Source organism: Nocardioides ochotonae (assembly GCF_011420305.2).
In the GTDB taxonomy this organism is placed as follows: Bacteria; Actinomycetota; Actinomycetes; order Propionibacteriales; family Nocardioidaceae; genus Nocardioides; species Nocardioides ochotonae.
The window spans coordinates 855,001-909,790 of the sequence record NZ_CP061769.1 but is presented as its reverse complement, the minus strand read 5'-3'; the positions used below and the strand labels follow the sequence as shown (position 1 = coordinate 909,790).

The window sequence follows — 54,790 nt, the reverse complement described above, 5'->3', positions numbered from 1 at the left end:
CTGCTTCTCCCCCTCCGGGACCAGACCGGTCAGGCACACGTCGTTGATGCTGACGCCGCCGGCCTCGAGGCGGGCGGCGACGCCCTGGGCGACCTCGCGGCTGCCGAAGACGGCACCGGAGAGCCCGTAGCGGGTGTCGTTGGCCAGCGCGACCGCCTGGTCGAGGTCGTCGACGGCCATCACCGGGATCACCGGGCCGAAGGTCTCCTCGGTCATCACCGTCATCGTGTGGTCGACGCCGGACAGGACGGTGGGGCGCAGGTAGGGCCGCCCGCCGTGCTCCTCGACCTCGCCGCCGTGGCGAACGACGGCGCCGCGCTCCACCGCGTCCCGGATGTGCTCGGCGACGACCGCGGCCTGGCGGGAGTCGATGAACGGGCCCATCTCGCCGTCGGCGGGCGTGGGTACGGCGAGGCGCACGGCGGCGGCCTTGCGCACGATCAGCTCGACGAGCTCCTCGGCGACCGCGCGCTCGGCGTACACCCGCTCCAGGGACATGCACGACTGGCCGGTGTTGGCGGTGGAGCCCCACAGGATCGCCGAGCTCGCGATGTCGAGGTCGGCATCGGCCGCGACGATCACGGCGTCCTTGCCGCCCAGCTCGAGGAACGACGGCACGAACGCCTCGGCGGCCGCGACGGCCACGGCCTGGCCGGTGCGGACGCTGCCGGTGAAGCAGACGGCGTCCACGCACGACACCAGCTCCCGGCCGGCGTCCGGGCCACCCTCCACGACGACCAGCACCTCCGCCAGCGCCGGGACCGCGGCGATGCTCGCCTGGAGCGCCGGCACGAAGCCCGGCGTGACCTCGCTCGGCTTCACGACCACGGGGCACCCGGCCAGCAGCGCGGGGACCGCGTCGATGAGGGCGAGCTGGAGCGGGAAGTTCCACGGCGAGATCACGCCGACCACGCCGAGCGGCACCGGTGCGTCGGTGATCAGCACGCTGCCGTCGCTGCTGGGCCGACCCGCCGGGGCGCCGAGCAGGTCCCGGGCCCAGCCCGACTGGCGCTCGATGGAGGCCAGCACCGAGTCGATCTCCATGTCCGAGAGCGCGATCCGGCCGGTGTCGGCGACCAGGCCGGCCCGCAGCTCGGACCGGCGGGCCCGCAGCTCCTCGGCCCACTGCGCGAGCACCTCGATGCGGCCCTCCACGCCGCGCGCCACCCAGTCGGCGACCCGGGCGCGTACGTCGCTCACCGCGGTGACGATCTCGTGCTCCACTCTCGTGCTCCTCTGTCGTACGGGGGGACGGACGCCCGGGCGGGCCCCGTCGGTGGTGGTGGTCAGGGCAGGGTCGGCGGCTCGGGCAGCTGGGTGAGGTCGACCCGGCTGAGGACGGCGGCGCCGGGCATCGTCAGGACGCTCGCGACCGCCTGCGCCACGACGAGCGCCGGCAGCCGGCGTACCGACCCGCCGGTCGACAGGTCGCTCTCGACCGCCGCCGCGACCACCACGTCGGTGACCTTGACCAGGTCGGGGGCGACCTCCAGGCGCAGCGCGTCGGAGAGGCCCAGCAGGCCGAACTTCGAGGCGGTGTAGGCGGCCCCGGGCTCGTAGCCGCGCAGCCCGGCACCGGAGTTGACGTTGAGCACCTGCCCGCGGCAGCCGTCGACCGGCGCCTGGCGCCGCATCTGGGCGACCGCGGCCTGGAGGGCGTGCAGCGCCCCGGTGAGGTTCACCTCGAGGGTGGTCGCCCAGTCCTCGGCGCTGACCCCGGACGCGGTGCCGCGCCGGAACACCCCGGCGTTGTTGACCAGCGCGTCGAGCCGCCCGGAGGTGGCGACCACGTCGGCGACCACCGCGACGCAGGCCTCGGCGTCGCGCACGTCGAGGACGTGCGCCTCGGCACGGCCGCCGCCCCCGCGGATCTCGGCGACGACGGCGTCCAGCGGTTCGGCCCGTCGGCCGGCGACGTGCACCATCCACCCGAGCGCGCCGAGAAGCCGGGCGGTGGCGGCACCGAGACCGGTGCCGCCACCGGTGATGAGGATCGTCCCTGGCACCGCGCTCAGACCGGGTTCTGCTCGGCGTCCCAGCGGACCGCCTCGGCGCCCGGCACCCGGCGCTCCTCGATGATCGTGAGTTTGCTCAGCTCCCCGTTCTCGAAGTGCTGCCAGACCCGGGTCCGGTAGTCGCCGTCGGGCCGGGTGACCTCGATGATCCGCTCGTCGGGCCGGTCCTTCCACCCGAAGGAGAAGATCACCGCCTCCGCGCCGATCCGGCTGGTCTCGCCCCACATGTCGGAGTTGTGGAAGTGGACCGAGTCGCCCTCGACGGTTGCGTGGTAGTAGTGCTCGTAGGGCTCCTGGCCGGCGCGCAGGTAGGTGACCCGCTCGGTCCAGGTGGTGCCCGCCATCCGGCCCTCCTGGCGGCTGTCGAACTTCTCGACCAGGGTGCCGTCGGGTCGCAGCACCGTGTAGGTGCCCGCCCACACCCCGGCGACCTTCTCGCGCAGGATGTCGTTGATCGTGGTGCTCACGTGCCGTCTCCTCGCCTGGGGTCAGATGATGCCGCGGGCCTCGAGGCCGCGGATGACGCTCTCCTGGGTGCTGCGGAAGTGCGCGCGGTCCGGGACGCCCTCGACGGTGTTCGCCGGGTGCACGCTCACCTGCGAGTACGTCGGGGCGTAGAGCTCGAAGCGCTGGCGCGCCAGGACGTTCTCCATGGCCACCCGGCGTCGGAAGGCGCGCAGCGAGGCCAGGTCGATCTCCGCGTTGGCGGCCATCGACGGGCCCTGGACCGCCTCGGCCAGCACCAGCCCGCGGTGGTCGACGATCTTGCTGCTGCCGTCGCCGGACTGCGGGGGCAGCGCGGTGCCGTAGAGCCCGGCGGTGTTGGCCGACACGACGTACGCGCTGTTCTCGAGGGCGCGGGCCAGCTTCGCGACGTTCTTCGGCGACTGCAGGTTGCTGGCCACCTCCGAGGAGCTGTGCACGAAGATCTCCGCACCGCGCACCGCGAAGCAGCGCGCGATCTCGGGGTAGAGGATCTCCTCCGAGGCGATCGGCGCCAGCCGGCCGATCTCGGTGTCGGCGACCGGGAACAGCGCGTCCTCGCCGTAGATCTCCAGGTAGCGGTCCAGCACGTCGTGCGGGGTGACCGCCCACATCGAGTTGAGCCGGCGGTAGCGCAGCAGCAGCTCGCCGGTCGGGCCGAAGATCACACAGGCCTGGAAGTACACGTCCGGGAAGTGCTCGTCGGTCTCGTAGTTGTTGACCGCCAGGAACACCCCGGCGTCCTCGGCGATCGCCGCGAGCCGCTGGTACTCCGGCCCGTCCGGGTCCAGCGCGGCGCGCTCGGCCCACACCGGGAGGGCCTCCCCCATCGGCGGCCCGGACAGCACGTACTCCGGCAGGACCACCAGGCGCAGGTCCTGTCCGACGCTGGCCCGGGAGGCCAGCACCTCGCCGTGGATGCGGTCGACGGCGGCCAGCATCGCCGACCGCGCCGACGCGGTGTCGGGGCACGCGTTGATCGCGTGGCAGGCGGTCTGAAGGGCAAGGGCGCGGAATCGAGGAGAGCTCACGGCAGCGCCTTCGCCTCGGCGAGGAGTTCCGCGACCCGGCTCGGTCCGTTCTGGTGCATGGATTCTCCTGCGCATCGATCGGGGCACGATTCCGTAGGGCGAAACGCCTTTCCGAATCAGTGAGGGAATCCTCCCCCGGTCGTCGCGGGCTTGGGAAGAGCCAGCGGATATGTCAGGTAATTGGCCCGCCCGAGTCGGGGGCGAGCGGAGGCGCCGGTCAGCCCCAGGCGCGGACGTGCAGCGGCGCGTGGCCGGCCGGCGGCTGGGCGCCGGCCGGGAGCCAGCCCCACAGCCGCGCCTCGAGGTCGAGCACGTCGGCGTCGTGGTGCAGCGGGCCGCTCAGCCCGTCGGCCAGCACGGCGTACTCCCCCGGCACCTCGGGGGCGTCAGCGCGCAGGACGCCGCGCGCGTCCAGTGCGACCGGTTCCTGCGGCGCGGCCACCGTCGGCTCGCCGTCGACCCACTCGGGCACGCCGGAGAACCAGGCGATCACCAGGGCGCCCTCGTCGGAGCGCGTGTCGGTGCGGACGGTGCGGGGCGGCAGGTAGACGTAGTCGTCCGCCCGGTGGGTCCCGATCACCTCGATCGAGCCCTCGAGCACGACGAACTCCTCCGCGGGCAGGTAGTGCCCGGTGCCGGGGCGGCGCCACCCCGGCGGGAACCGGACCAGCGAGACGCTGGCCTTGGAGACGGGGTCGGCGTGCAGCCGGCACAGCCGGACCTGCGGCGCCGATCCCGGGATGGTGAGCTCGAGCCAGCGGTCGTCCGGGACGTCCAGGGACTGCAGCACGGGCGCGGACTCGGCTCCGGTCATGGGCCGCTCAGCCGGCCGCGAGGCGGGTGCCGAGCAGCCGCCCGAAGGTGAGCGCCGGCGTCACGAGCATCCCGCCGCAGAAGCTGTTGCCGCAGGTGGCGCCGGCGCCGATGACCTCGCCGATGGCGTACAGCCCGGGGATCGTCTCCCCGGCCTCGTCGCGGACCGCGAAGTCCGTGTCGATGTCGAGGCCCTGGAAGGTCACCAGCGTGATCGCGTGGTTGCGGATCGCGTAGAACGGGCCCTCGGCGATCGGCGCGGGCAGGTAGGTGCGGCCGAACTCCGGGTCCACCCCGTTCGCCACGGCCTCGTTGTACGCCGCGACGGTCGCCTCCAGACCGTCCGGGTCGATCCCGGCCAGCCGGGCGACCTCCGCGATCGTGGGGGCCGAGTGCAGGCCCGGACGCTTGTTGACCATGGCGCGGACCGCGTCGGGGTCCTTGCCGACGACCATCTCGTTGAGCGTGCCGGTGGACAGGCTCAGGGCCTGGTCGTCGAACACCGTCCAGAAGGTCTGGTCGGTGATGGTGGCCAGCGCCCGCTCCTTCTGGTCGATGGACTCCTCGTCCTCGGCGACCCAGCGCTTGCCGTGCACGTCGACGTAGATCTCGCGCGGCGGACGCTCGCTGGTCAGCCGCTGCCGGTCGTTCCAGTTGGCGCGGTTGGGGGCCTGCGGGTCGGGCAGGCCGCCGAAGGTCGGGAGGTAGGTGCCCTCGCCCTGAAGGCGGGCACCGACGGACATCCCGAGGTGGATGCCGTCGCCGGTGGAGGTCTTCGCGGCGGCGGAGACGAGGGGCGCACCCTCGAGCTCGAGGAAGAGCTCGGGGTCGGCGCCGTACCCGCCGGTCGCCAGGACCACGGCCGGGGCGTCGACCTCGACCTCGTCGCTGCCGCGCAGCACCGAGACTCCGATCACCCGGCCCTCGTCGTCCTGGCGCAGCTCGATGACCGGCGCCTGGGTCCACACGGTGAGGTCGTGCTCGGCGACGGTCCGGTCGAGCTCGGCGCGCAGCACCTCCAGGATCGAGAGGCCCTCGTCCTTGCCGTAGGCCGTGCGGGCGACGCTGTAGGGCTCGTGGCCGTAGACGATGCGCGGGGTCTCGGGCGCCCACGGGAAGTCGCGCTCGTGGAGCCAGTCGAGGGTCTGCGGGGAGTGCTCGGCGACGATCGTGATCAGGTCGTCGCGCGCAGTGCCGGCGCTGATCTCGCGGACGTCGGCGAGGTGCGCCTCGGGCGAGTCGACGATGCCCTTCTCGGCCTGCCGCTTGGTGCCGCCGGCCGCCATGTGGCCGCCGGTGATGAAGAGCGTGCCGCCGACCTTGGACTCCTTGTCGACGAGCAGCACCCGGGCTCCGCCCTGGGCGGCGTGGATGGCGCACGGGATCCCGGCGGTGCCGGCTCCCACGACGACGACGTCGTAGCTGGTCTCGGTGCTGATCGCTCTTCACTCCTCAGGGGCGCCTCGGTCGGAGGCGGTCTCGAACGGGTCCGCGGGGGCCAGGGCCCCGGGGTGGTGCGCCCCACGCCGTACGACGTGGGGCGCACCGGGTGATCACATGCCGTCGCCGTCCCAGCGGCCGCGCGAGCGGCTGCGAACGGGCAGCGAGGAGAGGATCGGCGCGGGGACGGGGTCGCCGTCCTTCCAGTTGACGCGGCGACCCCAGTTGTGGGCGTCCGCGGCGGTGCGCTCCTCCGGGTCCTCGGTCGCGCGACCCGACCAGCCCCAGTCGAGGTTGATGGTCTCGCGGGCCGGGGTCTCGTCGTGGCTGTGCTCGTGACCGTGCTCGTGGCTGTGCTCGCCGTCGTGGCTGTGGTCGTGGTCGTGGTCGTGACCGTGGCCGCCCTGGAGGTTGGCCGCGTCCATCGCCTTCATGATCGCGAGGATCGACGGGTCGGCGCCCATGCCCTGGTGCTTGACCGGGGTGTTGTTCTGGCCCTGGTCGATCTGGAACTGCCACGAGGCGTTCATCTGGCGCATGTCCTCGTCGGTGCGCCACGGCTCGGCCATGTCGTGCGTCGAGTGCGAGTGACGCACCGGCGTGTGCGGCTCCTCGATGACGCCGTCGGGGCTGTAGTTGACGCCGTCGCCGCCCCAGCGCACCCACTCGTTCTGGGTGTACCAGTTCTTCAGCTCGCCGTCCGAGCGCAGCAGCCAGGTGGCGCCACCCTCCATGGTGGTGAAGTGGCCGTGCTTCACCCGCGCGGGGCGGAAGAAGTAGGTGCCGAGGTCCAGGGTGCCGAAGTTGTACTCCATGTGGCCCTGGGTCGTGTAGGCCTCCTCGTAGCACGGGTGGTGTGCGAGGCGGTGGTCCGACCAGCCCTCCTGGGCGTGGACCAGGCGGGTGTAGAAGCCGGTGACCGGGTCCACGTGCAGGTACTTGATGAACAGGCCGGGCATCGGGCCGGGGTTGGGGACGGCGTCCCACTTCATCGCCTCGGAGTCGATGACGATGACGTCCTCGCGGGCGTCGTCCCAGGCCTTGGCGCTCGCCAGGGAGTCGACCGCGTCGAAGCCGGCGTCGCCGTACTCGCGGTAGTGCAGGAGCTTGGTGCCCTCGGCGATCTTGAGGTAGTCGACCGGCACGCCCTTGGGGGCGTAGACGTAGCCGCCCTTGCCGATCTTGCGACCGCCGTAGTCGATCTCGCCCTCGAGGACGTAGTACTCGGTGTTCGCGTGGTGGATGCCGGCGCTGCGACCCCACTCGGTGTGGAAGTCGACGCGCAGCGAGGACGAGCCGTCCTCCTCGTCCACCGAGAGGCGGCGCTCGCTCGCGCGGCCCTCGGCGCCCGGCAGCTCGGCCGCGTGCCAGACGTAGTCGTCTTCCTGGATCAGTTCCACGTGCGGTCGCAAGACGCGCCTCTTCTCTCTCGATGGATGTGGGTCAAACGTGTGCTGCGCTGCTCGACGGCTCTCGGACGCGCGCCCCGGACACGCGCGTCAGCCGGAGATCTCGACGAAGGTCACCGGGAGTCCGTTGGGGGTGTCCACGAACGCCACCGGCCTTCCGCCGAAGAGGACCGACGGTCCAGCTTGGTTTCTAGTACAGACTGTACCGCCTAACTGCTCCACACGGAACAGTGTTTCTTCGAGGTTTTTCACCTTGAACAGCCAGCCGGTGTGACCCAGGTGCCGCCCGGTCCGCTGCTGCGCGCGGAGGTCGGTGCCGAGGGTCCGGTTCTCGAGGCGGGTGACCTCCAGACGCGCCGTGGTCGGCCCGGCGAGGAAGCTCAGCCGCATGACCGAGCCCGCGGGGAGCAGCGCCATCTCGTCGAGGCCGGGGTGGGTGAAGGACACGTCGTACCAGCTCTGCAGGCCGAGGCCGTCGGGTCCCCAGAAGGCGGTCTCCGCCTCGAAGTCGGGCACGTGGCACACCACCGAGGTGAGCTCGGTGTAGTGCCGGTCGGGCTCGGCGTCCCAGGCCGCGGTGCCGCGGGCCTGGGCCGGCTCGACGAAGACGATGTCGGTGCCCTCGGGGGCCAGCAGGAACCCCTGCGTCACCGAGACCAGCTTGTCCCCCAGCGGCACGGCCCAGGTCGCCGGCGGCGTCCGCCACTGCTGGCCGGCGGCGGCCAGCGTCGCGTGGCTGACCTCGATGTCGCGGGTGTACATGTTGATCGCGACCAGGCCGGTGTCGGCCTGGAGCGGGTGCGCGGGGGCCTCCTGCTCCGGGACCTGGACGAGGACCAGTCGGCCGTGCTGGGCGCCGGCGGCGTTGAGCACGGTGAGCGGCAGGTCGCCGATGCCCTCGCCCCAGAGCGCGGCGGCCTCGGCGGCGGGGAGCACGCCCTCCTCCACGACCTCCCAGCCGAGCTGGCCGACGTAGAGGTCGAGCTGGGCGGCGAGGTCGTTGACCCCGAGGAATGCGGCGTCGACGCCGCCGATGATGAGGGACTCGCCCATGTCAGCTCTCCTTCTCGGTGCCGGCGCCGGCCAGCTGGCGACCCAGCAGTCGGCCCAATGTCATGGCGGGGGTGATGCTCATGCCACCCACGTAGTTGTCCCCGGCGAACTTGTTGTTGCCGAGCACCTCGCCCACCGCGTGCAGGCCCTCGATGACCTGCCCCGCGGTGTCGAGCACCCGCAGCGAGGTGTCGACCGCCAGCCCGTCGCGCGACAGGATCGAGGATGCGACGGTGGTGATGGCGTAGTACGGCGCCTGCTCCAGGCGCCGCGGCAGGGTGGTCCGGCCGAGGGCGTCGCTGCCGGTGTCGACCGCCTCGTTGTACGACGCGACGCTCGCGGCCAACGCGTCCGCGTCGATCTCGAGCAGCGCGGCCAGCTCGGCGAGCGAGTCGGCGCGGGTCACCCACGGGCTGGTGCGGCACGCCTCGGCGAAGCGCTCGGGCGTCCACTCGTCAGCGGGGTTGCGGATCAGGCTGACCGGCGCGTGCGCGACGACGCCGGCGTCGAAGACGACGTGCATGGTGTTGCCGGGCTGGCGGATGAGCGCGCGCTCGCGGTGCTCGGGACTCGTGGTGTCCTCGGCGACGAAGCGGTGGCCGTCGCGGTTGACCCAGATCTCGTGGGGCGCGCGGTAGGCCGGGGCCATCTCGACGAACGCCTCGCGGTAGTCGACCGCGTGCTGCGGGCGAGCGGGGTCGGGGATCAGCCCCATCACCGGCAGGAAGATGCCGTCGGCCGAGACCGCGGCGCCGAGGGCCTCGGCGGCGAGCAGTCCGTCACCGGTGGCGTGGTCGAGGCAGCCGACGAGCACGTCGCGGCACCCCTGCGGCAGGAAGCGGTTGCGCAGCTCGATGTTGGCGTCGTAGCCACCGGTGGCCAGCACGACGGCGTCGCCGGCCAGGGACTCCGCCCGGCCGTCGTGCTCCACCTCGACCCCGACCACCCGGTCGCCCTCGCGCAGCAGTCCGGTCATCGTGGTGGCCAGGTGCAGCCGGATCCGCCCGGCGGCGATCTGCTCCTCGAGCAGCCGCTGCAGGACGATGATGACCGAGCGCCCGTGCTCGACACCCCAGTAGGTGCGCGGGACGTCGTACACCTCGTGGCCGTGGATCAGCCCGGGGCAGTCGGGGTGGAACTCGAAGCCGAGGTCGTCGAGCCAGTCGACGGTCTCGCCCTGGTGGCGCACCGAGAGCGCGGCGAGGTCGCGGTCGATGCGGCCGTGGGAGATCCGCTCGACCTCCTCGAGGTGGCGCTGCGGGCTGTCCTCGATGCCGTGCTCGCGCTGGCGCCGGCTGCCCGCGCCGGAGAACTCGCCGTTCGCGATGTGCAGCATGCCGCCGATGCCGGCCTGCTTCTCGACCAGGTGGACCTGCGCGCCGTGCTCGGCGGCGGTGATGGCGGTCGTGAGGCCGGCGCCGCCGGTCCCGACCACGACCACGACCGGGGGGTTCGGCACGGGGCTCATCGAACTCATCGCGCTCATCGCGCGCCTTCGGCGACGAGCTCGATCTCGACGCCGACGGGTCCGCGCAGGACGCCGTCGCCGACGTCCTCGGCGCCGACCGCGAGCAGCGCGTCGCGGGTGGCCGCGGGGTCGTCCGCGACCAGGACGAGGCGACGGATGCCGACCGGGTCGGTGCTGCGGTCACGGGTCGGGACGCCGGTGAAGGACATGATCTCCAGGCGGGCCGGCTGGTGCTCGGGGCCGACCATGAAGGCGAGGCGCAGCGCGGCGTCGGCCGGCATGCCGACGAGCTCGTCGAAGGGGGCTCCCGACATCTCACCGTCGAAGAGGGTGCTGAAGCCGGCGACCTCGAAGAAGGCCACGGCGGCCTCGTGGTCGGCGACGACCAGCACGGCCGTGTGCAGCTCGGAGTGGCGCCGGACGGAGTCCGCGTCGTACGCCGCGCTGGGGCGGTGCGCACCGGTCACGGCCAGCGGGATCGTCCACCAGACGCCGTCCGGGCCCCGTCCGACCAGCTCGGAGAGGCTCGCCTCGCCGTACGGGTAGGTCACCGGGCGGCGCGGGGCTCCCCCGGCGCGGGCCATCGCGGCGGCCGTGGCGTCGAGGTCGCGCGAGTAGATCCCGAGCAGCCGGGCGCCGAGGTCCCAGACCTCCGGGCTCGTGGCGTCCGCGGGCGCACCCTGCGCCGGCACCAGCCGCAGCCGGCCGGCCGGGGCACCGGGGACGCCGAGCAGCACCGAGCCGTCGACCTCCTCGAGCACCTCGAGGTCGAAGGCCTCGCGGTGGAAGCGGGTGGCGGCAGCGACGTCGGCGCTGGCGACCACCACCTCCTGCAGGTACTGAAGGCTCATCGTCTTCCCCTCTCGACGGCCGATCGTCCGTAGCGGACCAGACCGTTCATGTGTTCCACTAGCGGAAACATTGTTTCACTGAGCGTAATCAGCGAGGCCTGCCGCGTCAACGGCCAACCCCCCTCCTTCGTCGCTCGCCAGCCACGCCCCGCTCGAGGAACCGGAGATCTCGTGAGCACTGCCGTCCCCCGCCCGACCGGCATCCCGGCGACGACGGGCCGGCACCGCCCACCGCTCGTGGTGGCGCTGATGTGCGCGATCGGCATGGGCTGCGTGATGTTCGACCAGACCTCGCTGGTGGTCGCCGCGCCGACGATCGGCGCCGACCTCGGCGCCGGGATCAGCGGCCTGCAGTGGCTGACCGCGATCTTCCCGCTGGTCGCCGCGAGCGCGATGCCGATCAGCGGGCTGCTCGGCGAGCGCTTCGGCGCTCGGACCACGCTGCGCGCCGGGCTGCTGGTGTTCGCCACCGGCGCCACGATCGCCGCGCTCGCCCCGAACCTCGCGGCGCTGCTCGCGGCGCGCGTCGTCCAGGGCGTGGGCGCGGCGCTGGTGCTGCCCAACGGCCCCACCCTGCTCGGCGGCAACGTCGACCTGGCCCACCGCGCGCGCAGCGTCAGCCACTGGATGATGGCCAGCTCCACCGGGCTGCTCCTCGGCCCGCTCCTCGGCGGCACCCTGGCCGAGGCCTACGGGTGGCGCGCCACGTTCGCCGCGGTCGTCCCGGCGGCGCTCCTCGCCGTCGTGGTGACCGGGCGCCTGGACAACACCGCGCGGCGCGAGGCCGGGCGCCTCGACCTGGCCGGCCTGGCGACGGCCTGCGCGACGCTCGCGCTGCTGTCCTGGGCCCTGATCGCGACCGGCCGCGGGACCGCCGGCGCGGGACCGCTGCTCGCGGCGTACGCCGGCACCGCCGTGCTGGTCTGGGTCTTCGTGCGGGTGGAGCGCCGTGCCGAGCGTCCGGTGCTCGACCTCGCGCTCTTCGCCTCCCCGCGCATCCGCGCTGTCCTGCTCGCCTGCCTGGGCTACAACGCCGTCATCAACGGGGCGGCGTTCTTGTTGTCGGTGCATCTCCAGGACACCCGCGGACTCAGCGTGACCGCCGCCGGCCTGCTGCTGCTGGTCGCGAACGCCGGCATGCCGATCGCCGGCCTGCTGGTCAACGTGCTGCGCCCGTTCCTCTCCTCCCCGACCCTGATGGGCGGGAGCCTGCTGGTCCTGGCCGCGGCGTACCTGGCGATGGCGCTGGGCGGCGACCTTCCGGTCGGGGCCCTGGTGGTGCCGCTGGTGCTCATCGGGATCGGCTGCGGCGTGCTGTACTCCCTCGACACCAGCGCACTGCTGGACGCGGCGCAGGGCCATCAGAGCGCCCCCGCGATGGCCTCGGTGGCGCTGATGCGCCAGATCGGCACGGTGCTGGGCATCGCCGCCCTCGCCTCGGCCGGCCAGGTCGCCGTCTCGGCCGGCGTCACCGAGGACGGCGAGCTGGTCGCATTCCTGCTCTCGGCTCTCGTCCTGACGGCCCTGGGCGTCTGGCTGCGCCGCCGACTGCTCGCCGCCTGAGCCCTCCGTCATGCGGGGGCCACGGCCCACATGAGGAACGGCGCCGGCCGGGGGCACTCCCCCGACCGGCGCCGACCCGACGCCTGCTGCCTTACGTGACGTCACGCAGCGTGTTGAGCCACAGCAGCGCCGACGGCTCGTAGCCGACCAGCTGCTTGGACCAGGCCTGGCTGCTCTGGGAGACCACGAGCTGGATGTTGCCCTGGGTCTCCACGTCGCGCTGCTGCACGGCACGCCATGCCTCGGCCTGCGCCTCCTCGCCCTGCGCGGTCAGCGCCACGTCGAGGAGGTCGTCCATCTCTGCGTCGGCGAACTTCGCGAAGTTGTTCGCGGCCTGGGAGTTCAGCCCGCCGTTGACGTAGTCGGGCGCGAAGCCCGTCGAGGTCGAGGCCGGCGCGTCGAACAGGATCAGGTCGTAGTCGCCCGAGACCAGGTTGGCGTAGAAGCCCGCGACGTCCTGGGACTCCACGGTCGACTCGATCCCCAGGTCCTTGAGGTTGGACTGCAGGATGGTCGCCGCACTGGTCACCTGCGGGTCGTTGACCGCGATGATGTTGAACTTGCGGTCCAGCTCCACCCCGGAGGCGGCGAGGTGCTCCTTGGCCTTCGCCAGGTCCGGCTCGGCGCCGAACGCCAGCCCGAGGTCCTCGTCGTGGTGGAGCGTCCCGTAGGTCAGGTAGGTGCTGTTGGGGCGACCGGCGCCGCTGTAGACCTGGTCGACGATGCGCTGGCGGTCCACGGCGTACGCGATCGCGAGGCGGAAGTCGGTGTTGGACGTCGGCCGGTCGGCCTTCATCGAGGGGTAGGCGAAGAGCCGGGAGACGTTCGACTCCACCGTCACCGCGTTCGCGTTGCGCTTGGTGACGAGCTCGACCTGGTCGGTGGGCAGGTCGGGCACGATGTGGGAGTCGCCGTTGGTCAGCCGCGCGATCCGCGAGGCGTCCTCGGGGACCACCTTGAAGGTGATCGTCTCGAACTTCATCGGCTCGCCGTAGTAGTCCTCGTTGCGCTCCAGCGTCAGCGCGTCGCCGCGCTTGAGCGAGGCCAGCGCGTAGGGCCCACTGCCGTTGCCGGTGGTCGCGTACGTCGCGTTCGGCTTGTAGTCGTCCTCGTCGGAGATGATCGGGAGCATCGCGAGCTTGCCGTCCAGGTAGGCGTAGGGCTCGCTGAGCTTCAGCACCACCGTGTCGTCACCCTGGGCGGTGGCCGACTCGACGTAGCTCATGGCGGCCAGCCAGACCGCGCCGTTCTCCGGGTCCTTGGCCTGCTCGATGGTGTGGACCACGTCCGCGGCGGTCAGCGCGGAGCCGTCGTGGAAGGTGACCCCCTCGCGCAGCTTGACCGTCCAGGTGAGCCGATCCTTGCTCACCTCGGGCAGCTCGGCGGCGAGGTCGGGAGCGAGGGTGCCGTCCTCGTTCCACTGCAGCAGGCTGCTGTACACCAGGCGGTAGTAGCGCTGCGCCTCCGCGGTGTTGCGGTAGAACGGGTCCAGCGAGTCCGGCTCGGCGAGGACGTCGACGACCAGATCCTTGATCGTCGTGCTGTCCGGGGCCTCGCTGGAGCAACCGGATCCGCCACCGCAGGCCGTCAGCACGCCGAGACCGAGTACGGCGACGGCGGCGGTGCCGAGGCGGAGACGGCCGGTCGGACGAGCGGCGGACTGCGGGGTGCGCCGATTGAAGAACATGTGAGCTCCATTCTGCTTCTCACGCATGGAAGAACCGGTCCGTCCCCGGAGGCGGGCCCAGGCGTTCCGCTGATCGAAACGCTTTTTCTCGTTGCGGAATGATGCAAAGGTAAGTGGGGTCGACCACACCGGTCAAGGGTGGCGGGCCGAACGTCCACAACCGCGCGAGAACCGACCGGCGCGCCGGGGTGCACCCTGTCGGAACGGTGTTACACGAAAAGGTGCCGGCGTTACGGGAAGATTGCGTACCACGCCTCCGAGCTGGCGGCGGCCGCCGCGCCGGCGAGGTCAGCAGGTCTCGACGAGGAGGAGCGGGACGCCCGGCGGCAGCTCGAGCACGCACGCACGGGTGGCACCGAACGGCGCGAGGTCCAGCGGCACGACCGGCCCGGCGGCCTCGCCCGCGGCGGCGCGGACCGCGTCGAGGTCGGTGGTGCCCAGGACCGCGCCGAGAAGGCCGCGGCGCGGGGCGACTGCGCGCCCCCGCAGGCTCGCGGCGGCGGTGGCCGGCAGCCCGTAGTCGACCAGGTTGAGGTACGGCTGGTTGCGCGCCGGACCGACCATCCGGGCGTGGACGGTGAGCTCCTCGTCGGTGCCGAGCAGCTCGCTGAACGAGGCGTCACGGAAGGTGAGCTCGTAGACGACGTCCCAGCCGAGCACCCGGGCGAGGAACTCGAGGGTCTCGGTCGCGTCGCTGAGCGGCAGCGAGATGCTGACGACCTCGCTCACCCGCCGGTCCGAGACCTGGACGAAGTCGGCGAAGAAGTCCGCCGGAGCACCGAGCACCGCGGCGACGACGTGGTCGGGCAGGCGCAGGTGGGCCTCGCGGAACCCGGCGTCCTCCCCCTCGTACTCCGCCTCGGAGCCCTCGACCTCACAGCCCGCGGCGCGGGCGTGCGCGACCGCGGCGGGGAAGTCCGGCGCGTGGAAGTCGACCACGCGCAGCACGTCGCGGTGGATCCAGGTCCCGGGGTCGCGCACCGTCTCCGCCGAGCGCGGCCCGAAGTCGGCGAGCAGCACGCCCGCCGGGACCCCGGCGGTCTGCAGGGCGACGAGGTCCGCGGTGTCGACGCCGGCGCCGAAGAGCGCCCGGGCGTCGGCGCCGGGCAGCTGCGTCCGGCCCGCCTCGACCAGGTCGAACACCTCGCCGAAGGTCCGTTGGTGGGCCGCCAGGTCGGCGGTGGAGATCAGGGGCCCGAAGAGGTAGGTGTCCGCCACGGCTGGGAGTGTAACCACGTTCCACATCCCGCAACAGCGCGTCCTAGATCATATATTGCTGTGCGAGACTCGGAGCAGCCACCCGAACCAGTCCCAGGAGCACGCCATGGCCACCCTCTCCTCCCGCGCCGTCACCCTCGCGCGGGTCCCCGACGGCACGCCCAGCGCCGAGGACTTCGCCGTCACGACCCTCGACGTGCCGACGATGGCCGCCGGCCAGGTGACCCTCGCGGTCGACGTCTTGTCCCTCGACCCCTACATCCGCTCCACCCTCGGCGGCCGTCACCTCGGCGACGCCCCGGTGGGCCCCGGCGACGTCGTGCCCGGACGCTCCCTCGCCACCGTCACCGCCTCCGCGGACGACTCGGTGCCGGTCGGCACCCTGGTCCTCGCCGAGACCGGCTGGCGCGAGATCGCCGTGCTCCCGGCCGCCGCGGTGACGCCGGTCCCGCGGCGCGCGGGCGTGCCGGCGAGCGCCGCTCTGGGCGCGCTGGGCATGCCCGGCCTCACGGCGTACGCCGCCCACGTGCGGCACCTCAAGCCGCGTGTCGGCGACACCGTGGTGATCTCCTCGGCCACCGGTGGGGTCGGCGCCGTCGCCGGCCAGCTGGCCACCGTCGCCGGTGCCCGCGCGGTCGCGATCGTCGGCACCGAGGACAAGGCGGCGATCGCCGTCGACCAGCTCGGCTACGCCGCGGCCGTGATCCGTGGCCGCGACGGCTGGGTCGAGGAGCTGCGCAAGGCCTGCCCGGACGGCATCGACGCCTACCTGCACATGGGCGACCAGGCGACCCTCGACGTGGTGATGGAGCAGCTCGCCGTCGGCGCGCGGGTCTCGCTGTGCGGCCTGATGGACCAGTACAACGGCGGCGCCCCGACGACCGTGCGCGCCGGCGCCGTGATGACCGCCCGCGCCGAGGTGCAGGGCATGGTCGTCTACGACCACCACGACCTGGTCGCCGAGCAGGCGGCCCGCCTCGGTGCCCTCATCGCCGACGGACGCGTCCTGCTCCTCGAGGACCGCTACGTCGGCCTCGACCAGGCCCCCGAGGCCTTCGCCCGTCTGATGAGCGGCCGCAACCAGGGCAAGGTCGTCGTCCAGGTCTCCCCCGCCTGACGCCCGCCCCGCGAGGTCAGAGGTAGAGGCCGGAGGACTGGTCGGCGACTCGGTCGGCGGCGACGGCGTGGATGTCGCGCTCGCGCATGACGACGTACACCTCGCCGGAGACCTCGACCTCGGCCTTGTCCTCGAGGTCGAAGAGCACCCGGTCCCCGGGCTGTACGGCGCGCGCGGACGGGCCGGTGCCGATGACCTTGGCCCAGCTCAGCCGGCGCGCGGCCATGGCGGCGGTCGCGGGGATCACGATGCCGCCCGACGAGCGCCGCTCCCCCGCGTCCCCGTCGACCTCGACGAGGACGCGGTCGTGGAGCATCTTGATGGGGGTCTTGTCGGTCACGACGATCAGCCGACAGCCTTGCGGATCACGACGATGAGCGCGATCGCGCCGACGACGCCGCCGACGACCTTGAGGATGTTGTCGGTGCGCGGCTCGCCGGTCGCAGGGTCCACGAAGTGCGCCTTCAGCGAGGCGACCTCGCGGCTGGCGATGGTCTTCGGGCTCGAGCGGTACAGCAGCTGGTCGATGGTGCCAGCGAGCCGCTCGCGGGTCTCCTCGATCTCGCGCTCGAGGGCCGAGGTGTCGTTGGCGTTGCTCACTGGCCTGCTCCTGGGTTGGGCCGGGTCACCCCCGACGGTGCTGAACAGGGCGAGGCTACCAATCACCCTCGGGCGCGGACCGCGTGGTGCGCGGGTCGAAACCGAAGGGCAGCTCCAGACGGTTCGCCCGCATCAGCTCCTCGTCGAGCAGGACGTCGTAGGTCGGGCCGTCGGCCACCACGAGCCCGTCGCTCAGCACCACCGAGCGAGGGCACAGCTCCAGGGCGTAGGGCAGGTCGTGGGTGACCATCAGGACGGTGACGTCGAGGGAGCGCAGGATGTCGGCGAGCTCGCGGCGCGAGGCCGGGTCCAGGTTCGAGGACGGCTCGTCGAGCACCAGGATCTCCGGCTCCATCACCAGGACCGTCGCCAGCGCGACCCGGCGCCGCTGCCCGAAGGAGAGGTGGTGCGGCGGGCGGTCGGCGTGCTCGGCCATCCCCACCAGCTCCAGCGCGGCGAGCACCCGGCGCTCGAGCTCGGCACCGCGCACGCCCAGGTTGGCGGGGCCGAACGCGACGTCCTGGCGCACGCTGGCCATGAACAGCTGGTCGTCGGGGTCCTGGAAGACCACCCCCACGCGGCGGCGGATCTCCCCCAGGTGCTTCTTGACCACCGGCATCCCGCTGATGCTGACCGACCCCGCGCCGGCCGTGAGGATGCCGTTGAGGTGCAGCACCAGCGTGGTCTTGCCGGCGCCGTTGGGCCCGAGCAGCGCGACCCGCTCGCCGCGGTGGACGTGCAGGTCCACGCCGTACAGCGCCTGGCGACCATCGGGGTAGGCATAGGCCAGCCCGCGTACGTCGAGCACCGGCGCGGTCACGGGCGCTCGCCCCGCGGGCTCGAGGTGCCCGACGCGCCCCCGGCGCCGCTCAGGTCGGGGAGGCTGCCGGTGTAGCCCCGCGACACCATCGCCAGGTGCACCCGCTCACCGCGCTCGTAGGAGCGGATGAACAGCGCCCCCAGCGAGCCCGCCAGCGCCGGCCAGTGGCGCGGCGAGCTCGGCCGGCAGCCCCGCGAGCGCATCGCGGTGAGCATCCGCGACATGTCGTCGGTGACGACCTCGAGGTAGCGGATCATGAAGCCCATGATCTGCACGATCAGGTCGGGCATCCGCAGCCGGCGCAGCCCGACCAGGATCTCGGTCGGCTCGGTGGTCGCGGCCATCGTCAGCGAGGCGAGTACGCCGAGGGTGCCCTTCATCAGCAGCCCGCCGGCGGCCACCAGGCCCGGCTCGGAGACGCTGAGCCCGAGCACCTCGGTGCGCGGACCGGTCGCCACGAACGGGACCAGCACCGCGAACACCACGAACGGCACCTCCACCACCATCCGCGGCAGCAGGTGACGCAGCGGCACCCGCGCCACGGCGATCACGACCAGAAGCAGCACCAGCCAGCCGGCGAACACGGCGTAGAGGTCGCGGGGCGTGGCGACGACGAGCAGCACGAACGCCAGCAGCGCGAGGAGCTTGAGGTGCGCCGGCGCCCGGTGGACCGGGCTGTGCCCGTGGTGGTGCAGCAGGTGCGTGTGGCCCCCGCTCACCGACGCTCGACCGGGCCCTCGGCGGCCTCGTCGCCCTCGCCGTCGGGGGCGCGGAGGTCTGCGCCGTCGTGCGCCCTCGCGGAGCCCCCGCGCCGGCGCACCGCCCAGGCCAGGCCGCCGGCGATCAGCAGCACCAGCAGGACGCCGAGCACCCCGGCCAGGCCGCCGCTGAGCCGCGCGTCGTCGACTCCGGCCACCTGGTAGTCCGCGAACGGGCTGTCGGAGGTCGCGGAGTCCTCGGCGGCGTGCAGGAAGCCGGTCTGCTCCGCGACGTACTCGAGGCCGTCGGGGCGGGCGCTGGCGTAGTAGCTCGCGACGCCCGCGACGAGCAGCGCCACGAGGAGGGCGACGACGTAGAAGCGGCGGGTCCTCATGTGGGACTCCCCGCCTTGCGGATCTCCAGGGTCCGGGCGGCGATCAGGTCGCGGGCGCCGTAGACGAGGTCGGGGCGGACCTTCACCACCGAGGCGACGACCAGACCGGTGACCACGGCCTCGCCGACACCGATCACGACGTGCCAGCCGACCATCGCGGCCAGCACGTCCGCGGAGTCGACCGGGACGGTCCCCCCGACGGCGAACAGCGCGGTGAACACCACCGCCGCGGCCGGCACCGACACCAGCGCCGCCACGGCGGCCGCGGGGGCGACCACCCCGAGCCGGCGCGGCAGCACCGCCCGCAGCCCACGGAAGACCAGCCAGCCGACGGCGGTCGTGACCACGCCGATCAGCACGATGTTGGTGCCCAGCGCGCTCACGCCCCCGTCGGCCATGAAGAGGCCCTGCACCAGCAGCACGACCGCCAGGCAGAGCACCGCCGTCCAGGGCCCGACCAGCACCGCGGCCAGGGCGCCTCCCATCAGGTGCCCGCTCGTGCCGGCGCCCACGGGGAAGTTGATCATCTGGGCGGCGAACACGAAGGCGGCCACGAGCCCCGCCATCGGCGCCGTACGGTCGTCGAGCTCGGTGCGGGCGCGGCGCAGCGCGAGGGCGACCGCGCCGGCGGCCACGACCCCGGTGGCGATCGAGGTGGGGGCGTCGAGGAAACCGTCGGGCACATGCATGGAGTCGCTCCAGGTGCTTGCCGGGGGTGCCGCTAGTTTGGCGACCGGGCGACCGGCCATGGCTGCCTACCCTACGCTGTTGCACATTCGTCGCAATAGCACTTTTCCGAGCATCGAGGAGCCCCCCGTGAGCGAGAGCACCCGCCTGTCCCCCGGCGACACCGCCCCCGAGTTCACCCTCGCCGACGACACCGGCAAGCAGGTCGCCCTCTCCGACTACCTGGGCCGCAAGGTGATCGTCTACTTCTACCCGGCGGCGATGACGCCCGGGTGCACCAAGCAGGCCTGCGACTTCACCGACTCCCTGGAGTCGCTGCGCGGCGCCGGGTTCGACGTCATCGGCATCTCGCCGGACAAGCCCGAGAAGCTCGCCAAGTTCCGTGAGAAGGACGGCCTGTCCATCACCCTGCTCTCCGACCCGGACAAGCAGGTGATGAAGGACTACGGCGCGTTCGGGGAGAAGAAGCTCTACGGCAAGGTCGTCGAGGGCGTCATCCGCTCCACGATCGTGGTCGACGAGGACGGCAAGGTGTTCCTGGCCCAGTACAACGTCAAGGCCACCGGCCACGTCGCCAAGCTCAAGCGCGACCTGGCCCTCAACGAGGCCTGACCCCCCGCAGCCCGTACGCCGGTCCGTGGCGGGCGCCGCACCATGCGTGCGGCGCCCTCCCTAGACTGCGCACCAGCGCGCTCGTAGCCCAATTGGCAGAGGCACCAGGTTTAGGTCCTGGCCAGTGAGAGTTCGAGTCTCTCCGAGCGCACCACGAGTCAGTCCTCGCGCGCGGCCCGGTCCTCCTCGCGCAGGCGCGGCGGGGTGGCCTGGTCCGGCCGGATCCCGCGGACGTCGGCGTAGAACTCCCGAACCCGGTCCATGTCGGCACGCACGTCACCGCTGGGGTGGAACGTCGGACCCCAGCCGACCCGGCGGCTCGGTGCGTCGACGAAGGCCAGGGTGACCGGGAGGCCGGTCTGCTGGGCGATCCGGTAGAAGCCGGACTTCCAGTACTCCCCGCGGCTGCGGGTGCCCTCCGCGGCGATGCCGAGCAGGAACGGCTCCTCGGAGGCGCGGGCCTGCGCGATCAGCGCTCGGACCGTCGCGCCGGGGTCGGAGCGGTCCAGCTTCACCGCGCCGGTCGCCTTCAGCAGCCAGCCGAGCGGGCCGACGAAGAGCTCCTTCTTGACCAGCAGGTGGATGTTCACGCTGTTCTCCCAGGCCAGGAGGATGGTCAGCACCCAGTCCCAGTTGGAGGTGTGCGGCGCACCCACCAGCACGCCGCGCTCGGGAACGGTGCCGACCGTGCGCCAGCGGGCCAGGCGCAGCAGCACGCGGGCGAGGGTGCGACGGAGGAGGAAGTGGCGGTTCACCCCCCGAGATTCCCACGCACCCCCGCGCGCGGCGCAGGTGGGGTCAGCCTTCAGTCGCTGCCGGTGAGCAGCTCGGCCAGCCGCGGGGCCAGCTCGCGCAGCGCGCGGCCGCGGTGGGAGATCGCGTCCTTGTCGGCGCGGTCCAGCTCGGCGGTGGTCAGGCCGGGCCGGTCGTCGGCCTCGAAGATCACGTCGTAGCCGAAGCCGCCGCCGCCCCGCGCCTCGTGGACCACCCGCCCGTCCATCCGGCCCTCGACGACCAGCTCGCCCCCGGCGTGCACGACCGCGACCGCGCACGCGAAGTGCGCCGTACGCCGCTCGTCGGGTACGTCGGCCAGCTGGGCGAGCAGCAGCTCGTTGTTGCGGGCATCCGACTTGGGCGGGCCGCTCCAGCGCGCGGACAGCACGCCGGGCATGCCGTTGAGCGCGTCGACGCACAGCCCGCTGTCGTCGGCGACCGACGGCAGGCCGGTGACCTCGAATCCGGCGCGGGCCTTGAGCAGCGCGTTGCCGGCGAAGGTCGGCTGGTCCTCGACCGGCTCGTCGTACGCCGGCACGTCGTCGAGACCCACGACCACGGCACCGGGCACGTGCTCGAGCAGGATCCGCTCCATCTCCGCCAGCTTCTTGGCGTTGCGCGAGGCCAGGAAGACGCGGGGCGTGCTCATCGGGCCAGCGCCTCCGCCTGCATGCGGGTCAGGTCGGCGCAGCCCTTCTCGCCCAGGGCGAGGAGCGCGTCGAGCTCGGCGCGGTCGAACGGCGCGGCCTCGGCGGTGCCCTGCACCTCGATGAAGGAGCCGGTGCCGGTCATCACGATGTTCATGTCGGTCTCGGCGCGCACGTCCTCCTCGTAGGGCAGGTCGAGGCGCGGCACGCCGTCGATGATCCCGACGCTGACGGCGGCGACCGAGCCGGTCAGCGGCTCGCCCTTGATCGCGCCGGTGGAGCGCAGGTGCGCCACGGCGTCGGCGAGGGCGACGTAGGCGCCGGTGATCGCGGCGGTGCGGGTGCCGCCGTCGGCCTGGAGCACGTCGCAGTCGAGCTGGATGGTGTTCTCGCCGAGGGCCCGGTAGTCGATGACCGCGCGCAGCGAGCGGCCGATCAGGCGGCTGATCTCGTGGGTGCGCCCGCCGATGCGGCCCTTGACCGACTCGCGGTCCGAGCGGGTGTTGGTGGAGGCCGGGAGCATGGCGTACTCGGCGGTCACCCAGCCGAGGCCGGAGCCCTTGCGCCAGCGCGGCACGCCCTCGGAGGCGGAGGCGGCGCAGAGCACCTTGGTGCGGCCGAACTCCACGAGGACGGAGCCGGCGGCGTGGTCCAGCCAGTTGCGGGTGATGGTGATGGGGCGGAGCTCGTCGTCGGCGCGACCGTCGGCACGTGTCATGGCCCGAAGGCTACGACCCGGCGCCGACGGTCGCTCCGGTGGCCTACTTGGGCTCGGAGGCAAGCACCCGGCGGGCGCCCAGCACCATCGGGACCACGATCCAGATCCCGGCCGCGACGAGGAGACGCGCGACGTCGAGGCCGTCGACCCCCGAGAAGCCGTCGACGAACGGCGTGAACGCGTAGCTGAGGTCGATCCACGGGATCAGCGACTGCGCCCAGTCGAAGGCGAAGTAGAGGATCGAGTAGACCATGATCGGCAGCATGATCGCGACGACGTAGAAGACCGCGATCGCCGCCGGCGTGCTCAGCAGGACCATCGCCAGGCCGAAGGCCATCAGGAAGTAGAGCAGCTGGCTGACCACGGTCATCACCAGCGTGCCGGCGTCGAGGTTCCAGCGCACGTCGTAGTCGCCGAGCACGGCGCCGATCGGGTTCGTGATCGCGCCCAGCACGACCGCCAGGGCGATGGTCGCGAACGCGAACAGCACCACGGCACCGAGCTTGGCACCCAGCACCCGCAACCGGTGCGGCTCGAGGCTGAAGGTGACCAGGCCGGTGCGCTGGCTCCACTCGCTGGTCACCGCGAGGATCGGGAACACCGGCAGCAGCAACGACAGCGGGATGGACAGGATCTGCGAGAGGTCGTTGGCGCTCACCGAGGCCTCGTCGTCGAGCGCCACCACGAGCAGGACGATCGCGATCGTCCCGGCGAGCATCAGGGCGGTGATGGCCATCAGCCAGAACCCGCCCCGGGTGTCGAGCATCTTGCGCCACTCGACCGCCACCAGCCGCGCGAAGGGGACGCGGGGCGTGCGGGAGATGTCGAGGGTGCGCGGCGGTGCCGTCGCGGTGAGGTCGGGGGTGCTCATGCGGAGGCTCCTTGCTGGGTCGCGGCGGCGGGGTGGCCCTCGCGCTGGGTGTCGGCGGTGAGCTCGAGGAAGAGGTCCTCCAGGCCGGCCTGGCCGGTGCGGAGGTCGGTGAGGACGACGCGGGCGTCGAGCGCCGTGCGTCCGACGACCTCCGGGGAGGCGGCGACCCGCAGCCCGGTGCCGACGGCGCTGACCTTGATGCCCTGCGCCGTCAGGGCGGCGGCGAGCGCGTCGTTGTCGAGCGCGGTGACCAGGCTGCTCGCCGGGCCCGCGTCGGCCAGGAGCGTCTCGCGGTCGCCCTGGGCCACGATCCGCCCGCGACCGATGAGGATCAGCTCGTCGGCGATCTGCTCGACCTCGTGCAGCAGGTGGCTGGACAGCAGCACGGTGCCGCCGCGCTCGGCGTACCCGCGCAGCAGGCCGCGCATCCAGCGGATGCCAGCGGGGTCCAGGCCGTTGGCCGGCTCGTCGAGGATCAGCACCTCGGGGTCACCGAGCAGCGCGTGGGCGATGCCCAGGCGCTGGCGCATGCCGAGGGAGTAGTTGCGCACCCGGCGCTTGGCCTCGGCGTCGCTGAGCGACACCAGGGCGAGCATCTCGTCGATGCGCGAGGCGGGCAGGCCCATGGTCTTCGCGCCGATCGTGAGCACCTCACGGCCGGTGCGGCCGGCGTGCTGCGCGGAGGCGTCGAGAAGGACGCCGACGTGGCGTCCGGGGTTGGGGATGTCGGCGTAGCGATGCCCGCCGATCGTGGCGTGACCGCGGGTGGGCGCGGTGAGCCCGACCATCATCCGCATGGCCGTCGTCTTGCCGGCGCCGTTGGGACCGAGGAACCCGGTGACCCGTCCTGGCTGGCAGACGAAGCTCACGTCGTCGACGGCGGTGAACGCGCCGTAGGTCCTGGTGAGTCCTTCGACTGTGATCATGGACCCACCCTTTCAGAGGTGGACGCCGTCCCACACCGAGACGCGCGGCACCGAGACCATCCACACGCGATCGGTGGCGCCGTCAGCCGCCCAGCTCGTACGTCGCGCCGGCGCGCGCCAGGTCGATGGGGCCGTCGTACTCGCCCTGCGCCTCGGTCAGCGCGACCTCGGGCTCGTGCCACGGCGGGATGTGGGTGAGCACCAGCCGGCGGGCACCGGCGCGGGTCGCGACCTGGCCGCAGTCGGCGCCGGTGAGGTGCAGCGCGGGCGGGTTCGCCGCACTGGAGAGGAAGGACGCCTCGGCGAGCAGCAGGTCGGCGTCGCGGGCCAGGTCGTCGAGCACCGCGCACGGGCCGGTGTCCCCGGTGTAGGCCAGCACCACGCCGTCGGCGCTGACGCGCAGGCCGTACGCCGCGACCGGGTGGTCGACCGCGACCGGCTCGACGTGGAAGGGGCCGACGTCGACGGGGCCGTCCCAGTCGTGGAAGTCGAACTCCTCGTGCATGCCCGGCTCCGGCGGCAGGTCGTAGGCGCGCGCCATCCGGTCCGCGGTGCCGGCGGGTCCCCAGACCGGGATCCGCGGCTGGGCGCCGTCGGGGTGGTAGCGGCGCATGACGTAGTAGCCGCACAGGTCCAGACAGTGGTCCGCGTGCAGGTGGCTGAGCAGCACCGCGTCGATGCGCAGCGGGTCGGCGTAGCGCTGGAGGGCACCGAGCGCGCCGTTGCCGAGGTCGACCAGCACCCGCCAGGTGCGCTCACCGGTGCCGTCGTCGTGGCGAGCCTCGAGCAGGTAGCAGCTGGCCGGTGAGTCCGGACCGGGGAAGGAGCCGGAGCACCCGACGATCGTCAGCCTCATGCACGCCACCACGAGCACGGGAGGCAGGGAGTCGTCAGGTCGGGCACGTGGCACAGGCTAGGGCGTCGCACCCCCACGCGCAGCGTGTCGCGACCGATGTCACGTCGGAGGGTGGGTGGGCTGTGCCACCGGAGCCCGTCCGGGGGCGCCCCAGGAACAGGCCGGTCCAGGTCGGACCCAGGCCAGAACGAGGCCCGGGACTAGGCCCAGAGCTGGCCCTCGAGGCGCTCCTCGGCGTCGTCCACGGTGCCCTCGTAGGCGCCGGTGGAGAGGTACTTCCAGCCGCCGTCGCACACCACGAACGCGATGTCGGCGCGCTCGCCGGCCTTGACCGCCTTGGCGGCCTGGCCGAGGGCGGCGTGCAGGATCGCGCCGGTGGAGACGCCGGCGAAGATGCCCTCGAGCTCCAGCAGCTCGCGCACCCGGCGTACCGCGTCACGGGGGCCGACCGAGAAGCGGGAGTCGATCAGGCTGGCGTCGTACAGCTCGGGCACGAAGCCCTCGTCGAGGTTGCGCAGGCCGTAGACGAGCTCGCCGTAGCGCGGCTCCGCCGCGACGATGCGTACGTCGGGCTTGGCCGAGCGGAAGAAGCGCGAGACGCCCATCAGCGTGCCGGTGGTGCCGAGGCCCGCGACGAAGTGCGTGATCGAGGGCAGGTCGGCGAGCAGCTCGGGACCGGTGCCCTCCTCGTGGGCGAGGGCGTTGGCGGCGTTGCCGTACTGGTAGAGCATCACCCAGTCGGGGTGCTCCTCGGCGATCCGCTTCGCGACCCGCACGGCCTCGTTGGAGCCGCCGGCGGCCGGGCTGGAGACGATCTCGGCGCCCCACATGCGCAGCAGCTGGCGCCGCTCCTCGGAGGTGTTCTCCGGCATCACGCACACGATCCGGTAGCCCTTGAGCTTCGCGGCCATCGCCAGCGAGATGCCGGTGTTGCCGGAGGTGGGCTCGAGGATCGTGCAGCCGGGGCGCAGCAGGCCGCTCTTCTCGGCCTCCTCGATCATCTTCAGGGCCGGGCGGTCCTTGATCGAGCCGGTCGGGTTGCGGTCCTCCAGCTTGGCCCACAGCCGGACCTCGGGGGTCGGCGACAACCGTGGCAGGCCCACCAGCGGGGTGTTGCCGACCGAGGCGAGCAGGTTGTCGTAGCGCATGGGTATCAGGATGCCATTCGGGTCGTGGTGGGGCGGGCGACGGCCGGCTCAGCCGAGGAAGCGCTCGGGGTCGAAGTCCTCCAGCGCGATGATGCGCACCCGCGGCAGCGGCACGTTGAACGCGCGCACGTCGTCCTCGAGGTCGTGGACCTCCAGGCCCATGTTGTCGAACTGGGTGCTGGCGTACTCGCGCAGCGCGACCACGCCGACCCGGCGCCCGTTGCCGAGCAGCCGACCGAGCGCCTCGGCGAAGTCGGCATCGTGGCTGCACAGCAGCACGTCGTCGTCGCGACCGACCAGCGCGTCGAGCGTGCGCAGGATGCCGACGTCGACGACCTTCTCGTCGCTGCGACCGGCCAGCGGGATCGGCCGGTAGTCCATCGCCAGCAGGGCCTGCACGAAGCTCGTCGGCAGCTGCCCGCTGGAGGCGTTGAGGAAGAACAGGCCGGTGACCGGCTGGTCCCACAGGTCACGGGCGTACGCCGTGACCCGCTCCCAGCGGGGCCGCTCGTCGGGCTGCGGGCGTCGGCCCAGCAGCGAGTTGCCGAGGGTGGCGTCGATGTTCTCGCCGTCGACCAGGACGAACGTGCGCCGCGCCGGGGTGGTGGTCATCGCGGGACCGCGGTCTCAGCAGCCCCCGGCCACGGCGGGGAGCACCACGACCTGGTCGCCGTCGGAGAGTTCGGCCTCGAGGCCGCCGATGAAGCGGACGTCCTCGTCGTTGACGTAGACGTTGACGAAGCGGCGCAGGTCGCCGTTGTCGATGAGGCGGTCCTTGAGGCCGGGGTGGTTGCCCTCGAGGTCGTCGATGAGCGCGCTCAGCGTGGCGCCGTCACCGGTGACGGCCTTCTCGCCGCCGGTGTAGGTGCGCAGGATGGTGGGGATCCGGACCTCGATGGCCATGCTTCGAACAGCTCCTCAGGGATTCAGCGTTGTCGTGCGGTGCAAGTGGGGCAGATCTGGGTGGTCGTCGTGCGGGTGGTGCGCGTGCAGGGGTCGGAGATCCTCAGCCCAGGGCCGGGACGACGACGACCTCTTCCTCGGTCACCTCGCCGTCGAGGATCCGATAGGACCTGAACTCCACGGGGCCCTCGTTATTCCCGTGCTCGCGCGTGCTCACCAGCACGTAGTGCGCGTTCGGCTCGCTGGCCAGTCCGATGTCGGTGCGGCTCGGGTAGGCCTCGGTCGCGGTGTGGGAGTGGTAGATGACCACCGGCTCCTCGTCGCGGTCGTCCATCTCCTTGTAGAGCTGGAGCAGGTCCATCGAGTCGAACTCGTAGAACGTCGGGCTTCCGGCGGCGTTGACCATCTCCACGAACCGCTCGGGCCGGTCGGTGCCGATCGGCCCGGCCACGATGCCGCAGGCCTCGTCGGGGTGGTCGCGCTTGGCGTGCGCGACGATCGCGTCGAAGGTTGCCTGGTCGATGGTCAGCACCGCTCCAGAGTAGGGGTAGCGGGGGCCGCGCCCGGCACCCGCCCGGGACCCGGACCGGCTCAGAGGGCGAAGCGCGGGGCGGTCTCCCCGGAGGTCGCGGCCTCGATGCGGGCCCGCAGGTGCTCCGCCATCGGCGGCAGGTCCGCCAGCGGCCACCAGCGCACGTCGGTGTTCTCGTCGTCGGCGGCGTACGACTCCCCCGACAGCCACGAGCAGGCGAACGTCAGGTCGAGGTAGACGGCGCGGTCGCCGTTGACGTGGGTGATCCGGGGGCTCACCGACACCGCTGCCAGGCGCTCGACGGCGATCTCGACACCGGTCTCCTCCAGCGCCTCGCGGCGCGCACCGACCGCGGGCTCCTCCCCCGGGTCCAGGATCCCGGTCACCGGGGCCCACCGGCCGTTGTCGGCGCGCTCGGTGAGCAGCACCCGGTCGTCACGGACCACGACCGCCGTCACCGCCGGCATCCACAGCTCGCGGGTGCCGACCATGCGGCGCAGCTCGACGACGAAGGGCGGGATCGGCATGGCGTCAGTGTGGCAGCGCACCCGCGCCGCGGCGAAGGTCACGCGCAGGTCTCGGCCGGGGCATCCGGGCGCGGCGCGTCCACGACCAGCGCCTAGAGTTCGTCCCATGGAGAAGCTCGACGACGCCCTGCAGGAGCACTACGCGACGGTTCTGTCGCGCAACCCCGGCGAGCGCGAGTTCCACCAGGCCGTTCTCGAGGTCCTCGAGTCCCTCGGCCCGGTGGTGCACAAGCACCCGGAGTACCTGCACCAGGCGGTCATCGAGCGCCTCTGCGAGCCCGAGCGCCAGCTGATCTTCCGGGTGCCGTGGACCGACGACCAGGGCCGCGTGCAGATCAACCGCGCCTTCCGCGTCGAGTTCAACTCCGCCCTGGGCCCCTACAAGGGCGGACTGCGCTTCCACCCCTCGGTGTACCTCGGCATCGTGAAGTTCCTCGGCTTCGAGCAGATCTTCAAGAACGCCCTGACCGGGCTGCCGATCGGCGGCGCCAAGGGCGGCTCGGACTTCGACCCCAAGGGTCGCTCCGACGCCGAGATCATGCGCTTCTGCCAGTCGATGATGACCGAGCTCTACCGCCACCTCGGCGAGTACACCGACGTCCCCGCGGGTGACATCGGCGTCGGCCAGCGCGAGATCGGCTACCTCTTCGGCCAGTACAAGCGGATCACCAACCGCTACGAGTCCGGCGTGCTCACCGGCAAGGGCCTGGCCTACGGCGGCTCCCAGGTGCGCACCGAGGCCACCGGCTACGGCACCGTCTTCTTCACCGAGGAGATGCTGGCCACCCGCGGGGAGTCCCTGTCGGGTCGCCGGGTCATCGTCTCGGGCTCGGGCAACGTGGCCATCTACGCCGCGGAGAAGGCCATCCAGCTCGGCGCGCACGTCGTCGCCTGCTCCGACTCCTCCGGCTACGTCGTCGACGAGGACGGCCTCGACCTCGCGCTGCTGCGCCAGGTCAAGGAGGTCGACCGCCAGCGCGTCTCGGTGTACGCCGACCAGCGCCCGAACGCCACGTTCGTCGAGGGCGGCCAGGTCTGGGACGTCCCCTGCGAGGTGGCGCTGCCCTGCGCGACCCAGAACGAGCTCGACGGTGCGGCCGCGAAGGTCCTCATCGACCAGGGCGTCCGCGCCGTCGCCGAGGGCGCGAACATGCCGTGCACCCCCGACGCCACCCGCCTGTTCCAGGAGGCCGGCGTGCTCTTCGCGCCGGGCAAGGCCGCGAACGCCGGCGGCGTCGCGACCAGCTCGCTGGAGATGCAGCAGAACGCCTCGCGCGACTCCTGGTCCTTCGAGCACACCGAGCAGCGCCTGCAGGAGATCATGGTCGGCGTGCACGGCCGCTGCGCCGCCGCGGCCGACGAGTACGGCCAGCCCGGCAACTACGTGGCCGGCGCCAACATCTCCAGCTTCCTGCGCGTCGCCGACGCGATGCTCTCCCTGGGCGTCGTCTGACCCGTACGCCGCCAAGCTGACATGGGCCGTCCCCACCGTCGAGTCGGTGAGGACATCTCGATCACCACGGGCATGCATCAGAAGTGCGTGAACTCGATCTATGCCTCTCTGGCGAAGAATCCGTCGAGTAAGGCGAGGGTGGCGCTCGGATTGGATGAGGACGCATACAACAACATGACGTGCGTGCCGCACTCGGAACGTTCGCGTCCGTTGGACGCACACCATGGGGCTGGTGATCCTCGACATCTGCGGGATCAACATCGGCCCGCGACCCACTTCCTCAAGCCGGATCGCCAGTGTTGAGCCAGGGCGAGAGTCGGAGAGCCGGGGTTCGGCGCCAAGCGAAGGAGCACGTTGACTTCGTACGATGACGTCCGCGGATTGTGGGTCGATCACGTGCAGCGCACGCGCACGTGGAGCGAGGGCCGCAGCCACGCCGCCTACTTGAGTCTCGAGCAGCAGGTCGTCGAGATGCTGCGGGGCCAGCCAGAGCTGGCGCCGCAACTACTCGAGGCGCTGAGGCAGGCAGACCCCGAGAGCGACTGGCACTCGTTCCTGTACGCGGTGCTGGTTCCCAACCGGATGCTCGCGATGGAAGACCCGGACGCGTTTCGCGCGCACCCCGAGGTCGCGTTCAGTGCTGAGCAGATGCCGATCCGCGTGGCCGCGGCCTTGGTGCGGGTGACGGCCTTTCCCAAGACCGATGACGAGGCCGAGCTCGCCCGCTACACGCGGTCCTGGTTCGGGGGTCGCCCGCTCGCCCCGGCGGGCGAGGAGTGGCCGCGCAGGGCCGACGGGACGCCGCTCGCGCACGTGGTCCAGGTCGATCTCAATGACGACTGGGAAATGATGCGACCTGAGATTGGGCTGCCGTCCCGCGGCCTGCTGCAGGTTTTCCATGACCTGGAGACCTACGGGAATCCTGAGGACGCCGGCGACGTCGCTTGGCGAGTGCGTTGGTTCGACACCGATGACTTCGATGGCTTTGCCCCGACGGCCCGCCCTGACGATCTTCCCATCCCCGCATGCACCGGCCCCCTGGCGGCCCGGCCGAGTCCGATGGCCACCGTCCCCTCGGTCCTCGACCTCCACCATCCCGACCAGGACACCTGGGATCGATACAAGCGGATCCAGACCTGGCTGGAGAACTATCCCTACACCCACAACAGGTTGATGGCTCCCGACCTGGCAGCCACCAGTTCGCCGTGGGGCGGCGACCCGTCACGCCTCCCACCCGTATCGCGACTCTGTGGCTACGGCTACAACGAGTTCAACCCCGACTACCAGAAGATCCTCGACGCCCAGTTGCCGCTAAGCGTCGGTGACGAGCACGTCATGTTCGCTGACATCAACCCGGGCCAGTTCACCGATGAGGACTGGTTCCACGGCCAGCGACACCTGCAGATATGGATGCGCCGCTCCGACCTGGCCGAGCGCCGCTTCGATGACTGCTGGGCGTTCATCCGCCTCGACGGCTGAGGAGCGACGCCGTGGGTAGGGCGCGCGGTGCCTGCCCGCCTCGCCGTGGGAGGACATCCCCTTGGTGGGACGCGGCCCCTCTCGTGCGTGAGGACGGGCCAGCTCAACCTCAGGACATGAGGGACTGGACCAGCGTCTCCTGCAGGTAGCCGACCCACTCGTAGATGTCGTGGGCGGCGGCGCGGGGGTCGTCGTCGGGCAGCGAGAGCCAGAACTCCTCGTCGCCGTCCTCGATGCCCAGGCGGGTGGCCAGGGCCAGGCGGATGTCGGTGAAGGACCGCATCCAGGTGTGGGCCGTCGCCTCGTCGAGCTCGACGTCGAACCACAGCAGGCTGTCCTCCTCGAGCTCGTCGGGCAGACCGGCGTCCTCGAGGGTCTCGATGATGGTGCTCGCGGCCCGCGCCTTGCCGTCGCGCAGCGTGCCCTCGGTGAAGCGGCGGAACTCGCCGGCCGCCTCCTCGTCCTGGGGGTACGCCGTGGGGAACAGCCGCGCCAGGACCGGGTCCTCGGGCGCCGTGGTGGGCCCGGAGAAGTCCATCATCGCCTCGAACGGGTCCTGGTCGTCGCGCGGGACGGCCGCCTCGTTGCGCAGCAGCTCGACGAGCTGCTGGGCCAGCGAGCGCAGCAGGTCCGCCTCGAAGGAGTGGAAGTTCGCGATGATGCGCCCGCTGCGGCGGTGGCGCTCGAAACCGGTGCTCATCATGTCAGTCGGCCTTCTGCAGCGTCGCCCAGAGCCCGTACTCGTGCATCGCCTGCACGTCGCGCTCCATCTCCTCGCGGGTGCCGGTGCTGACCACCGACTTGCCGTCCTCGTGGACCTCCATCATGAGCTTCTCCGCCTTCTTGCGGGGATAGCCGAAGTAGGTCTCGAAGACGTAGGTGACGTAGGTCATCAGGTTGACCGGGTCGTTCCACACGATGGTCACCCACGGCTTCGACAGGTGGGTGAGGTCATCGGGGACGACCGTCGGCTCGACCTCGACCGGGCTCGCGGCGGACACGTTGACCATGTTGGCACACTGACCCGGTGGCTCCTTCCACCGCGTCCCCGTCGACGCTCCCCTCGACCGCCCTGTTGACCGACCACTACGAGCTGACGATGGTGCAGGCAGCGCTGGCCGCCGGCACCGCCGGTCGCCGCGCGGTCTTCGAGCTGTTCCCCCGCCGCCTGCCCGCGGGCCGCCGGTACGGCGTGGTCGCCGGCGTCGGCCGGGCGCTGGACGCCGTGGAGGCGTTCTGCTTCGACGAGCCCGTGCTCGCCGCGCTCGAGGGCGTGGTCGACGAGCCGACGCTGGAGTGGCTCGCCTCCTACCGGTTCTCCGGGGACGTGTGGGGCTACCCCGAGGGCGAGGTCTACCTGCCCCACTCCCCCCTCGTCGTGGTCGAGGCGCCCTTCGCCGAGGCGGTGCTGCTGGAGACGCTGCTGCTGTCGATCTACAACCACGACAGCGCGATCGCCTCGGCCGCCTCCCGGATGACCTGCGCCGCCGGGGACCGCCCCTGCATCGAGATGGGCTCGCGGCGCACCCACGAGGAGGCCGCGGTCGCCGCGGCGCGCGCGGCGTACGTCGCGGGCTTCACCGCCTCCTCCAACCTCGCGGCCCGGCAGCGCTACGGCGTGCCGAGCACCGGCACCAGCGCGCACAGCTTCACCCTCCTGCACGACAGCGAGACCGAGGCGTTCCGCGCCCAGGTGGCCTCGCTCGGCGCCGACACCACCCTGCTGGTCGACACCTACGACGTCGCCGCGGCGGTGCGCACCGCCGTCGAGGTGGCCGGCCCCGGGCTCGGCGCGGTCCGCCTCGACTCCGGCGACCTCGGGGTGCTGGCCCACGAGGTGCGCGCCCAGCTCGACGAGCTCGGTGCCACCGAGACCCGGATCATCGTCACCAGCGACCTCGACGAGTACGCGATCGCCGCGCTGGCCGCGGCCCCGGTCGACGGGTACGGCGTGGGCACCCAGCTGGTCACCGGCTCGGGACATCCGACCTCCGGCTTCGTCTACAAGCTGGTGGCGCGCGAGGGCGACGACGGCGAGCTGGTGTCGGTGGCCAAGCTCAGCAAGGACAAGAGCTCGATGGGCGGGCGCAAGTACGCCCTGCGCCGGCGCAACGCCCGCGGCGTCGCGGAGGCCGAGGTGGTCGGGGTCGGCGCCGCGCCGGCCGACGACGGCGACGACCGGGCGCTGCTGGTCCCGCTGGTCCGCGACGGCGAGGTCGTCGGCCGCGAGCCGCTGGAGGCCGCCCGCGAGCGGCACCTGCGGGCCCGCGCCGAGCTGCCGCGCGCGGCCCTCAAGCTGTCCCGCGGCGAGCCGGTGATCCCGACGCTGCACGTCTGAGCCCGCGCGGGCCCACCGCCCGTCTAGGGTCGGGACCATGACACGTGCGTTGGTCGTGGTGGACGTCCAGAACGACTTCTGCGAGGGCGGATCGCTGGCGGTGAGCGGGGGCGCGAAGGTCGCCCGCGACGTCGGCGCCCTGCTCGGCCGCTGGTCCGCGAGCGGACCCGACGCCCCCTCCTACAGCCACGCCGTGGCCACCAAGGACCACCACGTCGACCCCGGCGCGCACTGGTCCGAGGACCCCGACTTCGTCGACTCCTGGCCGGTGCACTGCGCGGTCGGCACGCCCGGCGAGGAGCTCCACCCCGACCTGCAGCCGCGCCCCTTCGACGCGGTCTTCCGCAAGGGCGAGCACGCCGCGGCGTACTCCGGCTTCGAGGGGCGCGAGCCCGCCGGCACCGGGCTGGCGGGGTGGCTGCGCGAGCGCGGCGTGGACGCGGTGGACGTCGTCGGCATCGCGACCGACCACTGCGTGCGGGCCACCGCCCTCGACGCGGTCCGCGAGGGGTTCACCACCCGGGTGCTGCTGGAGCTGTGCGCCGGCGTGGCCCCGGAGACCACCGAGGCGGCGCTGGCGCAGCTGCGCGAGGCCGGGGTCGACCTTGTCTGACCTCGAGGTCCATCTCGCCGACGGCGTCCTGTGGCTGCGGATGAACCGCCCCGAGGTCTTCAACGCGCTGAGCGACGAGATGGCCACCGGGCTCGCCGAGGAGCTGGAGCGGTCCCGGGCGCGCGACGAGGTCCGCGCCGTCGTGCTGACCGGCACCGGCGCGGCGTTCAGCACCGGCGCCGACATCTCCGGGGAGGACGCCCACGAGCGCTTCGACGTGCGTGCGCTGGAGGCCGCGAACCGGATCATCCGCGCGGTGGTCCACCTCGACAAGCCGGTGCTCGCGGCCGTCAACGGGGTCGCCGCCGGCGTCGGCTGCTCGGCAGCCCTGGCCGCCGACATCGTGGTCGCGGCGGAGTCCGCGTCGTTCCTGCTGGCCTTCGGCCGGGTCGGGCTGATGCCCGATGGCGGCGCGAGCGCCACGGTCGCCGCCTCGATCGGGCGGGCCCGGGCGATGCGGATGGCGCTGCTGGCCGAGCCGCTGAGCGCCACCGAGGCCCTGGCCGCCGGCCTGGTCACCCACGTGGCCGGCGACGAGGAGTTCCCCGACCTGGTCGCGACCCTGGCCCGCCGGCTCGCCGCCGGTCCCCCGCTGGCGTTCGCGGCGGCCAAGAAGGCGGTCAACGCCGCCACCCTCCCCCACCTCGAGGACGCCCTGGAGCGCGAGCGCACCGGGCAGAGCGTGCTGCTGCGCACCCGCGACGCCGCGGAGGGCATGCGGGCGTTCTCCGAGCGCCGGCGGCCGGTGTTCCGCGGGGAGTGATCGAGCGGTCCTCAGCCGCTCACTCCCGGCACCACTTGTCCACGATCGCCCGCACCACGGTGAGGTTGCGGTTGGTGGCGACCCCGAGGTGCCTCTCCGCCACGGCGTTGGTCAGCCGGGCCTCGTGGTAGTTCGCCCCCAGCATCAGGTGCACCGCGCGGCCACCGACGCGGGCGACCTCCTCGGCGCTGCTGCGCGCCTCGATCGCGGCGACCTGTGCCGGGTCCGGCTCGTGCTTGAGGAACGAGACGTAGTGGCGCCCGCCGTGGCCGAAGGCCTCCGCGTGTGCGAGCGTCTCGCGCAGCTCGGCGGGGGTCATCACGATCGTCGGGACCTCGAAGCCGGCGGCCTCGCGGAACGCCTTCTCCAGGGCCGCCTCGATCCGCGTCCGCGAGCGCATCGCGGTCTCGAAGCGGACGTTGCCGGTGTTGATGTGGGTCGCGACCCCGGCGAAGCCCAGCGACTCCACCGCGGCCACGATCGCGTCCCGGGGGAACTTGCGGGAGGCGCCGAGGTTGATCGCGCGCAGGAACCCGACGTACGTCGTCATGGCGCCATCATCCTCGGGAGCGGCCCCGGCCGCATCAGTGCTGGGACCGCACCCGCGCCTCGTAGGCCGCACGTGCCGACTGGTCGGCGGCGGTGAGCACCGAGTCGGCCCGCATCGCGCGGGCCAGGAGGTGCTGCACCCGCGCGGGCAGCACGAGGGCGCCCTTCGCGACCACCTGGGCGTAGCGCGGCACCCACAGCTCGGGGCGCGGCTTGCGGATCGCCCCCTCGACCACGGCGGCCACGTCCTCGGGGGTGACCGCCTTGACGCCGCGGGCGGCCGGGACACCGGAGCCGAGCTCGGTGCGCACGACGTTCGGCAGCACGACGGTGACGTCCACGCCGTTGGGTGCCAGCTCGCCGCGCAGCGCCTCGCTGAACCCGACCGCGGCGAACTTCGAGGCCGAGTACGTCGCGCCGCCGGGGAGCGGCACCCGTCCCACCGCCGAGGCGATGTTGATGATGTGGCCGTGGCCGCGCGCCACCATCGCGGGGGCCACCGCCTTGGTGCCGTGCACGATGCCGTGCAGGTTGACGTCGACGATCTTGCGGGTGAGCGCCTCCGGCTCCTCCAGCAGCGGGCCGAGCGGCATGATCCCAGCGTTGTTGACGAGCACGTCGACGGGTCCGAGATCGGCGGTCGCGGCGAGGAACGCATCCCAGGAGCTGCGCTCGGTGACGTCGAGCTCGGCGCCGACCACCCGGCCGCCGGCGCGGGCGACCTCGGGGTCCGCGGAGATCTCGGCGGCCACCGAGCGCACCAGCTCGGCGTCGAGGTCGCCGATGGCCACCCGGGTGCCGTGGCGGGCCAGGCGCTCAGCGATGGCCCGGCCGATGCCCCGGGCTCCCCCGGTGACGAGGACGGACAGGGTGTTGAGGTCACGGGTCATGCGGCGCTCCTGGGTGTGGGAGTGAGAGGGGCGAGGGAGACGAGGTCGACCGGCTGGCCGTCCTGGGGGTAGGGCAGCGAGGCATAGCTCAGCGGCGCCCGGTAGCCGGGGTCGACCGACCAGCGGTGGCGGCGCAGCAGGTGGTGCAGGATCGTGGTCACCTCGATCCCGGCGAAGGCCATGCCGAGGCACTTGTGGACGCCGCCGCCGAACGGCTCCCAGGCGTGGCGGTGCGAGCGGTCCTCGCGCCGCGGCTCGGCGAACCGCTCGGGGTCGAAGCGGGTGGGCGCGCTCCACAGCTCGGGCATCTGGTGGCTGTGGTGCAGCATCACCGCGGTGAGCCGTCCGGCGGGGATCCGGTGGCCGAGGACCTCGGTCTCGCGCACGGTGTGCCGGGCGAGCACCGGCACCGGCGGCACCAGCCGGAGGCACTCCTTGACCACCAGGTCCAGCGAGGTCAGCGAGTCGAGCTCGGCCAGCGTCGGGTGCTCGGGCAGCGCGAGGGACTCCTCGCGGCAGCGCTCCTGCCACTCGGGGTGCTGACCGAGGTGCTGCAGCACGGTGGAGACGGTGATCGTCGAGGTGTCGTGGGCGGCCATCAGCAGGAAGATCATGTGGTTGACGATGTCCTCGTCGCTGAACGCCGTGCCGTCCTCGTCGCGCAGCCGGCACAGCACCGAGAACAGGTCCTCGCCGCCGCCGGCACGCTTGGCCGGCAGGTGCCGGTGCAGGAACTCCTCCAGCACCCGCCGCCCGCGGTGGGCCCGGCTCCAGCGGGTGCCGGGCACGTCGGCGCGCACCAGCCCGGTGGCCGCCTGGACGCAGTCGATGAAGGCGCGGTTGATCCGGGCCAGCTCGTCGGGCGTGGCCAGGTCGGCGCCGCCCATGAAGATCTCGGTGGCCAGGTCGAGGGTGAGCGACTTGAGCGCCGGATAGGCGCGGAAGCCCGGCTGCGCGGGCCAGCCGGCGACCCCGCGGGCGACGGCGGGGCTCAGCGCCGCGGCGTACCCCTCGAGGCGCTGGCGGGTGAAGGCCTGCTGGAGGACCCGGCGGTGCTGGTGGTGCTCGCCGAAGTCCAGCAGCATCAGGCCGCGGTCGAAGAACGGCCCGACCAGGTAGCCCCAGCCGGGGCCGCTGGCGAAGTCCTTGTCCGCGTTGCGCAGCGCCTCGGCGCAGGCGTCGGGGCCGAGCAGGATCGTCCAGCGGCGGCCCAGGAGGGTGATCTCGGAGACGGGACCGTGCTGGTCCCAGCGGCGCTGCATGAACCCGGGAGCGTCCCGCACGTAGGCGAGCGTCTCGCCGAGCAGCGGCAGGGCCAGCGGGAGGGAGGGCATCGGGACTCCGTTCGGTGGGGAGTCGTCAGTGCTGGTTGGCATCTGACAGGGAGGCCTGTCAGTTTTGACGCGGGGCCCCGGGATGTCAAGGTCTTCCTGTGACCCAGGCAACGGACGGCGACGGCGGCACGAGGAGCTACGGCGGGCGCAGTGCGGCGCAGCGGGCGGCCGAGCGCCGGGCGCGGCTGGTCGCCGCGGCGACCACGCTGCTCGGCGAGCACGGTGAGCAGAAGGCCACCATGACCGCGATCTGCCAGACCGCCGGCCTGACCGAGCGCTACTTCTACGAGAGCTTCAAGCACCGCGACGAGGCCCTGGTGGCGGCGTTCGACGAGGTGTGCCGCGAGCTGGCCGCCAGCGCCGTGGCGGCGGTCGAGTCCACCGACGGCGAGCCGCTCGACCGCACCCGCGCCGCGCTGCGGGCCGCGATCGACGTGCTCGTCGCCGAGCCGGCCAAGGCCCGGGTCGTCGTGATCGAGTCCAGCGCGAGCGCGCCGCTGCGCGCGCGTCGCCGCGAGCTCGTCGCCTGGTTCGCCGGAGTGGTGGCCGACGAGGCGCGCTCGATCCTCGGCGACCTGGCGCAGCCCGACGAGCGGCTGCGCGTGCACGCCACGTTCTTCGTCGCGGGCCTCGCCGAGCTGGTGGTCTCCTGGCTGCACGACGAGCCCGGCATCACCCCCGAGCGGCTGGTCGAGGTCGGCAGCGACCTCTTCGTGGCCGTCGCCCGCCGCGACTGACGTCCGCCTGACATCCGGCGACGACGACGGCGGGTCACAGGTTGCCGCGCAGCTCCTGCTCGCGCTCGATGGCCTCGAAGAGCGCCTTGAAGTTGCCCTTGCCGAAGCCGAGGGAGCCGTGCCGCTCGATGAGCTCGAAGAACACGGTCGGGCGGTCCCCGATCGGGCGGGTGAAGATCTGCAGCAGGTAGCCGTCCTCGTCGCGGTCGACCAGGATGCCGCGCCGCTTGAGCTCCTCGACCGGCACCCGCACCTCGCCGATCCGGGCGCGCAGCTCGGGGTCGTCGTAGTAGGAGTCCGGGGTGCTGAGGAACTCCACGCCCTGCTCGCGCATCACGTCGACGGCGCGCAGGATGTCGCCGGTCGCGAGGGCGAGGTGCTGGCAGCCGGCGCCGTCGTAGAACTCGAGGTACTCATCGATCTGGGAGCGCTTCTGGGCGATCGCCGGCTCGTTGAGCGGGAACTTCACCCGGTGGTTGCCGCTCGCGACCACCTTGCTCATCAGGGCGGAGTAGTCGGTGGCGATGTCGTCGCCGATGAACTCGGCCATGTTGGCGAAGCCCATCACCCGGCGGTAGAAGTCCACCCACTCATCCATCCGGCCCAGCTCGACGTTGCCGACGCAGTGGTCGACGGCCTGGAAGAGGCGCGCCGGGTGGTCCGCCGGGCGCACGACCGAGGACGTGCGGGCGACGTAGCCGGGCAGGTAGGGACCGGAGTAGCGCGACCGGTCGACCAGCGTGTGCCGGGTCTCGCCGTACGTCGCGATCGCGGCCAGGCGCACCGTGCCGTGCTCGTCGGTGACGTCGTGCGGCTCCTCCAGGATCGTGGCGCCGGACGCCCGGGCGTGGTCGATGCAGACGTCGACGTCCGGCACCGCGAGCGCGAGGTCCACGACACCGTCGCCGTGGCGGCGGTGGTGCTCGATCAGCGGGCTGTCGGGCGAGACCGCGCCGGACAGCACGAACCGGGCGCTGCCGGAGCGCAGCACGTAGGACTTGTGGTCGCGACAGCCGGTCTCCGGGCCACGGTAGGCCTCCAGGTCCATGCCGAGCGCGAGCTGGTACCAGGCCGCCGCCTGGGTCGCGTTGCCGACGACGAACCCGACGGCGTCCATGCCGGTGACGGGGAACGGGTCGGACTCGGCGTCGTACTCCACCAGCCCCACCAGCTGGCGCAGCTGCTCGAGGGTCAGGTCGGCCTTGATCTCGTCGGGCGTGAGGGTCATGGTCGCAGGGTGTGACCTGGACTACAGGTTGTGCAACTGTGGCCTCCAGAACTGGACAGACTGCCCGATCGGGGCGGTCGGGACGGAGGATTCCGTGGACGATCTGGACAGGCGCCTGCTCGACCTGTTCGCCGCCGAGCCGCGCGTCGGCGTGCTCGAGGCCTCCCGCCGCCTCGGGGTCGCCCGGGGCACGGTGCAGGCGCGGCTGGACCGGCTGGAGGCCTCCGGGGTCGTCACCGGGTGGGGACCCGAGGTCTCCCCCGCCGCGCTGGGCCACCCGGTGTCGGCGTTCCTGACCCTGGAGATCCGTCAGTCGCCCGACGCCGGCGGCCACGAGGCCGTCGGGGCCCACCTGGGCGCGATCGCGGAGGTGCTGGAGGCGCACACGATCACCGGCGCCGGCGACCTGTGGGTGCGCGTGGTGGCCCGCTCCAACGCCGACCTGCAGCGGGTGATCGACGCGGTGCTGGCGCATCCCGCGATCGTCCGCTCCGCCACCGTGATCGCGCTGGCGACCCAGGTGCCCTACCGGGTGCTGCCGCTCGTGCGCGCGGCCCTGGACCCGGCCTGAGCCGGATCAGGACGACTTGCGTGCCGCCCAGTCGCGCACCCGGTCGATGCGGGCGCGCAGCTGCTCGGCGTTGGCGATCGCGGCGGCGGGACCGCCACACTCCTTGCGGAGCTTGGCGTGGGTCATGCCGTGCGGGGTGCCGGTGCGGTGGTACCACGCGGCGACCAGGCCGTTGAGCTCGCGGCGCAGCACCGCCAGCTGCTCGTGGGTCGCGACCTCCGTCAGGTCCTCGGAGGCCCGCTTGGCCTCGTCCACGCGGGAGGCCAGCGCGGACTTCTGCTTGCGGGCCCGGTCGCTCTGGCGCTGGCGCAGCAGGTCGCGCATCTGGTCGGCCTCGAGCAGGCCGGGGATGCCGAGGAAGTCCATCTCCTCATCCGAGCCGACCTGCACCTCGCCGGCGTGGCCGAACTCGCCGCCGTCGAAGAGCACCCGGTCGAAGCGTGCCTCCGAGCCCAGTGCCTCGAAGGAGGCGAGCAGGTCCGAGGAGGCCGACTCGGAGGCGTTGGCCGCCTCGAGCAGCCGCTCCTCGGGGGAGAAGATGTCGTCCTCGGTGCGCACCTTCTTCTGCAGCACGTGGTCGCGGGTCACCTCCATCTCGGAGGCGAAGGTGAGCAGGTTGGGCACGCTGGGCAGGAACACCGACGCGGTCTCGCCGCGCGAGCGGGATCGCACGAAGCGACCGACGGCCTGGGCGAAGAACAGCGGCGTGGAGGTGGTGGTCGCGTAGACGCCGACGGAGAGGCGCGGGACGTCGACGCCCTCGGAGACCATGCGCACCGCGACCATCCAGCGGCTGTCGGACTTGGAGAACTCCGCGATCTTCTTCGACGCGGCCTTCTCATCCGAGAGCACGACGGTCGCGGACTCGCCGGTGATCTGGCGCAGGGTCTTGGCGTAGGACCGGGCGGAGTCCTGGTCGGTGGCGATCACCAGGCCGCCGGCGTCGGGGACGTGGCGGCGCACCTCGGAGAGCCGCTTGTCGGCGGCCGCGAGCACCGAGGGGATCCAGGAGCCCTGCGGGTCCAGCGCGGTGCGCAGCGCCTGGTTGGTGAGGTCCTTGGTCAGCGGCTCGCCGAGGCGGGCCGCGATCTCGTCGCCGGCGCTGGTGCGCCACGACATCTCGCCGGAGTAGGCCATGAACAGCACCGGGCGCACGACATGGTCGGCCAGCGCGTCGCCGTAGCCGTAGGTGTAGTCGGCCACCGAACGCGCGACGCCGTCGGGGCCGGGCGCGTAGGTGACGAACGGGATCGGGTTGATGTCGGAGCGGAACGGCGTACCGGTCAGCGCCAGGCGGCGGGTGGCGGGCTCGAAGGCCTCGCGGACGCCCTCGCCCCAGCTCAGCGCGTCGCCGGCGTGGTGGACCTCGTCGAGGATCACCAGGGTCTTGAACCGCTCGGTGCGGATCCGCATCGCCAGCGGGTTCACCGCGACACCGGCGTAGGTCACCGCGACGCCGACGTAGTCGCCGGAGGTCTTGCCCTTGCCCGCGGAGTACGTCGGGTCGATCGGGATGCCGGCCCGCGAGGCGGCCTCGGCCCACTGGGTCTTCAGGTGCTCGGTCGGCGCGACCACGATGATGCGGTCCACGATCCGGCGACCGAGCAGCTCGGAGGCCACCGAGAGCGCGAACGTGGTCTTGCCGGCACCGGGCGTCGCCACGGCGAGGAAGTCACGCGGGTGCTCGGTGAAGTACTTCTGCATGGCAGCTGCCTGCCACGCACGCAGGGACGGCGCGGTACCCCACGCGGCTCGCTCCGGCCAGGCCGGAGTGAGGGCGTTGGGCTGAAGGTCGGCGGCGTCGGACGCCCCGGTCACTCCTTGCCCTCGTCGTCGTTGAGCTCCTCCCAGACCTCCTTGCAGTCCGGGCACACCGGGAACTTCTCCGGCGCCCGGCTGGGGACCCAGACCTTGCCGCACAGGGCGACGACGGGCGTGCCCATCACCATCGCCTCGGTGAGCTTGTCCTTGTCCACGTAGTGGGAGAAGCGCTCGTGGTCACCCCCGTCGGTGGGGAGCGTGGAACGGTCCTCGCGTACCCGCTCGTCGACGGCTGTGCCGGTCCCGAATCCGATGGTGCTCACGGCCCAAGGGTACGTCAGGGAACGCCGGTGGTCTCATCCGCCGAGGCCGCGGTCCGGTCCGCCGGGGCGTCCGGAGGCAGGGTGCCGCCTCTAGTTCAGCTCGGCGTCGACCGGGCGTGTCGAGACCCACGCCAGCTCCCCCGGCTGGCGCCGCAGGACGTCGCGCCACAGCTGCGTCGGGTCGGTGCGGAAGATGTCGTCGGCGCGGGCCGGGACGACGTACCAGCTGCCCTCGGCGATCTCCGCCGCCAGCTGGGCCGCGCCCCAGCCGGCGTACCCGGCGAAGATCCGCAGCTCGCGCAGCTGGTCGCGGACCAGCTCCACCGGCGCGTCGAGGTCGACCATCCCGAGCGCCCCGAGGACCGGCTGGAAACCGACCGGCTGGTCCTCGCCGGTGCCGCCGCTGAGGGCCAGCGCGAGCGCGCCGTCGGGCCCGACCGGGCCGCCCTCGAAGAGCAGCTCGGGCTCCGCGACGGACGCCGACCACTCCGGGAGGACGTCGGCGACGGGCACCGGCGAGGGCCGGTTCAGCACCACGCCGAGCGCCCCCTCGGCGTCCACGTCGAGCAGCAGCACGACGGTCTCGGCGAAGTTCGGGTCGAGGAGCTCGTGGCTGGCGACCAGGAGCATGCCGGCCGCGGGCTGCGTGCCCGGCATCCCTCGCTGCGTCGCCATGCATCCATCTTGCACCCCGCTCCGAGCGGCCCTCCGTACCCGCGGTAGGTCATATGCTGGCGGCATGCCGAAGTCGCCCGTCGCCAGACTCGTCCCCGAGGTCCCCGGCGGGACCGGGGCCAGCAGGCGGCAGCAGTACTCCGCCTCGACCAAGCGCGCCCTGGTCGACGTCGCGGCGGAGCTGTTCACCGAGCAGGGGTACGCCGCCACCTCGCTGGACGCGATCGTGGCCGGCGCCCGGGTGACCAAGGGCGCGCTCTACCACCACTTCACCGGCAAGCAGGCGCTGTTCGAGGCGGTCTTCGAGGACGTCGAGACCGCGGCCTCGAAGACGATCCAGAAGGCGCTGCGCGGGCACGGCGACCCCTGGGACAAGGCGCGCGCGGGCCTCGGTGCATTCCTCGAGGTCGTGCAGGAGCCCGACTACCGCCGGATCGTGATCCAGGAGGGCCCCGCGGTCCTGGGCTACGAGCGCTACCGCGAGCAGGAGGAGCGCTCGACGTTCGCCAACGTGCTGGAGATCGTGCGCTCGGTGGTCGAGGCCGGCACCTGGGAGCTCGACGAGGACATGCTCCAGACCTTCGCCCGGATCTTCTTCGGCGCGATGTCGACCGCCGGCGAGACGGTGAGCACCGATCCCGACCCGGTGGCCGCCGCGCAGCGCGTGGAGACCGCGATCACGTTCATCCTGATGGGCTTCCAGTCCCTCGCGAACGCCGGGGTGGAGCTGCCCAGCTCGCCCCCGGCCGGGCCGTCCGCCCCGCAGGCCTGAGCGCCCCGGCCCGCAGCCGGGGCACCGGACGTGTCACTTCCCGAAGGTGACGTCTCCGCCGTCCTGCGGGACCAGCTCGATCCAGGTGTGGCCGGCCGGGACGGTGAGGTCGCCGGCCTTGGTGGAGAGCTCGATCGGCGCGTCGAGGCCGTCCTTGGTCCAAGTGCCACGCACCAGGCGCCCACCGTGGAAGAGCAGCGCCTCGCCGGTGCCGGTCAGCTTGGTCTCGGGCACCGGGTTGTTCGCCGGGTCGAGGTAGCCGGCGTCGCCGACCTTCACCCGCAGCACCAGCACGGTGTCGGCGCGGAACTCGTCGCCCTCGGCGGCGTAGGAGTTGTCGTTGACGTAGGCGCCCTTCTCGAAGCGCCAGTTCGTGGTGTGTCCGCCGGAGAAGCTGGCCGCGATCGTGGTGGCCGGCTGCCCCTTCGGCAGGTCCTCGGAGCTGCCCCACTCCAGGTAGTCGTCGGGCCGCTCGCCGTCGCCCTTGGCCGCCTTGGCGGTGGCGACGAGGTCGGAGAAGAGGTTGTAGGGCTGGGCGCGCGTGTCGTCGCGGCTGATGCCGGGGCTGCCCTCGCCGAAGAACTCGATGCCGGCGTCCTTGATCCGCTCGATCGTGACCGGCGCCGCGCCGCTGGTGACCATCACGCCGTCGCTGGGCGCCACGATCCCGATGTCGCTGGCGCGCATCGAACGCACCGGCCCGGTCTTGCCGGGCAGGTCGGAGTAGAAGAACGCGGCCAGGCGGGTCATCCCGCCCTCGACGAGCTCCTCGACCACGAGGTCGGCGGAGCCCAGGCCGATCTGGGGGCTGCTGGCCGAGCTGTTGTCGATCTTGACGACCATCACCGGGTGGTCCTGGCTCGCGTCGCCGTCGCCCTTGACCGGCAGTCCGGTGAGCGGCCAGGTCGCGGGGGCCTTCGACTCGGCAGCGGCCTGCTCGTTGCCGGACTCGGCGGGGTCGTCGCCGCCGCAGGCGGTGAGGACGAGGCTGGACGCGAGGACGGTGGCAGCCAGGAGGCGGGCACGGCGCACGGGAGGGCTCCGTTCGGGATCGACATCAGGGGAAGGGGGCACCCGTCGGGTGCGGCGAGCGGGTCGGCGTCGCCTCACCCAGTCTGGGGTGGCGCACCACCACAGCAGGGTAGGCGCGCCCACCCAGCGGTGGGCACGCACCCTCCCCCCGGCGCGCGAGCCCGGGTGGTCCAGACCTCAGCCGAGCGTGGCCCCGCCGTCGACGTACAGCGTCTGCCCGGTGATGTAGGAGGCCTCGTCGCTGCACAGGAACGCCGCCGCCGCCGCGATGTCCTCGGGCTGCCCGACCCGGCGGACCGGGTTCGCCTCCGCGTTGAGCCGGCGGAACTCCTCCAGCTCGATGCCGAGACGGGCCGCGGTCGCGTCGGTCATCTCGGTGGCGATGAAGCCCGGGGCGATCGCATTGACGTTGATGCCGAACGGCCCGAGCTCAATGCCCAGGGTGCGGGTGAAGCCCTGCACGCCCATCTTGGCCGCGGAGTAGTTCGCCTGCCCGCGGTTGCCGAGGGCGGAGGTGCTGGAGAGGTTGAGGATCTTGCCGTAGCGCTGGGCGACGAAGTGCTGCTGTGCCGCCTTGGTCATCAAGAACGCGCCCTTGAGGTGGACGCCGAGGACCAGGTCCCAGTCGTCCTCGCTCATCTTGAACAGCAGGTTGTCGCGGGTGATGCCGGCGTTGTTGACCAGCACGTGGATCCCGCCGAGCTCGGCGACCACCCGGTCCACCGCGGCCGCGACCGACGCGGCGTCGCTCACGTCGGCGCCGATGCCGATCGCCCGCACCCCCTCCGGCGCCCCCTCGTCCGACATCAGCCGGGCGGCGGCCGCGCCGGCGGCCTGCTCGTCGAGGTCGATGACGGCGACCGAGGCACCTTCCTGCGCGAAGCGGGTGGCGGTGCCGAAGCCGATGCCCCGGGCGGCACCGGTGATGACGGCGACGCGTCCCTCGAAACGACCCATGCTGACTCCTTCGTCGTGGCGTGTGCGGGTGACCGCGGTCACTCTAGGCGTCCTCGCCGACGCCGTCCGCGAGCGCCGCGCGCAGCCGGGCGGCGTACACCGCGGGCTCCTCGGCGTCGGCGTACCGGGTGCGAGGCCAGAAGAACCCGCGCAGCCCGTCGCCCTTGGTGCGCGGGACGACGTGCAGGTGCAGGTGCGGCACCGACTGGCTGACGGTGTTGTTGACGGCCACGAAGCTGCCCTGGGCGCCGAGCCCGGTGACCACCGCGGCCGCGAGCCGCTGGGCGGCGGCCAGGAAGCCGTCGCGCAGCGCGGCCGGCAGCTCCGGCAGGGTCTCGACGTGCACGCGCGGCACCAGCAGCACGTGCCCCTTGAACACCGGACGCCGGTCGAGGAACGCGAGCAGGTCCTCGGTCTCCAGCACCACGTGGGCGGCGGCGTCGCCGGTCACGATGGCGCAGAACGCGCAGCCGCCGCTCACTTGCACACGAAGCCGACGCACTGCGGGTGCAGCTCGGCCGGGGTCAGGGCGCGGCCCGCGGCACCGCCGGGCACGGCGTCGAAGTGGTGGGCATCCGCGGTGCCGTAGGTCCAGCGCAGGCCGTGCGACGCCATCAGCGACACGACCCGGTGACTGCTCGAGCGCCACGCCACGCGGGGGTGGCTGCGCCCGACCCACCAGGAGTTCGGCGTCCAGCCGTGGGAGGCGCGGTAGGGGTTCTCCCACGGGTTGACGTCCAGCGACCGGCCGTAGGAGTGCGGCGAGCGCACGCCGGGACGCCCGACCACGTCGCGGCAGTTGAACGCCGAGGTGTTGCCGGCCGCCATCGAGGCGTAGTCGTCCGCGCCGCCCAGACGCGCGGACCAGCCGAACCGGTCCACCCGGTACATCGAGCGCAGCGGGAGCTCGCGGCGATACATCTCGGCGAGCGCGGCCGACATCGCACCGACGGCGTCGGCGTTCGCGATCAGCTCGCCGCGGTAGCGGTAGCCGTCGTAGCCCCAGTAGTTGATGCGCAGCAGTCGCAGCCCGCTGCGGCCCACCGGGCAGCCCCGGTGCCAGCTGCGCCCGCGCATGGTGCGCCACACGTCGTCGGGGATCCGGCCGACCGCGGCGTTCGGCCCGGCGCCCACCGCACGCGGCTGGCGCGGCACGGAGACGCGCGGCTTCGGCGCCGCGGCCGGCAGGGTCACCGGCGTGCCCGACGGGACGTTGTCGATGCGGCGCACCACGCTGTTCGCCCGCGTGGCCCAGTCCACGGCGGGCGCCTTGGCCTTCCACGCCGTGTCGACCCGCGGGCGTACGTCGAAGCGCGCCACACCCAGGCCCCCGGTGCGCACCCAGCGCACCGCCCGCCACGAGCCGCCGGCGTCGCGCCGCAGCACCTGCACCCGGCCGGCGACCCCGCGCCCGCCGGCCCGCCAGCGCACCTCCACGCGCACCTGCTGCTCGTCGACCACCCGCGCAGGCGCCCGGACCACCAGCAGGCTGGTCAGCCTGCGCAGCCGGATCGTCAGCGTCGCCCTCGCCGGGGCGTGGGCCTCGTCGCCGGCCCAGAGGGCGCGGACCACGTTGTCGGCCGCCACCTTGCCCAGCCGCACCGGCACGACCGCATGGCCGGCGTCGTCGGTCACCACCGTGGTGAGCGGGCGCCAGGTCCCGCCGACGCGGCGCTCCAGGGTCACGCTCGCGGCGAGCACCGGAGCGCTCGCCGTACCCAGCGAGACCGAGACGTCGCTCGTCTCCTCCGCAGGTGCGGCCGGCGCCTCGAGCGTGAGCAGCGTCGGCACCGGGTCGAGCGCCCGGGCGGCGGGCGCGGTCACGACTGCGCCCGCCAGGGCGCCGGCGAGCGCGATCGACAGGGCGAGCAGGGACGGCAGCAGACGGGACCCCAGCGGCATGGGCGCCAGTCTGCCCTGCGCGGCGCCGACGACTACGCCACGCCGCGACGGCTCGATAAGATAGGGGGCGTACAGGGTTCCGCGCGTCTTGGTGGTGGGTTCGGCGCGCAGTCCGAACGACCCTGAAGGAACGCCACCCACGTGTCCCCCCTCACCACCTATCGACGACTCTTCGGCCTCACCGGCTCGCTCTACGTCGCGGTCGCCTTCCTCGGCCGGCTGCCGATGAGCATGAGCCAGATCGGCACCCTGCTGCTGGTCGCCACCGCCACCGACTCCTACGGCACCGGTGGCGCGGCCGCCGGCGCGCTCGCCGTCGCCAACGCCGTCGGCTCCCCGCTCGCCGGCGGGATCGCCGACCGGGTCGGCCAGCGCTCGGTCGTGCTGGTGCAGTCCGTCCTCGGCGCCGTCGGCCTGGCCGCGCTGGTGCTGCTCACCGACGCCGGCGCCGCCGACGGCGCGCTGGTCGCCGCCGCGGCCCTCGCCGGATTCTTCATCCCCCAGGTCGGCCCGCTCGCGCGGGTGCGGTGGCGCCCGATCACCTCTCCTGCCGGCCAGTCCCAGGGCCGGCTGATGTCGGCCGCGTTCTCCTACGAGGGCGCCGCCGACGAGGCGGCCTTCGTCCTGGGCCCGGCGCTCGTCGGTGGCCTGGTCGCCCTGGTCTCCCCCGGCGGCGCGCTGCTCACCGCCTCGGTGATGCTGCTCGTCTTCGGCAGCGCGTTCGCCCTGCACCCGACCGCACGGCTCACCGGCCGGGCCGCCACCGGCCTGGTCCAGGCCGGTGGCCGGCTCTTCACGCCGCTGCTCGGCGGCCTGCTGCTCGCCCAGATGTTCGTCGGCATGCTGTTCGGCTCCGTGCAGACCGGCACCACCGCGCTCACCGACCAGGCCGGGCACCCGGAGGTCGCCGGACTCGTGCACGCCATCCTCGGGATCGGCAGCGTGCTGGCCGGCCTGGCCACGGTCGCGCTGCCCGAGCGGTTCGGGCTGGAGCGCCGCGTGCTCGTCTTCGCCGCCGGCCTGGTGGTGCTCTCCACGCCGCTGCTCGGGGTCGACTCGATCGGCGCGCTGGTCGTGGTCGTGCTGATGCTCGGGTTCGCCGTGGCGCCCTACATGATCAGCGTCTTCACCCTCGGCGAGCGGCTCGTCCCGATGTCCCGCGTCGGGATGGCGATGACCCTGCTCGGCGGCGCCACCGGGGTCGGCTACGCCCTCGGCTCCGGCATCGCCGGTCGCGCCGCCGACGCCGACGGGTACGGCGCCGCCTTCGTCGTGACGGTGGGCGCCACCGTCGCCGCCGTCGTCCTCGCGCTCCTCGGCCAGCGTCCGGTGCGCCGCGCGCTCGACGCCGCCACCGCCTCGGCCGCGGCCACCGCCGCCGCCGACGCTGCGGCGGCCACCGAGGCGGCCCGCGACGGGCTCGAGGCCGACCGGGCAGGTCAGCCGGGCTGAGTCCCGCCGGTGGCGCCGGCCGGGTCCGCGAGGAGCTCGGCCAGCGCCGCCGCGAGCACCCGCGCACTCGCGTCGACGACGCTCGACCAGTCGAGCGCGGAGTCGTCGGCGCTGTCCGAGACGTGCTTGAGCATCAGCACCGGGACCCCGCCCGCGCGGCACGCCCACGCCACGGCGTACCCCTCCATGTCGACGAGGTGCGCCCGGGCGGCGAGCCGGTCGCGCACGCTCGGCTCGCTGACGAAGGCGTCGCCCGTCGCCAGCACCGTCTCGTCGCCGCGGTCGAGCTCGAGACGGTCGTGCGGATCGTGCCCGAGGGCCCGCACGGCATCGGCGGAGAGGTCGTGGTTGAGCACGACGCTCGGGCGGTGCAGCCCGACCAGGCCGGGACGCAGGGCGCCGGCGGTGCCGAGGTTGACCACCAGGTCCACCTCGCCGTCGCGCTCGGCGAGCGCCCGGGCCGTGGCGACCGCGGCGAGCGTCTTGCCGATCCCGGTGACCACGAGCGGTGTCCCCGGGGGCAGGTACGCCGCCTCCTCGCGGGTGGCGGAGACCACCAGCACCCGCTCGGGGCGCAGGGCGCTCACGGGTGCACCAGCTTGCAGCGGGCGAGGAACGCGTCGGGCGAGCGACTCTCGAGCAGCTCGACGAGCAGCCCGTCGTCGGTGGTCCCGTAGCAGACCGCCGCGATCCCGGCGCTGGACTCGGTGACCTCGTGGTGCCAGTGGACCCCGTCGAGGCCGGCGCGCAGCGCAGCGATGCCGGAGACGTCGAGGCAGACGTGGTTCACGCCCAGGTCGACCGGCCGCGCGGGGTCGGCGTCGGCGCCGCCGACCAGCTCGACCGCCACCGGGCCGGGCACCGCAGGCAGCGGGTGCCGCGTCGGGTCCGCCACCGCCACGCGTACGCCGACCAGACCGGTCGGGCCGTCGCCGGCGGCCTGCAGGAGCACCTCGGTGCCGTCCGGGCAGCGGACGGCGCAGCCGTCACCGGCGGGCACCGTGCCGGCGCCGAGGTCCCGCAGCCGGGCCCGCGTGGCCGCGACGTCGGGGACCGCCCAGGTCAGCGCCGAGACCCCGGGGGCGCCCGGCGGTCGCGGTGCCGGGGTGGGTGCCGAGAACGCGAAGAGCTCGAGGAACGCCGCGTCCGTGCGCAGCAGCACCACGTCGGCGGCGGTCCCGTCGGTGGCGAGGGACTCGTCGGCAGGCGTCGTACCGACCGGCCAGCCGAAGGCGCCGTGCTCGCTCGCCCCCAGCCCATCGATCCAGAAGGACCGCGCCCGGGCCAGGTCGGCGACGCTCACGCCGACGTGGTTGAGGGCGACGACGTGGGCGGCACTCGCAGTCTCGGGCACGCAGCGCAACCTACCGGCCATGGGGGTCGAGCAGGAGGTCAGTCCGCACCTGCGACCTCCAGACCGAGCCAGGACGCCAGCGCCGCGATCTCCCGCTCGACACTCGCACGCGCGCCGGCGCCGAGCTCGACGTCGAGGTGCAGCGCAGCCACCCGCAGCACCCCGGCCTCGTGGTCGGCGTGGGCGTCGAGCTTCCCGACCAGGCGGTCGCCGTGCAGGACCGGCAGCGCGTAGTAGCCCCAGCGCCGCCGGGCGGCGGGCTTGTACATCTCCAGCAGGTACTCGAAGTCGAACACGTCGGCGAGGGTGCGCCGGTCCTTGACCAGTCTGTCGAACGGCGAGAGCAGCACCGTGCGACCTGAGAACGGCTGCCCCAGACGGGCCGGGTCCACCCGCCAGGTGCCGCGGACGCCCGCGATCACGGCTGGCTCCCCGGCCTCGCTCAGGTCGAGCGGCTCGCCGGGCTCCTGCGGCCCCCGGGGGCGCGCGATCCCCACCGAGCTCAGCCGCCGCTCGGCGCGGAGCCGACGGGCCTCGGCGAGCGCAGGCACCGGGTCATCGGGGTAGATCCGCTCGGCGAGGTCCCAGAGCCGCTCGCGACCGCACCGCCCGGCCACCGCGACCTCGCCACGGCGGGCCAGGACCTCGAGGAGCATCCGCAGGTTGCGGTCGTCGTTCCAACCGCTCGAGCGCCACGGCCGCACACAGGTGTCGGGCAGCTCGGAGGCGGGCAGCGGCCCGTCGGTGCGCAGCAGTGCGAGCACCTCGCGCCGGCACCCGTCGTTGGCGCGCAACCAGTCGCGGGTGTCCTCCTGCCACTCGCGCAGCGGCTCCTCCCCCGGCCAGATCGCCATCTCGGCGCGAAACAGTGCGATGTCCGCGGGTGGGCGGACGAACCCGCTGAGCTCGACGAGGCGCTGCTCGTCGAGCGCGTCGCGCAGGTGCGCCGGGTCGTACGCCGCCCCGAGGCGACTCCACAGCACCAGGTCCGCGCTCGGCGCGACGGCGCTCGTGGGCTCGAGCTGCACCTGGGAGAGACCGCGCACCGCCTCCTCCAGGCCGGTCGGCCGCGGGCGCGCCGCCAGCTGGGCGGACACCGCGATCCGCCGGGCGTCGGCGCGGCTCAGCTCGTGGACGGTCGCGGGGCGCTGCGGGGGCACGGAGGTGACCAGGTCAGCGCAGGCGGATGCGGCTGGTGCACGCGGCGGGGCCGCCGATCTTCTTCACCCGCAGCTTGAAGACATCGGCACCACGCGTGTCCGGACGACGCAGGCTCACGTCGATGTCGCCGTCCCGGTCGGCGCGGTGCACGCGCTTGTGGAACACCCTGCCGTTCTGGCGCAGGGTGACCCGCCAGCGGGCGTTTCGTGTGGTGTCGATGCTGACGTCGACCTCGAAGCGTCCCGCCTCCTTGTCGACCTCGAAGTCGACCTCGGCGCCGGCGCATCGGAACTCGCGGTCGGCGGCCTGCGCCGACGGGGCTCCGACGATGCTGAGAGGCACGGCGAGCAGGACGGCGCTACCGAGCGTGGCGGTGGTGCGACGCAGAGCGAACATGAGGACCTCACTTCGTCGGGGACGGACAGTGTCCGGTGACCCGCGCGCCGCTTCGCATGTGCCCCGTGGCCGGACCAGACCAGGCAAGACGCGGCGAAGACAAGTCTTTAATATTCTCCACGGAGGTCGGACGCCGGAGAATCCCCCACCGAGGCGTCCGACTTCCGCCATTTCGGCGCACAACGGGTGCAAATAGCAGAACGGGTCGCACCCCGTGGGGTGCGACCCGTTCTGTGAATGATTGTCCGGCGGCGTCCTACTCTCCCACAACCTCTCGGTTGCAGTACCATCGGCGCTGAAAGGCTTAACTTCCGGGTTCGGGATGGGACCGGGTGTTTCCCTTTCGCTATGGCCGCCGTAACTCTATCGACTCCACCCATCAACACCGGCAACAAAACCGTGAGGTTTCGGGGGTGTGTGTCTGGGGAGCCAAGCCACTATTCACATGTTTGTGCCATGTGGGTGTTGTGTTGGATCGTGGACGCGATCAATTGCGCGGTCGTCTTGATAGTTTCAGTAAAGTGAGTGTAAGACAAGCCCTCGGCCTATTAGTACCGGTCGGCTAGGCATTGCTGCTGTACACCTCCGGCCTATCAACCCAGTGTTCTGCTGGGGGCCTTACCCCGTTAACCGGGTGGGAAACCTCATCTTGAAACGTGCTTCCCGCTTAGATGCATTCAGCGGTTATCACTTCCGAACGTAGCCAACCAGCCGTGCCCCTGGCGGGACAACTGGCACACCAGAGGTTCGTCCATCCCGGTCCCTCGTACTAGGGACAGCCTTTCTCAAGTTTCCTGCGCGCGCGGCGGATAGGGACCGAACTGTCTCACGACGTTCTAAACCCAGCTCGCGTGCCGCTTTAATGGGCGAACAGCCCAACCCTTGGGACCTGCTCCAGCCCCAGGATGCGACGAGCCGACATCGAGGTGCCAAACCATCCCGTCGATATGGACTCTTGGGGAAGATCAGCCTGTTATCCCCGGGGTACCTTTTATCCGTTGAGCGACGCCGCTTCCACATGCCGACGCCGGATCACTAGTTCCGACTTTCGTCCCTGCCGACATGTCTGTCTCACAGTCAAGCTCCCTTGTGCACTTACACTCAACACCTGATATGCCAACCAGGCTGAGGAAGACCTTTGAGCGCCTCCGTTACATTTTAGGAGGCAACCGCCCCAGTTAAACTACCCATCAGGCACTGTCCCTGATCCGGATTACGGACCTAGGTTAGACATCTAGTACGACCAGAGTGGTATTTCAACGATGACTCCACAACCACTGGCGTGGCCACTTCACAGTCTCCCACCTATCCTACACAAGCCGAACCAAACACCAATACCAAACTATAGTAAAGGTCCCGGGGTCTTTCCGTCCTGCCGCGCGTAACGAGCATCTTTACTCGTAGTGCAATTTCGCCGAGTCCACGGTTGAGACAGCGCCCAAGTCGTTACTCCATTCGTGCAGGTCGGAACTTACCCGACAAGGAATTTCGCTACCTTAGGATGGTTATAGTTACCACCGCCGTTTACTGGGGCTTAAGTTCTCAGCTTCGATCTTGCGATCTAACCGGTCCCCTTAACCTTCCAGCACCGGGCAGGAGTCAGTCCGTATACATCGTCTTACGACTTAGCACGGACCTGTGTTTTTAGTAAACAGTCGCTTGGGCCTGGTCTCTGCGGCCCTTCACGCTTCCCCAGCAAGTGGGTACACGATCCGGGCCCCCCTTCTCCCGAAGTTACGGGGGCATTTTGCCGAGTTCCTTAACCGTGGTTCGCTCGATCGCCTTGGTATTCTCTACCTGATCACCTGAGTCGGTTTGGGGTACGGGCGGCGCATAGCTCGCTAGAGGTTTTTCTCGACAGCATAGGATCACCGACTTCCCCAATTGGGTCCCCATCACACCTCAGGATCGACATCAAAGTCAGCCACCCGGATTTGCCTGGGCGGCTCCCTACATGCTTGGCCGTACACAACCATCGGTACGGTTCGACTACCTTCCTGCGTCACCCCATCGCTTGACTACTACCAGTTCGGGTCCCACGCTACGCCGCAGCCTCTTCCCCCGAAGGAGTCGATAACCGCGGTTTCAGATGGTTAGCATCACCAGGTTCGTCATGGGCGCTACTTTGCCGGTACGGGAATATCAACCCGTTGTCCATCGACTACGCCTGTCGGCCTCGCCTTAGGTCCCGACTTACCCAGGGCAGATTAGCTTGACCCTGGAACCCTTGATCATTCGGCGCAGGAGTTTCTCACTCCTGATTCGCTACTCATGCCTGCATTCTCACTCGTGTCGCATCCACCACTAGATCACTCTGCGGCTTCACCCGCGACACGACGCTCCCCTACCCATCCACACACCCTTTCGGGCTCTCCACACAAGGTGGGTGCGAATGCCATAGCTTCGGCGGATGACTTGAGCCCCGCTACATTGTCGGCGCGGAATCACTTGACCAGTGAGCTATTACGCACTCTTTCAAGGGTGGCTGCTTCCAAGCCAACCTCCTGGTTGTCACTGCGACTCCACATCCTTTTCCACTTAGTCACCGCTTAGGGGCCTTAGCTGATGGTCTGGGCTGTTTCCCTCTCGACTACGGAGCTTATCCCCCGCAGTCTCACTGCCGCGCTCTCACTTACCGGCATTCGGAGTTTGGCTAACGTCAGTAACCTTGTAGGGCCCATTAGCTATCCAGTGCTCTACCTCCGGCAAGAAACACGCGACGCTGCACCTAAATGCATTTCGGGGAGAACCAGCTATCACGAAGTTTGATTGGCCTTTCACCCCTATCCACAGGTCATCCCCTCAGTTTTCAACCTAAGTGGGTTCGGTCCTCCACGCGGTCTTACCCGCGCTTCAACCTGCCCATGGATAGATCACTTCGCTTCGGGTCTTGAGCGCGCTACTGAATCGCCCTATTCGGACTCGCTTTCGCTACGGCTTCCCCACACGGGTTAACCTCGCAACACACCGCAAACTCGCAGGCTCATTCTTCAAAAGGCACGCCGTCACAAGGCACAAGACCTCGCTCCGACGGATTGTAGGCACATGGTTTCAGGTACTATTTCACTCCCCGCCAGGGGTACTTTTCACCTTTCCCTCACGGTACTTGTCCGCTATCGGTCATCAAGGAGTATTTAGGCTTAACAGGTGGTCCTGCCAGATTCACACGGAATTTCAGGGGTTCCGTG

58 protein-coding genes, 1 tRNA gene and 2 rRNA genes (2 of these 61 running past the window's edge) are annotated in these 54,790 nt (G+C 71.9%); 13 read left to right on the top strand and 48 right to left on the bottom strand.

What is annotated here, in order from left to right; genetic code table 11:
- From HBO46_RS04525 to HBO46_RS04480, 10 genes are all read right to left on the bottom strand, one after another.
- Positions 1-1,224: the 5' portion of an aldehyde dehydrogenase family protein gene (locus HBO46_RS04525; RefSeq protein ID WP_166140170.1), read on the bottom strand. Its footprint begins 126 nt before the window's first position; the window shows 1,224 of its 1,350 coding nt (coding positions 1-1,224); its start codon is at positions 1,222-1,224; the stop codon falls past the left edge of the window.
- 62 nt (positions 1,225-1,286) lie between these two features.
- Positions 1,287-2,006, bottom strand: coding sequence for an SDR family oxidoreductase (locus HBO46_RS04520; protein ID WP_166140171.1), 720 nt, complete (start codon positions 2,004-2,006; stop codon positions 1,287-1,289).
- Between the two features lie 5 nt (positions 2,007-2,011).
- Positions 2,012-2,482 carry a DUF3598 family protein gene (locus HBO46_RS04515; RefSeq protein WP_166140172.1) on the bottom strand — a complete coding sequence of 157 codons (471 nt, stop codon included), beginning with the start codon at positions 2,480-2,482 and terminating at the stop codon, positions 2,012-2,014.
- A gap of 21 nt (positions 2,483-2,503) precedes the next feature.
- Positions 2,504-3,529, bottom strand: coding sequence for a nitrilase-related carbon-nitrogen hydrolase (locus HBO46_RS04510; protein ID WP_207950491.1), 1,026 nt, complete (start codon positions 3,527-3,529; stop codon positions 2,504-2,506).
- A gap of 217 nt (positions 3,530-3,746) precedes the next feature.
- Positions 3,747-4,343, bottom strand: a complete 597-nt coding sequence (locus HBO46_RS04505) for a cupin domain-containing protein (RefSeq protein WP_166140174.1) — start codon at positions 4,341-4,343, stop codon at positions 3,747-3,749.
- A gap of 7 nt (positions 4,344-4,350) precedes the next feature.
- Positions 4,351-5,781: an FAD-dependent oxidoreductase gene (locus HBO46_RS04500; protein WP_166140241.1), complete on the bottom strand. Its 1,431-nt coding sequence runs from the start codon at positions 5,779-5,781 to the stop codon at positions 4,351-4,353.
- Positions 5,782-5,895: 114 nt separating this feature from the next.
- Positions 5,896-7,182: a DUF4437 domain-containing protein gene (locus HBO46_RS04495; RefSeq protein ID WP_166140175.1), complete on the bottom strand. Its 1,287-nt coding sequence runs from the start codon at positions 7,180-7,182 to the stop codon at positions 5,896-5,898.
- Between the two features lie 99 nt (positions 7,183-7,281).
- On the bottom strand, positions 7,282-8,244 hold the full coding sequence (locus HBO46_RS04490; protein ID WP_166140176.1) for a VOC family protein: 963 nt from the start codon (positions 8,242-8,244) through the stop codon (positions 7,282-7,284).
- Between the two features lies 1 nt (position 8,245).
- A complete protein-coding gene (locus HBO46_RS04485) occupies positions 8,246-9,730 on the bottom strand; it encodes an FAD-dependent oxidoreductase (protein ID WP_166140177.1) in 1,485 nt (494 codons plus the stop codon).
- Complete coding sequence (locus HBO46_RS04480) at positions 9,727-10,563, bottom strand: VOC family protein (protein ID WP_166140178.1); 837 nt, start codon at positions 10,561-10,563, stop codon at positions 9,727-9,729. Before HBO46_RS04480 ends, HBO46_RS04485 begins: the two co-directional genes overlap by 4 nt.
- Before the next feature lie 171 nt (positions 10,564-10,734).
- Here HBO46_RS04480 and HBO46_RS04475 point away from each other — a divergent pair, with 171 nt between their 5' ends.
- Positions 10,735-12,126, top strand: a complete 1,392-nt coding sequence (locus tag HBO46_RS04475) for an MFS transporter (RefSeq protein WP_166140179.1) — start codon at positions 10,735-10,737, stop codon at positions 12,124-12,126.
- A gap of 91 nt (positions 12,127-12,217) precedes the next feature.
- On the opposite strand, the gene HBO46_RS04470 is transcribed toward HBO46_RS04475, so the two are convergent.
- Both HBO46_RS04470 and HBO46_RS04465 read right to left on the bottom strand, forming a co-directional pair.
- Positions 12,218-13,813 carry an ABC transporter substrate-binding protein gene (locus tag HBO46_RS04470; RefSeq protein ID WP_166140180.1) on the bottom strand — a complete coding sequence of 532 codons (1,596 nt, stop codon included), beginning with the start codon at positions 13,811-13,813 and terminating at the stop codon, positions 12,218-12,220.
- Positions 13,814-14,101: 288 nt separating this feature from the next.
- Positions 14,102-15,031 (bottom strand): hypothetical protein, encoded by a 930-nt coding sequence (locus HBO46_RS04465; protein ID WP_166140181.1) that lies wholly within the window; start codon positions 15,029-15,031, stop codon positions 14,102-14,104.
- A 106-nt stretch (positions 15,032-15,137) separates the two neighbouring features.
- Between HBO46_RS04465 and HBO46_RS04460 the strand changes: the two genes are divergently transcribed.
- Entirely contained in the window at positions 15,138-16,148 is a 1,011-nt protein-coding gene (locus HBO46_RS04460) for an MDR family NADP-dependent oxidoreductase (RefSeq protein WP_166140182.1), read from the top strand.
- A 16-nt stretch (positions 16,149-16,164) separates the two neighbouring features.
- On the opposite strand, the gene HBO46_RS04455 is transcribed toward HBO46_RS04460, so the two are convergent.
- From HBO46_RS04455 to HBO46_RS04430, 6 genes are read right to left on the bottom strand one after another with little or no spacing between them, the layout of a single operon-like run.
- Positions 16,165-16,488 carry a GroES family chaperonin gene (locus tag HBO46_RS04455; RefSeq protein ID WP_263457784.1) on the bottom strand — a complete coding sequence of 108 codons (324 nt, stop codon included), beginning with the start codon at positions 16,486-16,488 and terminating at the stop codon, positions 16,165-16,167.
- A gap of 5 nt (positions 16,489-16,493) precedes the next feature.
- Positions 16,494-16,748: a DUF3618 domain-containing protein gene (locus HBO46_RS04450; protein ID WP_166140183.1), complete on the bottom strand. Its 255-nt coding sequence runs from the start codon at positions 16,746-16,748 to the stop codon at positions 16,494-16,496.
- Between the two features lie 55 nt (positions 16,749-16,803).
- Entirely contained in the window at positions 16,804-17,568 is a 765-nt protein-coding gene (locus tag HBO46_RS04445; protein WP_166140184.1) for an energy-coupling factor ABC transporter ATP-binding protein, read from the bottom strand.
- Positions 17,565-18,287, bottom strand: a complete 723-nt coding sequence (gene cbiQ / locus HBO46_RS04440) for a cobalt ECF transporter T component CbiQ (RefSeq protein ID WP_166140185.1) — start codon at positions 18,285-18,287, stop codon at positions 17,565-17,567. The genes HBO46_RS04445 and cbiQ overlap by 4 nt, the downstream gene beginning before the upstream one ends.
- Entirely contained in the window at positions 18,284-18,661 is a 378-nt protein-coding gene (locus HBO46_RS04435) for a PDGLE domain-containing protein (protein ID WP_166140186.1), read from the bottom strand. Before HBO46_RS04435 ends, cbiQ begins: the two co-directional genes overlap by 4 nt.
- Positions 18,658-19,350, bottom strand: coding sequence for an energy-coupling factor ABC transporter permease (locus HBO46_RS04430; RefSeq protein WP_166140187.1), 693 nt, complete (start codon positions 19,348-19,350; stop codon positions 18,658-18,660). The genes HBO46_RS04435 and HBO46_RS04430 overlap by 4 nt, the downstream gene beginning before the upstream one ends.
- A 127-nt stretch (positions 19,351-19,477) precedes the next feature.
- Here HBO46_RS04430 and bcp point away from each other — a divergent pair, with 127 nt between their 5' ends.
- Entirely contained in the window at positions 19,478-19,960 is a 483-nt protein-coding gene (bcp, locus tag HBO46_RS04425; protein WP_224769372.1) for a thioredoxin-dependent thiol peroxidase, read from the top strand.
- Positions 19,961-20,037: 77 nt separating this feature from the next.
- Positions 20,038-20,114, top strand: a tRNA-Leu gene (locus tag HBO46_RS04420).
- Positions 20,115-20,118: 4 nt separating this feature from the next.
- Here HBO46_RS04420 and HBO46_RS04415 read toward each other — a convergent pair.
- The 11 genes from HBO46_RS04415 to HBO46_RS04365 all read right to left on the bottom strand — a co-directional run bounded on the left by HBO46_RS04415 (position 20,119) and on the right by HBO46_RS04365 (position 27,862).
- A complete protein-coding gene (locus HBO46_RS04415) occupies positions 20,119-20,715 on the bottom strand; it encodes a 1-acyl-sn-glycerol-3-phosphate acyltransferase (RefSeq protein ID WP_166140189.1) in 597 nt (198 codons plus the stop codon).
- 50 nt (positions 20,716-20,765) lie between these two features.
- A complete protein-coding gene (gene rdgB, locus HBO46_RS04410) occupies positions 20,766-21,383 on the bottom strand; it encodes an RdgB/HAM1 family non-canonical purine NTP pyrophosphatase (protein ID WP_166140190.1) in 618 nt (205 codons plus the stop codon).
- On the bottom strand, positions 21,380-22,099 hold the full coding sequence (gene rph / locus HBO46_RS04405) for a ribonuclease PH (RefSeq protein WP_166140191.1): 720 nt from the start codon (positions 22,097-22,099) through the stop codon (positions 21,380-21,382). Before rph ends, rdgB begins: the two co-directional genes overlap by 4 nt.
- 43 nt (positions 22,100-22,142) lie before the next feature.
- Positions 22,143-22,970, bottom strand: a complete 828-nt coding sequence (locus tag HBO46_RS04400; RefSeq protein ID WP_166140192.1) for an ABC transporter permease — start codon at positions 22,968-22,970, stop codon at positions 22,143-22,145.
- Positions 22,967-23,896: an ABC transporter ATP-binding protein gene (locus HBO46_RS04395; protein WP_166140193.1), complete on the bottom strand. Its 930-nt coding sequence runs from the start codon at positions 23,894-23,896 to the stop codon at positions 22,967-22,969. The genes HBO46_RS04400 and HBO46_RS04395 overlap by 4 nt, the downstream gene beginning before the upstream one ends.
- Before the next feature lie 82 nt (positions 23,897-23,978).
- Positions 23,979-24,752, bottom strand: coding sequence for an MBL fold metallo-hydrolase (locus HBO46_RS04390; protein WP_166140194.1), 774 nt, complete (start codon positions 24,750-24,752; stop codon positions 23,979-23,981).
- Positions 24,753-24,952: 200 nt separating this feature from the next.
- The gene (locus tag HBO46_RS04385) at positions 24,953-25,900 is read right to left on the bottom strand and encodes a PLP-dependent cysteine synthase family protein (protein ID WP_166140195.1); all 948 of its coding nucleotides are present in this window, start codon (positions 25,898-25,900) and stop codon (positions 24,953-24,955) included.
- A gap of 48 nt (positions 25,901-25,948) precedes the next feature.
- A complete protein-coding gene (locus HBO46_RS04380) occupies positions 25,949-26,512 on the bottom strand; it encodes an NYN domain-containing protein (RefSeq protein ID WP_166140196.1) in 564 nt (187 codons plus the stop codon).
- Between the two features lie 15 nt (positions 26,513-26,527).
- Positions 26,528-26,803 (bottom strand): MoaD family protein, encoded by a 276-nt coding sequence (locus HBO46_RS04375; protein WP_166140197.1) that lies wholly within the window; start codon positions 26,801-26,803, stop codon positions 26,528-26,530.
- A gap of 103 nt (positions 26,804-26,906) precedes the next feature.
- A complete protein-coding gene (locus HBO46_RS04370) occupies positions 26,907-27,335 on the bottom strand; it encodes a Mov34/MPN/PAD-1 family protein (RefSeq protein WP_166140198.1) in 429 nt (142 codons plus the stop codon).
- A 59-nt stretch (positions 27,336-27,394) separates the two neighbouring features.
- The gene (locus HBO46_RS04365; protein ID WP_166140199.1) at positions 27,395-27,862 is read right to left on the bottom strand and encodes an NUDIX hydrolase; all 468 of its coding nucleotides are present in this window, start codon (positions 27,860-27,862) and stop codon (positions 27,395-27,397) included.
- A gap of 106 nt (positions 27,863-27,968) precedes the next feature.
- Here HBO46_RS04365 and gdhA point away from each other — a divergent pair, with 106 nt between their 5' ends.
- Together gdhA and HBO46_RS04355 are read left to right on the top strand one after the other, a co-directional pair.
- Complete coding sequence (gene gdhA / locus HBO46_RS04360; RefSeq protein WP_166140200.1) at positions 27,969-29,315, top strand: NADP-specific glutamate dehydrogenase; 1,347 nt, start codon at positions 27,969-27,971, stop codon at positions 29,313-29,315.
- Positions 29,316-29,669: 354 nt separating this feature from the next.
- Positions 29,670-30,794, top strand: a complete 1,125-nt coding sequence (locus tag HBO46_RS04355) for a DUF1963 domain-containing protein (protein WP_166140201.1) — start codon at positions 29,670-29,672, stop codon at positions 30,792-30,794.
- A gap of 109 nt (positions 30,795-30,903) precedes the next feature.
- On the opposite strand, the gene HBO46_RS04350 is transcribed toward HBO46_RS04355, so the two are convergent.
- Positions 30,904-31,497, bottom strand: a complete 594-nt coding sequence (locus HBO46_RS04350; RefSeq protein WP_224769371.1) for a DUF2017 domain-containing protein — start codon at positions 31,495-31,497, stop codon at positions 30,904-30,906.
- Position 31,498: 1 nt separating this feature from the next.
- Positions 31,499-31,804, bottom strand: coding sequence for an ATP-dependent Clp protease adapter ClpS (clpS, locus tag HBO46_RS04345; protein WP_166140202.1), 306 nt, complete (start codon positions 31,802-31,804; stop codon positions 31,499-31,501).
- A 17-nt stretch (positions 31,805-31,821) separates the two neighbouring features.
- Here clpS and HBO46_RS04340 point away from each other — a divergent pair, with 17 nt between their 5' ends.
- Genes HBO46_RS04340 through HBO46_RS04330 form a run of 3 tightly spaced genes read left to right on the top strand, consistent with a single transcriptional unit; the run spans position 31,822 to position 34,508 of the window.
- Positions 31,822-33,132, top strand: a complete 1,311-nt coding sequence (locus tag HBO46_RS04340) for a nicotinate phosphoribosyltransferase (RefSeq protein WP_224769370.1) — start codon at positions 31,822-31,824, stop codon at positions 33,130-33,132.
- A 37-nt stretch (positions 33,133-33,169) separates the two neighbouring features.
- Positions 33,170-33,745 carry a nicotinamidase gene (locus HBO46_RS04335; protein WP_166140203.1) on the top strand — a complete coding sequence of 192 codons (576 nt, stop codon included), beginning with the start codon at positions 33,170-33,172 and terminating at the stop codon, positions 33,743-33,745.
- Positions 33,738-34,508 carry an enoyl-CoA hydratase gene (locus HBO46_RS04330; protein WP_166140204.1) on the top strand — a complete coding sequence of 257 codons (771 nt, stop codon included), beginning with the start codon at positions 33,738-33,740 and terminating at the stop codon, positions 34,506-34,508. Before HBO46_RS04335 ends, HBO46_RS04330 begins: the two co-directional genes overlap by 8 nt.
- Before the next feature lie 19 nt (positions 34,509-34,527).
- On the opposite strand, the gene HBO46_RS04325 is transcribed toward HBO46_RS04330, so the two are convergent.
- The 3 genes from HBO46_RS04325 to HBO46_RS04315 are packed head-to-tail and all read right to left on the bottom strand — an operon-like array spanning position 34,528 to position 37,281.
- Positions 34,528-35,058, bottom strand: a complete 531-nt coding sequence (locus HBO46_RS04325) for a DUF1697 domain-containing protein (protein WP_166140205.1) — start codon at positions 35,056-35,058, stop codon at positions 34,528-34,530.
- 34 nt (positions 35,059-35,092) lie between these two features.
- Positions 35,093-35,947 carry an SDR family oxidoreductase gene (locus HBO46_RS04320; protein WP_166140206.1) on the bottom strand — a complete coding sequence of 285 codons (855 nt, stop codon included), beginning with the start codon at positions 35,945-35,947 and terminating at the stop codon, positions 35,093-35,095.
- Positions 35,944-37,281: a cytochrome P450 gene (locus HBO46_RS04315; RefSeq protein WP_224769369.1), complete on the bottom strand. Its 1,338-nt coding sequence runs from the start codon at positions 37,279-37,281 to the stop codon at positions 35,944-35,946. The genes HBO46_RS04320 and HBO46_RS04315 overlap by 4 nt, the downstream gene beginning before the upstream one ends.
- 98 nt (positions 37,282-37,379) lie before the next feature.
- On the opposite strand from HBO46_RS04315, the gene HBO46_RS04310 reads away from it, so the two are divergent.
- Positions 37,380-38,018: a TetR/AcrR family transcriptional regulator gene (locus HBO46_RS04310; RefSeq protein WP_166140208.1), complete on the top strand. Its 639-nt coding sequence runs from the start codon at positions 37,380-37,382 to the stop codon at positions 38,016-38,018.
- A gap of 34 nt (positions 38,019-38,052) precedes the next feature.
- On the opposite strand, the gene hppD is transcribed toward HBO46_RS04310, so the two are convergent.
- On the bottom strand, positions 38,053-39,246 hold the full coding sequence (gene hppD, locus HBO46_RS04305) for a 4-hydroxyphenylpyruvate dioxygenase (protein WP_166140209.1): 1,194 nt from the start codon (positions 39,244-39,246) through the stop codon (positions 38,053-38,055).
- A gap of 94 nt (positions 39,247-39,340) precedes the next feature.
- Between hppD and HBO46_RS04300 the strand changes: the two genes are divergently transcribed.
- Positions 39,341-39,817 (top strand): Lrp/AsnC family transcriptional regulator, encoded by a 477-nt coding sequence (locus HBO46_RS04300; protein WP_224769368.1) that lies wholly within the window; start codon positions 39,341-39,343, stop codon positions 39,815-39,817.
- A 6-nt stretch (positions 39,818-39,823) separates the two neighbouring features.
- On the opposite strand, the gene HBO46_RS04295 is transcribed toward HBO46_RS04300, so the two are convergent.
- The 3 genes from HBO46_RS04295 to HBO46_RS04285 form a co-directional block, all read right to left on the bottom strand.
- Positions 39,824-41,521, bottom strand: coding sequence for a DEAD/DEAH box helicase (locus tag HBO46_RS04295; protein WP_243732148.1), 1,698 nt, complete (start codon positions 41,519-41,521; stop codon positions 39,824-39,826).
- A gap of 110 nt (positions 41,522-41,631) precedes the next feature.
- Positions 41,632-41,901, bottom strand: a complete 270-nt coding sequence (locus HBO46_RS04290; protein ID WP_153322279.1) for a DUF3039 domain-containing protein — start codon at positions 41,899-41,901, stop codon at positions 41,632-41,634.
- Positions 41,902-41,991: 90 nt separating this feature from the next.
- Positions 41,992-42,576, bottom strand: coding sequence for a YqgE/AlgH family protein (locus HBO46_RS04285; RefSeq protein WP_224769367.1), 585 nt, complete (start codon positions 42,574-42,576; stop codon positions 41,992-41,994).
- 64 nt (positions 42,577-42,640) lie between these two features.
- Between HBO46_RS04285 and HBO46_RS04280 the strand changes: the two genes are divergently transcribed.
- Positions 42,641-43,348, top strand: coding sequence for a TetR/AcrR family transcriptional regulator (locus HBO46_RS04280; RefSeq protein ID WP_166140212.1), 708 nt, complete (start codon positions 42,641-42,643; stop codon positions 43,346-43,348).
- 33 nt (positions 43,349-43,381) lie between these two features.
- Here the strand turns inward: HBO46_RS04280 and HBO46_RS04275 are convergent, their stop codons facing one another.
- The 4 genes from HBO46_RS04275 to HBO46_RS04260 all read right to left on the bottom strand — a co-directional run bounded on the left by HBO46_RS04275 (position 43,382) and on the right by HBO46_RS04260 (position 47,239).
- Positions 43,382-44,380, bottom strand: coding sequence for a DUF3048 domain-containing protein (locus tag HBO46_RS04275; protein ID WP_166140213.1), 999 nt, complete (start codon positions 44,378-44,380; stop codon positions 43,382-43,384).
- A 177-nt stretch (positions 44,381-44,557) separates the two neighbouring features.
- Positions 44,558-45,337 (bottom strand): SDR family NAD(P)-dependent oxidoreductase, encoded by a 780-nt coding sequence (locus HBO46_RS04270; RefSeq protein WP_166140214.1) that lies wholly within the window; start codon positions 45,335-45,337, stop codon positions 44,558-44,560.
- 43 nt (positions 45,338-45,380) lie between these two features.
- On the bottom strand, positions 45,381-45,818 hold the full coding sequence (locus HBO46_RS04265; RefSeq protein WP_166140215.1) for an HIT family protein: 438 nt from the start codon (positions 45,816-45,818) through the stop codon (positions 45,381-45,383).
- A complete protein-coding gene (locus tag HBO46_RS04260; RefSeq protein ID WP_166140216.1) occupies positions 45,815-47,239 on the bottom strand; it encodes a M15 family metallopeptidase in 1,425 nt (474 codons plus the stop codon). The genes HBO46_RS04265 and HBO46_RS04260 overlap by 4 nt, the downstream gene beginning before the upstream one ends.
- A 141-nt stretch (positions 47,240-47,380) precedes the next feature.
- Here HBO46_RS04260 and HBO46_RS04255 point away from each other — a divergent pair, with 141 nt between their 5' ends.
- Entirely contained in the window at positions 47,381-48,691 is a 1,311-nt protein-coding gene (locus HBO46_RS04255) for an MFS transporter (RefSeq protein WP_224769366.1), read from the top strand.
- Here HBO46_RS04255 and HBO46_RS04250 read toward each other — a convergent pair.
- From HBO46_RS04250 to HBO46_RS04225, 6 genes are all read right to left on the bottom strand, one after another.
- Positions 48,679-49,278, bottom strand: a complete 600-nt coding sequence (locus HBO46_RS04250; protein ID WP_224769365.1) for a nucleosidase — start codon at positions 49,276-49,278, stop codon at positions 48,679-48,681. The genes HBO46_RS04255 and HBO46_RS04250 overlap by 13 nt on opposite strands.
- Entirely contained in the window at positions 49,275-50,045 is a 771-nt protein-coding gene (locus HBO46_RS04245; RefSeq protein ID WP_166140217.1) for a VOC family protein, read from the bottom strand. Before HBO46_RS04245 ends, HBO46_RS04250 begins: the two co-directional genes overlap by 4 nt.
- A 38-nt stretch (positions 50,046-50,083) precedes the next feature.
- Positions 50,084-51,205, bottom strand: coding sequence for a DNA glycosylase AlkZ-like family protein (locus HBO46_RS04240; protein WP_166140218.1), 1,122 nt, complete (start codon positions 51,203-51,205; stop codon positions 50,084-50,086).
- Between the two features lie 13 nt (positions 51,206-51,218).
- A complete protein-coding gene (locus tag HBO46_RS04235) occupies positions 51,219-51,602 on the bottom strand; it encodes a hypothetical protein (protein WP_166140219.1) in 384 nt (127 codons plus the stop codon).
- A gap of 243 nt (positions 51,603-51,845) precedes the next feature.
- Positions 51,846-51,962 (bottom strand): 5S ribosomal RNA (rrf, locus tag HBO46_RS04230).
- Positions 51,963-52,130: 168 nt separating this feature from the next.
- Positions 52,131-54,790: ribosomal RNA gene (locus HBO46_RS04225) — 23S ribosomal RNA — on the bottom strand; it runs 460 nt beyond the window's last position.

Coding starts and splice junctions, on each gene's coding strand:
- HBO46_RS04350 (WP_224769371.1), bottom strand. CDS start 31,497: ATGATGAGCACCGGTTTCGAGCGCCACCGCCGCAGCGGGCGCATCATC.
- HBO46_RS04395 (WP_166140193.1), bottom strand. CDS start 23,896: ATGATCACAGTCGAAGGACTCACCAGGACCTACGGCGCGTTCACCGCC.
- HBO46_RS04430 (WP_166140187.1), bottom strand. CDS start 19,350: ATGCATGTGCCCGACGGTTTCCTCGACGCCCCCACCTCGATCGCCACC.
- gdhA (WP_166140200.1), top strand. CDS start 27,969: ATGGAGAAGCTCGACGACGCCCTGCAGGAGCACTACGCGACGGTTCTG.
- HBO46_RS04480 (WP_166140178.1), bottom strand. CDS start 10,563: ATGAGCCTTCAGTACCTGCAGGAGGTGGTGGTCGCCAGCGCCGACGTC.
- HBO46_RS04460 (WP_166140182.1), top strand. CDS start 15,138: ATGGCCACCCTCTCCTCCCGCGCCGTCACCCTCGCGCGGGTCCCCGAC.
- HBO46_RS04375 (WP_166140197.1), bottom strand. CDS start 26,803: ATGGCCATCGAGGTCCGGATCCCCACCATCCTGCGCACCTACACCGGC.
- HBO46_RS04270 (WP_166140214.1), bottom strand. CDS start 45,337: ATGGGTCGTTTCGAGGGACGCGTCGCCGTCATCACCGGTGCCGCCCGG.
- HBO46_RS04470 (WP_166140180.1), bottom strand. CDS start 13,813: ATGTTCTTCAATCGGCGCACCCCGCAGTCCGCCGCTCGTCCGACCGGC.
- hppD (WP_166140209.1), bottom strand. CDS start 39,246: ATGACCCTCACGCCCGACGAGATCAAGGCCGACCTGACCCTCGAGCAG.
- HBO46_RS04385 (WP_166140195.1), bottom strand. CDS start 25,900: ATGCGCTACGACAACCTGCTCGCCTCGGTCGGCAACACCCCGCTGGTG.
- HBO46_RS04235 (WP_166140219.1), bottom strand. CDS start 51,602: ATGTTCGCTCTGCGTCGCACCACCGCCACGCTCGGTAGCGCCGTCCTG.
- HBO46_RS04380 (WP_166140196.1), bottom strand. CDS start 26,512: ATGACCACCACCCCGGCGCGGCGCACGTTCGTCCTGGTCGACGGCGAG.
- HBO46_RS04485 (WP_166140177.1), bottom strand. CDS start 9,730: ATGAGCGCGATGAGTTCGATGAGCCCCGTGCCGAACCCCCCGGTCGTG.
- HBO46_RS04320 (WP_166140206.1), bottom strand. CDS start 35,947: ATGACCCGTGACCTCAACACCCTGTCCGTCCTCGTCACCGGGGGAGCC.
- HBO46_RS04490 (WP_166140176.1), bottom strand. CDS start 8,244: ATGGGCGAGTCCCTCATCATCGGCGGCGTCGACGCCGCATTCCTCGGG.
- HBO46_RS04260 (WP_166140216.1), bottom strand. CDS start 47,239: ATGCCGCTGGGGTCCCGTCTGCTGCCGTCCCTGCTCGCCCTGTCGATC.
- HBO46_RS04505 (WP_166140174.1), bottom strand. CDS start 4,343: ATGACCGGAGCCGAGTCCGCGCCCGTGCTGCAGTCCCTGGACGTCCCG.
- HBO46_RS04335 (WP_166140203.1), top strand. CDS start 33,170: ATGACACGTGCGTTGGTCGTGGTGGACGTCCAGAACGACTTCTGCGAG.
- rdgB (WP_166140190.1), bottom strand. CDS start 21,383: ATGAGCACGCCCCGCGTCTTCCTGGCCTCGCGCAACGCCAAGAAGCTG.
- HBO46_RS04285 (WP_224769367.1), bottom strand. CDS start 42,576: ATGGCGACGCAGCGAGGGATGCCGGGCACGCAGCCCGCGGCCGGCATG.
- HBO46_RS04280 (WP_166140212.1), top strand. CDS start 42,641: ATGCCGAAGTCGCCCGTCGCCAGACTCGTCCCCGAGGTCCCCGGCGGG.
- HBO46_RS04435 (WP_166140186.1), bottom strand. CDS start 18,661: ATGAGGACCCGCCGCTTCTACGTCGTCGCCCTCCTCGTGGCGCTGCTC.
- HBO46_RS04400 (WP_166140192.1), bottom strand. CDS start 22,970: ATGAGCACCCCCGACCTCACCGCGACGGCACCGCCGCGCACCCTCGAC.
- HBO46_RS04365 (WP_166140199.1), bottom strand. CDS start 27,862: ATGCCGATCCCGCCCTTCGTCGTCGAGCTGCGCCGCATGGTCGGCACC.
- rph (WP_166140191.1), bottom strand. CDS start 22,099: ATGACACGTGCCGACGGTCGCGCCGACGACGAGCTCCGCCCCATCACC.
- HBO46_RS04325 (WP_166140205.1), bottom strand. CDS start 35,058: ATGACGACGTACGTCGGGTTCCTGCGCGCGATCAACCTCGGCGCCTCC.
- HBO46_RS04295 (WP_243732148.1), bottom strand. CDS start 41,521: ATGCAGAAGTACTTCACCGAGCACCCGCGTGACTTCCTCGCCGTGGCG.
- HBO46_RS04315 (WP_224769369.1), bottom strand. CDS start 37,281: ATGCCCTCCCTCCCGCTGGCCCTGCCGCTGCTCGGCGAGACGCTCGCC.
- clpS (WP_166140202.1), bottom strand. CDS start 31,804: ATGGTCAACGTGTCCGCCGCGAGCCCGGTCGAGGTCGAGCCGACGGTC.
- HBO46_RS04390 (WP_166140194.1), bottom strand. CDS start 24,752: ATGAGGCTGACGATCGTCGGGTGCTCCGGCTCCTTCCCCGGTCCGGAC.